Source organism: Micromonospora sp. NPDC049047 (assembly GCF_040649135.1).
In the GTDB taxonomy this organism is placed as follows: domain Bacteria; phylum Actinomycetota; class Actinomycetes; order Mycobacteriales; family Micromonosporaceae; genus Micromonospora.
Genome location: NZ_JBEZEY010000001.1, coordinates 619,589 through 675,659 on the forward strand (window position 1 = coordinate 619,589; position 56,071 = coordinate 675,659).

The following is a 56,071-nucleotide window of genomic DNA, read 5'->3' on the forward strand; positions in this document are numbered from 1 at the left end:
GTAACAAGCCCTTCACCGAAGGGACTTCCATCGGCACGGACTGGCAGCAGTTCACCAAGGTGATGGCCGCGGACGTGTCGGGTGACGGTCACGCGGACGCGCTGGGTATCCGGCCGGACGGCACGATGTGGTATTTCCCGAACAACATGGATTCCAACGCGGGTGGTAGGCCGTTCACCACGAAGATTCAGGTCGGCAAGGACTGGCAGCAGTTCGTCAAGGTGATCGCCGGCGACTACAGCGGTGACGGACACGCCGACCTCGTCGCCGTGCGGGCGGACGGCACGATGCGTTACTACCCGAACAACATGGACTCCAACCCGGACCACCTGCCCTTCACCACCGGTCAGGACATTGGCGGCGGCTGGGAGATCTACAACAAGATCGTCTGACGTTGACGGGCCCCGGTGGAATTGGCTGCCGCCGGGGCCCGTCTCGGATGTCGTTACCTGGTCAAAAATAGTCCCGACGAAGATTTTACGAATGGAGTTTGTGTGCGGAAACTCTTGGCGTCTTTGGTGACGCTGACAACTGTCGGTGTCGCGGTGCTGCTGGGGGCGGGGCCGGCGCAGGCGGCCGGTTACCTGTATCGGCCTGGTGACGTGATGCACCTTGACGGACCAGGCAGTCTGCCGAATTTCTGTACCGGCGGTTACGCGGTCCGTGGCTCGAGCGGAATGTTCCTGGTCTCCGCGGGTCACTGCTGGGGTTACGGCCGGATCGGGAACGTCGTGTTCGGCACCGACCGCCGCTTCGGCACCGTCATTCGCAACGACCGGATAGGCGACGTATACGATACGAACTCGTTTGATGGAGCCCTGATCCGCATGGATGCGGGGGACGACGCCACGCAGATCGTTGTGGACCCGGTGACCGGACGCAGCCCCGGAAAGGTTGTGGGGTACTTCAACAACAGTGCGCTGAGTGCGGGCATGGTCATCGGCAAGATGGGTCGGAAGACGGGCTGGACGGAAGGAAGAATCACCGAGTGGCGTCTCCTCCGCTACAAGGACGGCGTGCGTGACTACCTGCTGTGCTCCACGGCGGATTCGGATGGCGGGGACAGTGGTGGTCCGGTGTGGCAGTCGGACGGGGCCGGCCACGTGTGGGCGGTGGGGATCACCATCGCGCGAAGCAACGGGATGATGTGCTTCAATCCCATCCAGAACGTACTTTCCCGGTTCGGCGCGACGCTGCCCGTCCACCCGTACACCAGAGGCGCGGGGCAGCAGCCATCTCGGGTGACCGAGCGCTCCGGCCCGCCAATCCCGGTCAACCCTGATCCTGTTCCCGGGGAGCTCCTCTAACTCGTGCGGGTTACGGGGAGAACGTAGCTCTCGACGGAGGGCCGGGTCTCCGGTGTGGGCGCCGTGAACAGCGGCGGCGCCCACACCGGAGACCTTCGTGCGTGTCCGGGCGCGGTCAGTCGCGCGGCGTGGTCGAGTCGACCAACGCCCCTGCCCGCGGGCCCTCCGACCTCGTGGCCACCCGCCGGCCACCACTGTCCATCTCGACAGCCGGGACCGGTGAGCAACTTGGCCCGCCCGGCTGAGTAAACCGATGGCGCCTACGGCTAAGGTCGTAGGAAGGTGGCAGATCGATCGGATGAGATGTGCGTAGGCTTCGCGTGGCCCAGGCGGCCCGGTCTGAGCAGCGATTTCGCTCAAGGACGTAGACGCCGACACCCGCCCGCGATCAGGGAGGTTCGGTGGGCAACCGCAGACCGACAATGGCTGATAAGTTGGACCGGCTGTTCAAGACGGTCCGCCCAGGAGGTCGTGAGTACTCGTACGAGGAAGTCGCAACCAAGATCCGCGCCACCGGTGTCATGATTTCGCACACGTATATCTGGCAACTCCGTAAGGGGCACCGTGACAACCCCACAATTCGACACATCGAAGCCCTAGCACGTTTCTTCGGGGTCTCCCCGGTCTACTTTCTCGACGACGATGCTGCCCGTCAGATTGACGATCAGCTCGAGCTGCTCGCCGCGCTCAGCGACACGTCGGTGCGCCAGGTAGCTCTCCGCGTGGCCGGCCTCTCCGCCCCCAGCCTCGCGGCAATCAACGGCATTATCGAACACGCCCGCCGGATCGATCGGCTGACCGAGTCCGGGGGTGAGTCGCCTCGTCGACCCCCCGCCCCAGCACCTGACGACACGCAATGACCTGAGGAGCCTGACATGCGGCTGCGGCGGCTTGAGCGGAAGGCCGCACGCCTCCTCGACGACCTGTCGTTGCCCCGGCTCCTCACCACGGCCGCCCTCTGCGCGCACATCTCCGTGGCCAGGCGACGCCCGCTGCACCTGCACCCACTCTCCATGGTGGGCACTCCGGGGACTCCCGGGGGAATGTGGATCGAAACCGAAGCTGCCGACCACATCTTCTACAACGGTGACACCAGGCCACTGCACCAGCAGCACATCATCTTGCACGAGATCGGGCACATGCTCTGCCGTCATCGCAACACCGAAACTGACGCGCTCGCCGCGATCATGCCCGATCTCGATGTGGAGATGATTCTCTCCGTGCTCGGGAGGTCGACCTACTCCCTCGTGGCCGAGCAGGAGGCGGAAGTGATCGCGACGCTGCTCGCGCAGCGCATGCAGTCGTCGGAAGTCGACCTCAAGCCCGCGAACATTCTTGAAGAGTTCAGCAACCGGGCGGCCCGAGATGTCCGGCGCTAACCTGCTCGAACTCGTCGCCATCGGAGCGCTCTGGCTGGTGCTGGCCATCCAGGTGGGCCGCAGCAGGCAGTCTACGCGGGACACGTGGGCCTTCCTGTTGCAGGCGGGGCTCGCCGTCGCGGCCACCCTCAACCTGGCTGCGGTAAGCCGCATCATCGACACGACGACCGGTCTGGTGGACCTGAGCGTTCTGGTGAAGAACATGGCCGGTCTGGCCGTCGCCTATCTCGCATCCGGCCTCGCGATCGCGATCGCCAACGCCACACCCGGGGTGAACTACCGGCCCAGGGCCGGGCTCCTGCTGCCGGTCGGCGCGGCGATCGGCATGTGTTTCCTGTTCGCGGCAGCCCCGCACCATCCCGGCGGCGACGACTTCGTCACCGAGTCCGCCAAATCGCCGTACACGGCCTGGTATGGAATTCTCTACCAGTCCGCCATCGTGCTCGCTGTCACGCGGGCGTTGCTGACCATCTGGAAGCTCGCGTTGACACGCTCGGGCAGCAGAGGCAACTGGAGCATCGTGGTGACGGCCGTCGGCGGCACGGTCCTGCTGCTCTACGTCCTCAATCGCATCGCGTTCATTCTCAGTCACGCGGCGCATATCGAAATCCTGTCGGGGCCCGGCTATGTCTTCTTCTCGAAGTCGCTCTTCGGCATCGGGCTGACACTGCTCGCGATCGGATCGGCGGTGCCGGTCAGCAGGCCGGCGCGCCGGTATATCCGCGACAGCGTGCGGCTGCACCGCCTCTACCGGTTGTGGCACACGCTGCAACGGGCCGTACCTGATGTGGTCCTGGGAGCCCCGCCAAGCCGAATCGCCGACGTCACCAACGTGCTGCAGGTTCGACTACGTCTTTACCGGCGGGTCATCGAGATCCGGGATGCGCAATCGGAGTTGGCCACCTTCGTCGGTGAGTCGACGGTCGCCGCCGCGCAGGACTTTGTGCGTCGGTTGGGGCTCACCGGCGAGTCCGCCGAGGCCGCCGTCGAGGCGTGCTGGACCGCCGCCGGACTGCGCTTCAAGTCCGAACACTCCGTCGAGAGCGGTGGCACGTTCGCTTTCGCCGGTAGCGCCGCTGTGCCTGATCTCGACAGTGATGTCGAATCGCTTCTCCGGGTGCGGTCCTTCTACTTCTCATCCGCGATCCACACCTTCGTTTGCCCACCGCCACCCGCCGAACGTCCCAGGCCCGCGCCGACCGTCGACGAACGCGTGTGACGGTCCGGCGGCGCGTCGGGGACCGGCCGCGGCCGACGGAATCCCGACGCAGGGAGCCCGCTGACCCTCGGATGTCCCACTCTTGTAGTCGGCTCACGACAGTGGGTGACCGAAGGCAAGGACTGTGGAGGTCGGCATGCTGATCATCGCCGCGGACAAGGCGACATACCCGCCCAACGGCCAGATCCCCAACCTGGAAGACGACGAGAAGGCGTGCGCCGAGATCGGCGAGCGGATCAAATCGCTCCTGCCCGCGGGATTCGAGGGCGACGTCCTCGGGCAGTTGATTACCTGGTCGGGGAGCACCCTGGGACGCGCCCAGACCTTCGACACCTGGGCCGACGCCGTCAGGGCCGCGACCACGTATGCGCAGGACGAGTTCGCCGGCAACACCGACCAACGGCAGCGCGACGAGGCCCTGGACAACACCGTTCTGGACCGGCTCGGAGCGGCGGTGCTGAGCACCGGGCGGACCGGCGACCCGCAGATCGAACGGCGCGACAAGAGCCGCAGGTGGGCCAACTGCGGCCTGGCCGCGTTCCAGATCCGCGAGCAGTTGCAGGCCAAGGGCGGCAAGCTTGTCCGCCAGTCGCTCCAGGCCTACGGCGTCGGCAAGGGCGCGGATCTCAAGAAGGCCCTGCTCGCCCTGCCCGCCAGCGCGGACACCGTCCTGCTGCTCGACTGCCAGTTCCCGCAGGTACACAACTTCATCATCGAGGCGCACCACGACGGGTCGCGTTACCTCGCCCAGGGCTACCAGGGCAGCTACTTCGCCCACTGGTGGCTCGGGCTGGACGACAGCTACTCCGGCACGCCCACCGCCGAGATCCTCGCCCTGCGCGAGCGGTACGGGTTGGGCCGCCGGATCACCGCGGCAGACTACGAGAGTCTGCTCGACGGCCTGGCCGCGGCCATCTCGTCCGACTGGCAGGAGACCGCCGACCAGTGGAAGACGTTGCCGTTCAACCCCGACCGGCAGGAGGTCGACGGGATCCGCCACCGGTCAAACTCGCCGACGTTCCTCGTGGAGGCGTTCGAGCTGTGCCAACCCGCGGTCGCTCGCGCGGCGCTCGGCGGTCACAACGGCCCGTCGCTCAGCGAGCTGGCGACCCGAGGTCTGACCACGGACTGACGGCACCCCACGGCAACGACGGTGCCGCCGCCGGGCACCATCCGCAATCGGGCGCAAGGCCGCCGCGACCGATGCCGGTGATGAGTTTTCGCGCCCGCGCCCGTCACACCTACGACAGGACATGACGAAGCGGAAGGATGACGTGATGAGCGCGGACACGCGGCTGCACGGGTTGGACGAGGTCGACGAGCTGACGTTCTCGGGGCTGGCGGCGCGGCACCGGCGGGAACTGCACGTGCACTGCTACCGGATGCTCGGGTCGTTCGAGGACGCCGAGGACGCCGTGCAGGACACGCTGCTGCGTGCCTGGCGGCGGCGGGAGACCTTCGAGGGGCGGTCGACGTTCCGGGCCTGGCTGTACCGGATCGCCACCAACGCCTGCCTGGACCTGTTGGCCAAGCGTCGCCCGGAACCCGCGACCGGCGGTGAGGTGCGGTGGCTCCAGCCGTACCCGGATCGGCTGCTCGACGAGCTGCCCGCGGGCGGCGCGGACGAGCCGGAGGCGCTCGCCGTCGCACGGGAGACGATCGAGCTGGCGTACGTGGTGGCGGTCCAGCACCTCGCGCCGCGCCCCCGGGCCGTGTTGATCCTGCGGGACGTGCTCGGCTGGCCGGCGAAGGACGTCGCGGAGCTGCTCGGGGATTCCGTCAACTCGGTGAACAGCGCTCTGCAACGGGCCCGTGCCGGCATGCGGGAGCACCTGCCCGCCGAGCGGCAGGACTGGACCGGCGGCGAGGAGGACTCCGGCACCCGCGAGCTGGTGCGCCGCTTCACCGAGGCGAGCGTGGCCACTGACATCGGCCGCCTCACCACGATGCTGCGCGACGACGTGCGCTGCTCGATGCCGCCCACCCCGGGCCTGCACCTCGGCCGGGACGCGGTGGTGAACGACTGGATCCAGGACGGCTTCGACACCATGACCGGCCTGCGCGGCGTCCCCACCGCCGTGAACCGGCAGCCCGCCGTCGCCTTCTACCACTGGCGGGAGCGGGAGAACGCGTACCTGCCGCTGACGCTGGACGTCCTGCGCATCACCGGCGGGGCGATCACCGAGATCACCATCTTCCATGCCGACCAGTTCCCGCGACTCGGGCTGCCCGAGCGGCTGCCGGCAGACGGCACGAAGTGATCCCGGTATCCGCCCTCAACCGAACGATGGAGCAGTGACATGACCAGCACCAACGCAGCACCGGCGGCCACCCGGACCAACCGCCGCATCCTCGGGCTCGCCGGCACCGGGCTCGTCGCCACCCTCGCGGCGATGGTGACCACCACCCTCGCCGCCGCGCTCGCCCAGGCTCTCGGCGTCGACTTCGAGATCCCCGACGGCGGCGAGACGATCCCGCTGGGCGGGTTCGCCGTGGTGACCGGCTTCTTCTCCCTCGTCGGCGTCGTCATCGCCGCCGCCCTGCTGCGGTGGAGCGCCCGCCCCGCCCAAAGGTTCCTCTGGACGGCGGTGGCGCTGACCGCGATCTCGCTGGTCCCGCCACTGCTCGCCGGGGCGAACGCCACCACCGCCGCGACCCTCGTCGGGCTGCACCTCGTACCGGCGGCGGTGATGATCCCCACCCTGACGCGAAGCCTGCGCGCGCGGGCCGATCGATGAGCCGGTGATGGCGACAGGCGGATCACGCATACTGTCCTCGCGCTGACCGGCGGGTCAGCTCGCGGGCGGTCCCTCCCCGACGAGGCCGCCCGCTAGGGCAGTGCCCGCCCTGCTCGACGGGGGCCCGCCGGGTTCGGGGAAGCGTCAGCCGTCCTGCTCGGCACCGCGATCGGGTGCGGCCATGTCGCCGGTGCCGGGCGTGCCGTCGGCCAGCCCGTAGCGCAGGTAGACGGTGCCCTTGGCGCCTGCCACCGGCGGTTCGAGGAGCGTCAGGTTGGTGGGCACCTCGCCGCCGTCGAACACCTTCTTGCCGACGCCGAGCACGATCGGGTGCACCCACAGGTCCAGACGGTCGAAGAGCTTCTCCCGCAGCAGGGTCTGCACCAGGTTGAGGCTCCCGACGACCTTCACGTGTTCGTGCCGGTCCCGGATCTCGCGCACCGCACCCGCCAGGTCCGGGCCAATCCGGGTGGACCCGGCCCACGACAGGTCCGGCGTGCCACGGGAGGCCACGTACTTCGGGACTCTGTTGAAGAGCGTGGCGATGTCGTCGTCCTGGCCGCCCTCCTGGTGCGGCCAGTAGGCGGCGAAGATGTCGTACGTCCGTCGGCCGAGCAGCAGCGCATCGGTGCCCTCGTACGCGGCCGCGACCTGCGCCCCGGCGACCTCGTCCAGCAGGGGCGCCTGCCAGCCGCCGAACGGGAACCCCTCCGGGTCCTCCTCGGGACCGCCGGGCGCCTGCCCGACGAGGTCGAGAGTGGCGAACAGTTCGATGTGGACGAGGCCCATGTGCCCTACTCCTCACCAGGTGGATGTCGTCGACCCGAAGAGTAGACCGACGCCGGAGCGCGGACCTGTCATCGACTCGCCCGGACGGTGGCGCGTCGGCCCGTCACCGCCGCTCAGCCGGCGCGGGGGCTCAGGTCAGAGACGGCCCCCGCACCGGCGGGTGCGGGGGCGGTCTCTGCCCGGGGTCGGTCAGCCGCCGGCCAAGGTCACCTCGGTGCCGTACTTGGCGTTCTGGTGCGGCAAAACTTCACCAGACCGCCGAGGCGCGCCGGGTCCCAAGCGGCCGTTCTGCCGGCGCCGAACGGGCGACGGCAACCATGATGAGGGTGCTCAGCAACGCCGCGGCGGGTGCCAGCGCCAGGCCGTAACGGACGCCGTTCGCCACCGCCAGACCGGTGAGCGCCGAGCCGGCGGCGCTGCCGACGGTGAACGCGGTGGCGACCCAGGCGAACGCCTCGGCGACGGTGCCCGGCATCGCCAGCTCGTCCACCTTGAGGAAGATGGCGGTCAGCGCGGGCGGCAGCGCGAGGCCGCTGATCGCCAGCAACACCGCCATCACTGCCGGCGGCGGGGTCAGCAGCAGCGGCACGAAGCCGAGGGTCAGCCCGGCGGTGAGCAGCGGCAGACGGCGCGCCCCACCGGACCGGGCACGGGTGTAGAGCAGGCCCCCGACCAGGGCGCCGGTCGCCTGGGCGGCGAGCAGCCAGCCGGCCAGGTGACGGTTTCCGGCTGCTTCGGCGTACGCGGTGACCGCCACCGCGATGCCACCGACCGCCATCCCCGCTCCGGCCACCCCCACCAGCATCACCGTGAGCCGATGCACCCGAAGCGGACCCGCCCAGTGCCGTGCCGCCGCAACGCCGCGCCAGGCGCGGACGGCGGGAGCCCGCACGAACACGATGGTCCCGGCGAGTTGCAGGAGCGCGGCCACGACCAACCCCGCGACCGGGCCCCCGAGCGCCACCGCGAGCAGCGTGCTGAGCGGGCCCACCACGAAGATCACTTCCTGTACGGCGACGTCCAACGCGTACGCGGCCGGCACCGCCGCCGGAGGGAGCAGGTCCGGCCACAGCGAGCGCAGACACGCCTCCAGCGGGGGAGTGCCGAGCCCGGCGATCGCGGCACCCACGGCGGCACCTGTCGCACCGAACGCGCCGGTGGCCACGAAGCCGAACCCGGCGCCGGACAGCACCGCCGAGAGGCACAGCACCGGTGGCTGACGCCAGCGGTCCACCGCCCGGGCGAGCAGCGGCGTACCCACCGCCATCCCGGCGGTGTACGCGGCGACGAGCAGACCGGCCGCGGCAAGGCTGAACGACTCCCGCGCGAACAGCAGGAGGGCGAGCGGACCGGAGGCCGACGGCAGTCGACCCACCTGGGCGGCGAGCAGGACCCAGAGCACCTGCGGGGCACGCAGGACCACCCGGATACCGGTTGAGGACATGAGGCATCGCTCCCGTTGCGATGGAAGGGATCAAGGGACCAGCGGGCACCTGCCAGCGCCGGTCAGGGAGCGAAGTCGGACCGTTCGTGATCGTTGCCGTACAACGGCAGAGGGGGCGTGATCCACCGGGCGTACCGCGCCGCGACCGCCTCCACCGGAACCACCCACTGACGGTAACGCACGAATCGGGTCCGGCGAGCCGCCCCCGCCGTCGCCAACACGTACCGTCCGATCACGAGAGGTCAGAGTCGGGCGACGGCCACCCGGGTGGCCTCGGCGATGAGTGCGTCGTCGGGGGTGGCGTCCTTCTCGTCGCGGCTGGACAGCACGGCCAGGACGATCGGGGCCCGATCGGGCGGCCAGATGACGGCGATGTCGTTGCGGGTGCCGTACCCGCCGGTGCCGGTCTTGTCCCCGACCACCCACCCGGCGGGCACCCCGGCGCGGACCAGCGCCGCGCCGGTGGTGTTGCCCCGCAGCCAGCCGCGCAGGACGTCGCGGTCCGCGGGCGTCAGGGCATCGCCCAGTGTGTACGCCCGGAGGTCGCCTGCCAGGGCCCGCGCCGTGCTGGTGTCCCGCCGGTCGCCGGGTGTCGCCTCGTTGAGGATGGTCTCGTAACGGGCCGGTTCGGTGACCGGGTCGCCGACAGCGCGTAGTCTGCGCTGGAAACCCTGCGGCCCGCCGAGGTGGCGCAGCAGCAGGTTCCCGGCCGTGTTGTCGCTGTAGCGCACTGCCGCGTCGCTGAGAGCGCGCAGGCTCATGCCCTCGGCGACGTGCTTCTCGGTGATCGGTGAGTGCGCCACCAGGTCCGCTCCCGAATACCGCACCACCCGGTCCAGTTCGGCGTCGGTGGTGTCGTCCAGGACCTCGGCGGCGGCCAGCGCCTTCCACGTCGAGGCGTACGCGAACCGCTCGTCGGCCCGGTGTTCGACGGTGCGGCCGGTGCCCGTGTCGACGGCGTAGACCCCCAACCGCGCCCCGAACCTCTTCTCCAGCCGCTGGAAGTCCTGCCCGACGTCCGGCGACGGAGACGGGGTAAGGGACGGGCTGAGCGTCGCCTCCGGGCTCGCTGTGGGGAGCGCCTCCGGTGCGTCGTCGCCGCCGCACCCCGCCACCACCGCCAGGGTCGTCGCCGCGACCAGCGCCGTCGCCAGACGTCGGACAGGGATCGTCATCGCCGTTCCTCCTGAGGTGCCGTCGGTCAGGGCAGGATCTCGACGTACCCGTCGGTGCCGTGCACGCGGATCCGCTGCCCGTCGCGGATCAGCCGGGTGGCGTCCAGCACGCTGACGACAGCCGGCAGGCCATACTCCCGTGCGATCACCGCGCCGTGCGTCATCAACCCGCCGACCTCCGTCACCAGGCCGGCGATGCCGACGAACAGCGGTGTCCAGCTGGGGTCCGTGTGGGTCGTGACGAGGATGTCGCCCGCTTCGAGGTCAGCCTGGGCCATGTCGAGGATGACCCGGGCGCGTCCTTCGACGGTCCCGGTGGACACCGGCAGCCCGATCAGGGCGCCGGCCGGCACGTCGTCGCGGCGGTACGCGCCGGTGACGGCCTCGCCGTCCGAGGTCAGCACCCGGGGAGGCGGGAGCGCCTGGTGCGACCGGAACTCGTCCCGGCGCTGCCGGATCAGCTCGTGGTCCACCTGCTGCGAGCGCACGGCCTCGTGGAACTCCTGGAACGTGAGGTAGAAGACGTCCTCCCGCTCGGTGAGCACACCGGCCCGCACGAGGCGCTCGGCCTCTGCGAGCAGGGCCTCCTTGTAGACGAAGTAGCGGCTGACGATGTCGTACTTCGGGTACTCCCGGTAGCCGATGAACGTCCGCACCCGCTCGATCATCCGCTCGGTCTCGTCGGCCTTCTGTTCCCCGTCCGGCAGCGCCCGCAGGCGCGTCAACACCTCCTGCGCCTTGCGCTGCGCCAGCTGCCGGCCCTGCTCGAAGCGCCTCCTGGCGGCACCGGGCTCGAAGAGCCTGACGTTGTCCAGTATCACCGGCACGAGCGTGCTGGGGCGTTCGCTCCACCGGGGCCGGGTGATGTCGATCTCTCCGACGCAGCGCATGCCGTACCGGTCGAGGTATGCCTCGATGGCGTCGCGCGCGGTGCTCCCGCCGGGGAGTCTGGGCAGCTCGTCGAGGAAGCCGTCGTCCTCGACGTCCTCGAGGAACGCCACCACCTGCGGATGTGGGCGGATCTGGTCGGCGACGTCGAGCAGCGCCAGCCCCATCTCCGAGGTGATGTTGCCCGGGGCGGACAGGGTGAGGGTGTCCGCGGCGTTCTTCTCGCCCAGCCACTCGTACAGCCGGTCGTTGAGCCACCAGGTGGCCTCCATGCCGGCCATGATCGCCTGCATGGTCGGCGGCTCACCGAGGATCCGCTTGTGTTCCTCGAAGGCATTCAGCAGGAAGTCGAACAGCGCCGTACCGGACACCGTCGCGATGTCACGCCGCAGAGCGGCGACGGACGCCTCGCTGCGGTCGATCAGCCCGGTCACGATGGCCGGGTCGGACTCGATCGACGGGCCGCCGAACGGCAGCCTGGCCGGACCACCGCCGCCGCTGGACGCCGGGACGAATCCGCTGTCGAGCAACGTGTCCAACGCGTCCCGCATCAGCGGGTCGGACTTCCCGACCATGTCCAGGAATCCGGCGCGGCCCGGCGAGGTCAGCAGCCCGGTGGCGTCGACGAACAACCGGCCACCGGCCTCCAGCATCGGTGCCATGGCCGTCAACTGCCACATGGACAGCCCCAGCGGCCTCATGGCGTCGGTCATCATCTGCTGGTGCCCGACCGAGAGGTAGACGTGGTTGCCCCGGTCAGCGGCTGGGGGCACGGGGAACAGCGTGGTGATCGGCCGACTCTGCACGATCTGGAAGTCGTCGTCGACCAGGCACCACTCGATGTCCTGCGGACGGCCGAAGTGAGCCTCGATCCGTCGCCCGAGTCGGACCAACCGTACGACCTGCGCCTCGGTCAGCGCCGGCTGCTCCTGTCGCCGCGCGTCGATCGCCACCTCCCGCGTGCCGCCGCCCGGCACGGCGGCGACGGCGCGGTGTTTGGCGGCGACCGCCCTGGTGACGACCTCCCCGTCACGCACCGTGAAGACGTCCGGGTTGACCAGGCCGGACACCAGGGCCTCGCCGAGGCCGAAGCTGGCGTCGGCAGTCGCGACCTTCCGGTTGCCCGAGACCGGGTCGGCCGTGAAGAGGATTCCCGCCGCGTCCGGAAAGACCATCCGTTGTACGACGACAGCCATCTGCGCCGTGCGGTGGTCGATGCCGTTGCGCAAGCGGTAGACGACGGCCCGCTCGGTGAACAGCGACGCCCAGCACCGGCTGACGTGCCGCAGGACCGCGTCCGGCCCCACGATGTTCAGGTAGGTGTCCTGCTGGCCCGCGAAGGAGGCGGTGGGGGTGTCCTCGGCGGTCGCGCTGGACCGCACGGCGTACGCCGCCTCGTCGCCGAACCGGACGAGCGCGCGGGTGATCTCGGACGCCAGGTCGCCCGGGATCGGAATCTCCTCGATGCTGCGGCGGACCTCCGCGCTCAGCGCGCCGATCGCCTCCCGGTCGTCCGGGTTCAGGTGCGACAGGCGGTCGAGCAGCCCGTCGACCGACGGTGCCTGCGTCAGCACCCGCCGGAATGCGGCAGTCGTCACGCAGAACCCGGCCGCAACGCGGATGCCGTCGATCCGCGACAGCTCGCCCAGGTGCGCGGCCTTGCCGCCGACGACCGCCACCTGCGTCGCGTCGACCTCCCGAAGATCCACCAGCGGTACGAGATCGCTGCGGCCCTCGTCCATCGACAACACACCCATGTCGTGCCCCCCGTTGCGTCTTGATGCTGGTCCGGCCGCAGATTCTGCGCCAGGACCGGGGTCTTGCGGGTCGAGCCCGGTGGTCCAGGGCACCTCGTCCTCGTCGATCCGGAGCCAGCCGCCCTCGTCGTGGGCCAGCACACCCTCGCTGACACCTCGGGTCCACTGGTCGAACAGCGGGCGAGGCTGACGGCGGCACGGACCGCTTCGAGCCGTCCGGACCGAACTCGAACCGCCAAATCTCCCCCATCATGGACGGCACACCTAGTCGGCGAACTCGACGCCGGTGAGGGCGACGGCGCGGTGCGCGGCGAGGCGTTCGGCCTGGACGGTGACGGCGTCGCGGGTCGCGCCCGACAGCCTCTGCCAGGGCTGCACGGTGACGGTGAACGTCCTGCCGGACTTGCGCGGACGCCAGGTGCCCACCACGTCGCCGTCGACCACCACGGCGCCGGGGCGACCCAGCACCGGCCACAACTGCTTGACGTGGGCGGTGTCCGGCACCAGCGTCGCCCGGTCCTTCGCCTGGAGGAACAGGTCGTACGGGCCGAGGAGGCGGGTGCCGGTGCCGTCGGCCGACTCCAACGCCTTCTCGTCGGCGGCCAGCAGTGAACGGACCTCACGGCCGACGGTCACCTCGACCACATCCTCGGGCCAGAGCGCCTTCACGTCCTTGACCGGGGCGTCGAGGTAGTCGGCCACGTGTTTCGGGGTGGCCGGGCCGAGCAGGCGCAGGTACGCGCGGACGAGGTCGAACCGGTCACCCGGCGCGGCCGCCTTCCGGAACCCGGAGATGCGCCGCAGGACCGGGGGCGAGGTGTCCACCTCAAGTTCCAGTCCGGCCCGTACGGCGGCGAGCCGGAACGGCATCTCGTAGGGGTGTGTGGCGTCGCACGGCCGGCAGAACCGCAGATAGGGCTCGGGCAGCATCGTGGCCAGGCGGCCGGACACGTCACCCTTGACCGTCGGCGTGGTCACGACGGCCCGCATCCGGGTGGCGATCTCGTCCAGGGCCGTGAGGGTGTCGATGCCGACGGCTTTCAGGGGCCGGGACGCGTCGTAGATGCGCTTGCTCGCGTCGGCCTCGGTGAAGGGCTCGACAGCCGCCGCGACCTTCCCGACGTCGGCCCGGCGGTAGAGGTGCGGGGCGCCCCGCACGGTCCACAGCAGGACCACGTCCGTGTCCGAGAACGCGGTCACGTCGACCCCGCGCACCGCCAGCGCCCAGCGGGCGCCGTCCGGCCCGGTGTTCTGCACACCGATGTCCAGGACGGCGGTGTCGGCGAGCGTGCCCGTGTCTCGGTCGAGTTGTTGGGCCCGGACGCGGAAGTTCAACACCTGGCGCCGATCGACCATGCCCGAACCCTAGTCGACCGCCGCCGTCAGGCCACCGGCGAAACCCGCCCGTTGTCCCCGACGCCGACGACGAGGTGGCGCGCAGTGCCTGGCGGGCGGCGGTCGTCCTGGTGCCCGACGGTGCGACGGCCGAGCTGGCCGGGGTGCTGTCGACGCAGTTGGGACGCGGCAACCGGGAGACGCAGGTGAGTTTGAGTCGGGCGCTGGTCGCGATCGATGAGCCCACCCGCGTCATGGTGCTCGGACCGGCGGGTGCGAGCCGGTGATCGGGTGCTGATCGACGAGGTGGCACGGCGGCACAGTGGATTCCGGAGGACGGAATGCCGACGGTCAGCTGACCGGCACCCTACGACCGGTGCTGGTCGGGGCGTTGCCTGGCGAAGGCGTCGGCCTTGCCCCAGCGGCCGGGGATGTCCAGCAGCGCGATCCGCCCGAAGGCGGACGGGAGCGCGGGGTCCACGGCCAGGTGGTCCTCGTGCGGGTTGAGGCCGAGCATGGTGCGCAGGAGCAGCACGGACGCGCCGCTGGACCACGCCTGCGGGCTGCCGGCGGTGGGATACCGGACCGGGTAGCGGGTGGTGTTGCGGTCGAACCCGCCGAAGGCCTCGGGCAGTCGACCCTCGAAGAAGGTGGCCGCGGACAGGATGCTCTCGGCGATGCGGCCCGCCTCGCTGGTGAACCCGTAACGGCGCAGACCCCAGGCGATGAACGAGTTGTCGAAGGGCCAGACGGTGCCGTTGTGGTAGCCGAGCGGGTTGTAGCGGCGCTGCCCCTCGGCGAGGGTCCGCACACCCCAACCGGAGAAGAGCTCCCGACCCATCAGGTGCTCGACGAGTTGCGGGGCCCGTTCCGGCGGCACGATGCCGCTCCACAGCAGATGCCCGATGTTTGACGACAGGCTGTCGACCGGGGTGCCGTCGTGGTCCAGTGCGAGGGCGTAGTAGCCGCGGTCGGCGAGCCAGAAGTCCCTGTTGAACCTGTCGTACAGCGCCGCCGCGCCGCGTTCCAACCGGTCGGCGAGGTAGGGGTCACCCCAGACGGTACGGGCCAGGCGAGCCCCACGGATCTTCGCGTCGTAGGCGTACCCCTGGGTTTCGCAGGTGGCCCTCGGGAAGCCCGGCAGCCTTCCGTCGGCGTAGGAGATGCTGTCCCAGGAGTCCTTCCAACACTGGTTCTCCAGGCCGGTGGCGCGGTTGCGTCGCTCGTACCAGACATAACCGGTGGACGTCAGGTCCGCGTAGTCGTCGATCCACGCCAGGGCCGCGCGGGCCTCCTGCTCCAACTCGCGCACCAGCGCCGTGTCGCCGCTCCACCGTTCGTACTCGTCGAGCAGCACCACGAACAGCGGCGAGGCGTCCACAGTGCCGTAGTAGGGGGAGTGCGGCTGTTCCTCGAACGCGGCCGACTCGCCGTAGCGCAACTCGTGCAGGATCCGGCCGGGGTCCTCCTCCAGCACGTCGTCGCTGCGGACACCCTGTAGCGAGGCGAGGATCCGCAGCGTCGGCGGGGTCAACGACGGGGTGACGGGCAGGGTCTGCAGGCAGGTAAGCAGGCTGTCGCGGCCGAACAGGGTCATGAACCAGGGCAGCCCGGCCGCGGGCACTGTCGCGCCACTCAGCGAGAGCGGGGCGAAGCGCAGCGCCGCCAGGTCCACCAGGCTGCGGTGGTACACCTGCTGCAGCGCGACGCTGTCGGTGTCCAGGGTCGGGGCCGCCGCGACCCAGGCCCGCAGGCTGCGGGGCAGGGTGGAGTCGTCCGGGCGCAGCGCCCGCAGCGCGGAGCGCAGGTCGACGCCGTCCGGACGCAGCGCCCGCATCGTCGCCTGCAGGCGGGTGGACCACTGCTCTCCGGAGCCCAGTCGGACGGTGAACCGGAGGCCGTGCGGGTCGTACTCGGCGGGTTCGCTGGCCGTGACCACCACCTCGCGGTGGTAGGTGGACCGCCGGTACCCCAGGCGCAACTCGTTCGGGCCGACCTCGGTGTAGTGCCTGCCGACCTTCTCACCGACGTCGAACTTGATCTCGAAGATGTCGGCGAAGTCGGCAGCCACCTCCAGGCGGATGTCGAGTTCCATCTCCTGCTCGCCGTAGTTGAAGATCGTCACCGACTCGGTGAGGTCCGGGCCGATCCTTCTGCGCCGGATGGCGGACAGGTCGGCCTCCACGTAGTCGACCGCCGCGCCCGGCACCACGAAGAAGGTGACCTCGTAGTACTGGCTGTCGTCCACCGACAGCGCGGTCATGCACTCGCCGTTGACGAAGAGCATCCAGCGGGACAGGAAGCGGGTGTCGGCGGCGAACAGCCCGACCGGGGCATTGGGGGACGACTCCACATCGCCACTGGTGTCGGACACCATGAAGGTGTTCCCGTCGATGCACGCCACGGTGCCGTGGATGTCCTGCATCGGTCACCGGCCGCCGTCCGGGCCGCCGTGCTCCGCCGGCTCCGGTTCCCGTGGGAACAGTCGCCCGAGCCGCAACGCCAGGCTGAGGTCGCCGTCGACGAGGATCTCGCCCCGGGTGATCGCCGCCAGCCCGTTCACCTCGCCACGTGCCATCGCGTCCGCTACCTGCGCGGAAACCATGATCACGGTGGTGGCCGGCTGGCCGCTGCGGGTCACCCGCATCCGGCCGTTGTCGATGTCGAGGAGCCACTGATCGAGGTGGTCCCCGTCCCGGATGTCGAAGCGCACGCTCGCGCGGACCTTGCTGAACCGTGGGTCCTGGCCGGCAGCCGTCAACCGCTCGAAGAAGGCCCTGGTAGCCGTCATCCCACCTCCCCGGCCGTTGGCGGCAGCGCCGCTGCGTACCCGGTGTGGGCAGTTGTTAACTCCTCCTGGTGGCCGGGACCGTGCCTGGTCCGGTCCGCCGGTTCAGCCGAGGTCGAAGTCCACGACGGTCGGCGTCCGGCGGACCCGCACCGGGGTCGCCGCGTCGAAGCCGGCGGCGTCGCGGTGCCACACCGACTGGGCGTACGAGCAGTCGCAGCGCAGCTTCACCCGCTGCCCGGGGAGCAGGCGCAGGAGATACGCGTCGCCCACGTCCGCCACGCCGGCCAGGTCCCCGGTCGCCGCGTCGAACGCGATCACCTGCGCGTAGGTGAGCAGCTCGTCGACCCGTACCGTCCCGGTGAGCGGTGTCCCGGCCGGCAGCGCCTGGTTCAGTGTGGCGCTCTGCTGGGGGCGCACCCGTACCGTCCGCGCCTGCGCCCGACTGCCCACCCCACCGGACCACACTGTCGCGAACCCGGCCGCGGCGAACTGCACCGGCCAGCGGTACGGGCCGAGGCCGGTGATCGTGTAACGACCGTTCTCGTCCGTCATGGGGCCGTGGTCGTCGTACTTCGGGTCCGGCACGTAGGGCACCACCATCACCCGCGCGCGGGGGACGGGGGCGCCCGTCGCCGCGTCGGTCACCACCCCGACGACGGTGCCCGCCGGATCGAGCCGGACGTTCGGCGCGTCGGTCATCGCACCCGAGCGGACCTGGACCACCTGGGCCCGCTCGCGCTCGCCGGTGCCGCCGTGCCGGCCCACCCACTGCCAGCCGTGCACCGTCGCGTCGTAGGGGCGCACCAGCAGCCGGTACGCCCCGGGGGCGACCTCGCTGCTCAGCAGGACACCCTGCTCGTCGGAGCAGCCCCCGCCCCGACCGACCTGGTCCTCCCCGATGGTGACCGCGGTCAGCGCGGCGGCGTCCACCGGGACGAGCGCGGCGCAGGCCCGGGGGACCGGTGCGCCGGTCGCCGCGTCCCGCACCACGGTGCGGACCTGGCCCGGCGCGGGCGTCGAGGACCCGGGGGTACGCGCGGCGCCCGGCGCGGCGGCCGGCCCGACGAGGACTGCGACGGCGATGGTGGCGGTCAGGTGGCGCAGCGGTGCGCGGCTCACGGGCGTGATCCTTCCGACGGCGAGACGGGTGAGCTGACGCTAACGTTCCGTAGCTGATCCAAATCGGTCAATGTCGTTATGTTGACTGTTGACGGGGCGACATTCCACGCGGGCCGCGCGCACGGGCTCTTGTGTCTGAATCGGGCGCATGGGTCACCAGTACCGCATAGCGTCACGGGGCAGGTGCACCGCGCTCCGCGGTGCGCCGGTGGTGACGTGCACCGGAGGAAACGGACATGAGCCGTGTCGAGACTGTGCTCCTACCCGAGTTGGACGGGCCGGTGCCGGCGACGCTGCCGAGCGCGCTGGGTCTGCTGAGCCTGGCGCTGGGCGTGGGCGCCCTGGTCGCGCCCGGCCCGCTCGCGCGACTGACCGGGGTGGACGACTCCGCGGCCGCGCGGGCCGTGCTCCCGGCGGTAGGCGTGCGCGAGCTGGGCAGCGCCGCCGGACTGCTCGGCGGTCGTCGCCCCGCCGGCTGGGCGTGGAGCCGGGTGGCCGGCGACGCGATGGACCTGACCATGCTCGGGCGGGCTCTCGCCGACCGTGACGGTGACCGCCGCCGCCGGGTCGCGCTGACCACCCTCGCGGTCGCCGGTATCGCGGCCGTCGACGTGCTCTCCGCCGTGCGGATCAGCCGGGCCCGACGCGCGCGGGCGCGGATGATCCGGGTGGAGATCGCGGTGACCGTGAACCGGTCACCCGCCGAGGCGTACCGGTTCTGGCGCGACCTGGAGAACCTGCCGCGGTTCATGACGCACCTGGAGTCGGTGCGCGCCGACGACCTGCGCCGCTCGCACTGGACCGCCCGCGGGCCGGGCGGGCACCGGGTCGAGTGGGACGCCGAGATCATCGAGGATCGGCCGAACACGTCGATCACCTGGCGTTCGGTGGCGGGGACCGGGGTGCCGAACGCCGGGCGGGTCCGCTTCGTACCGGCACCCGGCGACCGGGGCACCGAGGTCCGGGTCGAGTTGCGCTACGCGCCGCCGGCCGGCGCGCTCGGCCGGGCGGTGGCCAAGCTCTTCGGCGAGGAACCCGAGCAGCAGGTCCGGGACGACCTGCGCCGGTTCAAGCAGGTGCTGGAGACCGGCGAGGTGGTCCGTTCCGAGGGCAGCCCCAACGGCATCTCCGTACGCCAGCAGGCCATGCAGCGGCCCGCCCAGCCGCTGCCGGCGTCGCGCCGATGACCGCCCGCTCCGAAAGGGACAGAGGATGAAAGCCAACGCCTGGATGGGCACCGACAAGGTCAAGGTCATCGACGTACCCGACCCGAAGATCATGAACGCCCGGGACGCGATCGTGCGGATCAGCACCACCGCGATCTGCGGCTCCGACCTGCACCTCTACCACGGTTACATCCCCGCGATGCGCAAGGGCGACATCCTCGGCCACGAGTTCATGGGTGAGGTCGTCGAGGTCGGTCCGCAGGTACGCAACCTCAAGCCCGGCGACCGGGTGGTGGTGCCCTTCCCGATCGCCTGTGGGCACTGCTCGTCGTGCCAACGCGGCCTCTACTCGGTCTGCGAGAACTCCAACCCGAACGCCGGCATCGCCGAGAAGATCATGGGGCACTCGCCGGCCGGCATCTTCGGCTACTCCCACCTGCTCGGCGGGTACGCCGGCGGTCAGGCCGAGTACGCCCGGGTGCCGTTCGCCGACGTCGGCCCGCTCAAGGTGCCCGACGAGGTCCGCGACGACCAGGCGGTGATGCTCGCCGACGTGTTCCCCACCGGGTACATGGGCGCCGAGATGTGCGACATCAAACCCGGGCAGGTGATCGCCGTCTGGGGCGCCGGGCCGGTCGGGCTGTTCGCCGCGGCCAGCGCCCGGCTGCTCGGCGCGGAACGGGTGATCGTCATCGACCGGTACCCGTACCGGCTGCGGCTCGCCGCGGAACACCTCGGTGCCGAGACGATCAACTACGAGGAGGTGGACGTGCTGGACACCCTGAACGAGCTGACCGCCGGTCGGGGGCCCGACGCGTGCATCGACGCGGTAGGCCTGGAGGGTCACCACGGCAACGCCGCGATGTACGCCTACGACCGGGTGAAGCAGGCCGCCCGGGTCGAGACGGAGCGGCCGTTCGCGCTACGCCAGGCGATCCTGGCCTGCCGCTCGGGCGGGGTGGTCTCGGTCGTCGGCGCGTACGGCGGCTTTGTGGACAAATTCCCGATGGGCGCGTTCATGAACCGGTCGCTTGTCATGCGCACCGGTCAGTGCCACGTCCAGCGCTACACCCGGCCGCTGCTGGAGCGGATCCAGCGTGGCGAGATCGACCCGAGCTTCATCGTCAGCCACCGGATGCCGCTGCGCGACGCCCCGAAGGGCTACCAGCTCTTCCAGAAGAAACAGGACGACTGTACGAAGGTGCTGCTCACTGTCTGACCGGGCGGCAGGTCCCCCGGCGGGGAAGTGCTTCGCGCACTGCCTTTGGAGCTGATGTCACAAACGATTCGGCCCGGCTGCCGGGGGTGCCCCCTGCCGGGTCGAGCGGCCGGACGGGTGATGTCGTGATCGGTCCGGATGGGTGATGTCGTAAACGATTCAGCTCTATAGGAGCCGACCACCAGCTCGGCCACCGCCGCCGGTCGCTCTGCGGGCAGGCGGCGCGAACTCCGTGAGCGTCTCCCGCTGTCCGGGCGGCTAGCGTGTCGGCATGGAAAGTGAAGGCACGTCGATACCTGTCTCCACCGAGCTCACTGTCCGACTGCGGCCGGTTGCCGAGCCCGACCTGGTGATCTTCCAGAGGTTGCGCACCGAGCCGGGTCTGATCGGGCTGGACTGGGCCGGTTTCCTCGACGCGGGGCAACCCGCGCGGCGGTTCGCCGTCGACGGCTACCTCGGCGACGACGACGGGCGGCTCGTCGTCGAGGTCGAGCAGGAGCAGGCCGCCGCCGGCATCGTCAGCTACACCTCCCGGCGGTCTGCCGGGCGGGCGTCGTACTGGGAGATCGGCATCGTCCTGCTGCCGCCGTGGCGCGGTCGGGGCATCGGCTGGCGGGCGCAGGCGTTGCTCTGCGACTACCTCTTCCAGCACACCCCGGCACAGCGCATCCAGGCCGGCACCCACCCGGAGAACGTGGCCGAGCAACGGTCGCTGGAGAAGGCCGGCTTCCAGTTCGAAGGCGTCATCCGGGCCTGCGAGTTCCGGGCCGGTCAGTGGCGCGACGGCTACCTCTACAGCCGGCTGCGCGACGACCCCCCGCCCGCGGAACTGCCCGTTCGATGACGAACGTCCGGCTCGATAGTCACCCCCGTTTGTGACCGGGAGCCCTGGGAACTCGCCCCGTTCGTCCGCAGGCCGGCCCGACGGCATGTCGAGGAGAAGCGAAGGAGCGGGTCATGGAGTACGAGCAGATGATCGCCACGGTACGACAGCGAGCGGGCCTCGGTGAGAACGAGGCAGTGCGGTCCGTGCAGGCCGTCCTGTCGGTGCTCGGTGAACGGCTCGCCGGACAGGAGGCCGACAACCTGGCGGCACAGCTACCGGAGCGGTTGAACGGGTCCGTCACGCGCAACCCGCAGGGCCGCCGGTGGGATGTGGGCGATTTCCTGAAGCACGTCGGAGACCGCGAACAGGTCGCGAACGCCGACCACGTGCGTCAACACGCCCAGGCGGTGCTGCGTACCGTCGCCGAGGCGCTCGACGACGACGAGCGGCACGACCTGCTCGCCCAACTTCCCGGCGGCATCATCGACCTCTTCGGTGTGCCCACCCCGCGCGGCTGACCCGGCGGGGCGGCTACGGGATCGGCCACTCGTGCACCGGCCGGTTGCTGTGCATCAGGTCCACGTAGTGGCGGACCACCTCCCGCAGCGCCTCCGGCCGGTCCAGGTGGTCGGTGGCCTCCAACCGGTGCAGCGTCTCCACCTGCCAGGTCGCGCCGTTGCGGCTGGTCAGGCAACGCTGCTCGATGATGCCGAGCAGCCGGTCGCGCTCGCCCGGGTCCAGCCCCCACCGGTCCAGGCCGTGGTACGCCAGGGGTAGCAGCCGGCGCAGCACCAACTCGGTGACGGGCAGGTAGCCCAGGCCCGGCCAGAACACCTGCGCGTCGATGCCGTGCCGGGCACAGTTGGTGAAGTTCTCCTCGGCGGCGCTGAACGACATCTGTGACCACAGTGGGCGGTCCGAGTCGGCGAGGGCCCGCACCAGCCCGAAGTAGAACGCGCCGTTGGCGACGGTGTCCACCACCGTCGGGCCGGCGGGTAGCACCCGGTTCTCCACCCGAAGGTGCGGTCGGCCGCGCGACACGTCGTACACCGGGCGGTTCCACCGGTAGACGGTGCCGTTGTGCAGGCGCAACTCGGCGAGATTGGGCACCTCGCCGGCCGCCAGGGCCTGCACCGGGTCCTCCGGGTCGCAGACCGGCAGCAGCGCCGGGAAGTAGCGCACGTTCTCCTCGAACAGGTCGAACACGCTGGTGATCCAGCGTTCGCCGAACCAGACCCGGGGGCGTACCCCCTGGGCTTTGATCTCTTCCGACCGGGTGTCGGTGGCCTGCTGGAACAGCGGAATGCGGGTCTCGCGCCACAACTCCCGGCCGAAGAACAGCGGCGAGTTCGCGCCGACCGCGACCTGGATGCCGGCGATGGCCTGGGCGGCGTTCCAGTAGTCGGCGAACTGCGCCGGGCTGACCTGCAGGTGGAACTGGGTGCTGGTGCAGGCCGCCTCCGGGGTGATCGTGTCGGCGGTGACCGCCAGGCGTTCCACGCCGCTGATCGCGATCGGCAGATCCTCGCCGCGCGCCGCGAAGATCTGCTCGTTGAGCAGCTTGTAGCGGGGGTTGGCGGAGAGCGTCGCGGCGGTCAGGTGCTCGGGACGCAACGTCGGCAGAATCCCGATCATGACCATGTGCGCGCCGATCGCCCGCGCCTTCACCTCTGCGGCGTTCAGGCTGGCCCGGACGTACTCCTCGAAGTCCGCGGTGCCGGTGCCGGTCAGCCGCCGTGGCGGCACGTTGATCTCGACGTTGAACTGGCCCAGCTCGGTCTGGAAGCTCTCATCGGCGACGGCCGCCAGCACGTCGGCGTTGCGCATCGCCGGATTCGACGCCTCGTCGACCAGGTTCAGCTCGATCTCCACGCCGGTCATCGGCCGGTCGACGTCGAAGCGCGACTCGCGCAGCATCTCGGCGAAGACGTCCAGACAGCGTCGGACCTTGTCGCGATAGCGGGCCCGATCTTCACGACTGAAGGTTCGTACGCCGACGTCCTCGCCCATGGTCACCACCCTGTCACCGCTGGCCACCCCTAACCTCGCACGTCAGCGGCGGGCGGGGGAAGACCCGAGGTTCCTTTCCTACCCACCTGCCCGCCCTGATAGCCCGGTCAGACCGCCCCGTTAGCATTGCGGCTCGAAGGGTGGTGGCGTGCGGATGCGCGAGAAGGTGACCAGGTTGTTCGTCGCGGCGGCGATCGCCGAGGCCTGCTCCTGGCTGGCTCTGCTGGTCGGCATGCTGGTCAAGTACGGCCCGCCGAGCAACGAGCTGGGCGTGCAGATCTTCGGTCCGATCCACGGCGGTCTGTTCGTCGCGTACGTCCTGCTGGTGCTGGCCGTGGCCCGGCTGCACCGGTGGAGCCTGCCGGCCACCGTCGTGGCGCTGGCCTGCGCCGTGCCGCCCTTCGCCACCCTGATCTTCGAGCGCTGGGCCCGCCGCCGGGGCATGCTCGGCACCGACCGCGTACCGGCCCGCGAGCCCGCCCGGGTCGGCTGACCGCGAGGTCGCCCCGGCCCGGTCGACTCGCCGCCCTTCCCGGCGTCTGCCGGTGCGCGGTCAGGTCAGTGCGGAGCAGGCCGTGATGCCGGCGACCAGCAGCGCGCCCAGGAACGCCTGCAACAGCAGCGGCGGTCCGAGGTGCGACCAGAGCGTCGCGGTACGCGGGGTGAGCAACTGCCCGGTGGTGAGGTTGACGATCCGCTCGATGCGCGGCGGCAGTTCCGGGTCGCGTTGCGGTCGCAGGGTGAGCTGCACCTGGTCCGCCGGGTGCAGGGCGCTCTGCGGCAGGTGCCCGTGCAGCTCCACCTCGCAGAGCTGCCCGGCGGTGTTGCGCAGGCGCACCGGGGTGACCAGGTACTCCGGGCCCTGCTTCAGCTCCTTCCACCGTCGGCGGGTGCCGCCACCGCCGAAGGAGAACAGCGCGCGTAGCAGCAGGGCGGGGAGCCGGGCGACCGCCGCCGCGGCGAGCACCGCCACCAGCACCGGCTGACCGATGCGTACCTCGCGGGTGTAGCCGTCCAACAGGCGGATCAGGCGCCCGGTGACGATTCGCTCCGTCGGGTGCACGATCCGTCGGCTGTCGAGTCCGCTGTCCATTTCCACCACCGAGAGTCCGCGTGTGTGCACAGATGGTATCGACGTCCTGGGTTGAACGACGTGAATGAAACCTCGTCACGGGCTCACGGCCGCGAGGTGACATCGCGGGCGACAGGGGTAAGCGGGGGGCCGAGCTGGAAAGGGGTCGAGCATGCAGCTGTCCTTCCTGCGCCCGCTCTACGACCGTCCCGGGCCGTGGTGCTCGGTGTACCTGGACGCCTCCGCCGACACGGAGGACGCCCATCCCGCACTGGACCTGCGGTGGCGCGCCTTGCAGAGTCAACTCGCCGACCAGGGGGCCGACGAGGCGAGCATCGCCGCGCTGGACCGGGTGATCCGTGGGCACGACCCGATGGTCGGCGACTACGGCCTGGCGGTCTTCGCCAGTCACGGACGGGTGGTGCTCTCCGAGTACCTGTCCGCGCCGCCGCTGCGTGACCTGGCCAGTTTCGCGCCGCTGCCACATGTGATGCCGCTGCTCGCCCAACGCGGCGAACAGGTCGCCTGGGTGCGGGTGGTGGCCGACCGGATGGGCGCCGACGCCATGGCGGTCAGCGCCGGCGGGGTTCCCCGGCGGGCCCATGTCGCCGGCCGGGACGAGTTCCCGCTGCGTCGGGCGAAGCCCGGCGGCTGGTCCCAGTCGCGTTATCAGCGCGCCGCCATGGAGGCCTGGCACCAGAACGCCGGCGACGTCACCGCCGCGACGGTGGACCTGGCCGAGAAGGTCGGCGCGGACGTCGTGGTGGTCGCCGGTGACGTGCGCGCCACCGGAATGATCGCCGCGCAGATGCCGGAGCGGTGGCAGGACCTCGTGGTCCGCACCGACGCCGGATCCCGGGCCGGCGGCGCCGACCAGACGATGCTCGACGACCTCACCGTGCAGACCATCGCGGAGGTCGCCGACCAGCGGATCGCCGCCGCGCTCGACAAGTTCGGCGTGCAGGAGGATGTCGGCGGTGGTCTCGACGCGGTCGTCTCGGCCCTGCAACGCAACCAGGTCGACACCATGATCATTGTGGACGACCCGTCGGCCGACGGCGAGCTGTGGATCGGCGCGGAGCCCACCGAGATCGCCGTCGACGCGGAGCAGCTGGCCGCGATGTCGGTGGCCGACCCGCAACGGGTACGCGCCGACGCCGCGCTGGTCCGCGCGCTCGTCGGCACCGACGCGGCACTGACCGTGCTGGGCCCGGAGGAGGCACCCGAGCTCACCGACGGCGTCGGCGCGGTGCTGCGCTACGTCGACCCCGGCACACCGGGACGCGGCGATGGTTGAGCGCCGGGTGGCTGATCTCGTGGTGGAGCGGCTGCTGGCCTGGCGGGTGCCGCGCGCCTTCGGCTACCCGGGTGCGGCGATCGCCCCGATTGTCGAGGCGTTGGAGCGCGCCGGCGGCGAGCCGGCGTTCATCCCGGCCCGACACGAGGAGACGGCCTCGTTCATGGCCACCGGGCACGCCAAGTTCACCGGCGGCATCGGGGTGTGCCTCGCCACCCAGGGGCCCAGCGCCGTGCAACTGCTCAACGGCCTGTACGACGCCAAGCTGGACAGCAAACCGGTGGTGGCGATCGTCGGGGAGGACATCTCCGGGCCGCTCGGCGGCGCACACCAGGAGATCGGGTTGAGTCGGCTCTTCGGCGACGTCTGCAACCAGTTCGTCCGCTACGGGCGCAACCCCGAGGACGTGGCCGCGCTGCTGGACCAGGCATTCCGTACCGCGGCGGCGACCCGCAGCCCGACCTGCGTCGTGCTGCCCCGGGAGTTGCAGGAAACCCTGGTGCCCGACGTGCAGACCACCGCCGTCGGGGTGGTCTCGGCCACCCCCGGCGAGCCGCTGGCCCGGGTGCTGCCGCACGAGGTGGACCTCGACGCCGCCGCGCAACTGCTCGGCGGCGGCCAACGCGTCGCGATCCTGGTCGGCCAGGGTGGGCGGGACGCGGCCCCGGAGATCATCGAGGTGGCCGACCGGCTCGGTGCCGGGGTCGCCAGCTCACTGCTCGGCAAGCCGGTGCTCGACGAGCGGCTGCCGTTTCACACCGGGGTGCTCGGCGAGGTCGGCACCCCGGCCGCCGCCGAGCTGATGGGCGGCTGCGACACCCTGCTGATGGTGGGCACCAACGACCCGTGGACCGACTACTTCCCGATGCCCGAGCAGGCCCGTACGGTGCAGATCGACATCGACGGCCGCCGGATCGGCACCCGCTACCCGGCCGACGTGCCGCTCGTCGGCGACGCCGCCGAGACGTTGCGGGCGTTGCTGACCCGACTGCGGGGGCGACCCGAACAACGCTGGCGAGCGACCGTGGAGAGCTCGGTGGACCGGTGGCGGGAGGCCGCCGCCGAGCGGGTCGCCGCGCCCGCCGACCCGGTCAACCCGCAGCTCGTACTCCAGGAGTTGTCGGCCCGCCTGCCGAGCACCGGCGCGGTAGCGGTCGACGTCGGCTCGGTCCTCTACTGGTACGCCCGGCACCTCACCCTGCCACCCGGGGTGAACGCGCAGCTCTGCGGCACCCTGGGTTCGATGGGCTGTGCGCTGCCGTACGCGGTGGCCGCCAAGCTCGCCGCCCCCGACCAGCCGGTGATCGCGCTTGTCGGCGACGGGGCGATGCAACTCAACGGCCTGGCCGAGCTGATCACCGTGTCGCACCACTGGCAGCGGTGGCGCGACCCGCGACTGGTGGTGCTGGTGCTCAACAACCGGGACCAGAACGGCATGGGTGGCGGCCGGCAGCCGACGGCCGACCCGGCCAACCGCCGCCCCGACGTGCCGTACGCCGGCTGGGCCCGCCTGCTGGGGCTGCACGGGGTGCGGGTGGACCGCCCGGAGCTGGTCGGCGCGGCCTGGGACGAGGCGCTCGCCGCGGACCGCCCCTGCGTACTGGAGGCGGTCGTCGACCCGGCGGTGTCGCTGGCGCCGCCGGAGCCGGCGTTCGCCGACCTGCGCGGTCTGTACGCCGATGGCGCTCCGGCCCGCAAGGTACGGGAGCAGGTGGAACTCAGCGCGAACGCGGATGACCTTGTTTAGCCGCTCTCGGCCAGGGCATCAGAAGCGGCCCGACAAGCCTGGAGGTGTCATGTCCGAGTCGGCTGACCGCCGTTACGGTCCGGCGACCCTACCGCGGTCGCGCGGCCCGGTCTCCGCCGCGCTGCTCGACGCCCTCCGCCGCCCGCCGCACGACCTGCCGGCCGGGCTCGGCGGGGGCTTCGACCCGGCCGACCCGATCACGGATGAGGACCTTCAGCTCACCCTGTTCCTCTGCTACGAGCTGCACTACCGGGGCTGGTGCGGGGTGGACGAGACGTGGGAGTGGCAGCCGACGCTGCTCGCGCTGCGCGCCGAAGCCGAACGGCCCTTCGAGGCGGCGCTGCGCCGGCTGGTCGGCGCACCGGCGGTCCCGGCCGCCGGGGTGGCGGCCGGTCTGGCCGAGCTGGTCGCGGCCGACGACGGCCCGCCGCTGGCCGCGACGCTGCAGCGCCACGCCGACCTCACCCAGTTCCGCGAGTTCGCCACCCACCGCTCCGTCTACCACCTGCGCGAGGCGGACCCGCACAGCTGGGCGCTGCCCCGCCTGGGCGGGCCGGCCAAGGCGGCCCTGGTGGAGATCCAAACCGACGAGTACGGCAACGGCCGGCTGGACCGGATGCACGCCGAACTGTTCCGGCGCACCCTCGAACGGCTGGGGTTGGACACCGGGTACGGCGCCCACCTGGACGCGGCACCCGCGGTGACCCTTGCGACAAACAACCTGATGTCGCTGTTCGGCCTGCACCGGCGGTGGCGCGGCGCGCTGCTCGGGCACCTGGCGGCGTTCGAGATGACCTCCTCGCTACCGAACCGCCGCTACGGCAACGGGCTGCGCCGGCTCGGCCTCGACGAGGTGGCCACCCGCTTCTTCGACGAGCACGTCGAGGCCGACGCGGTGCACGAGCAGATCGCCGCCCACGACATGTGCGGTGGCCTGGTCCGCGTCGAACCGGCCCTCGCCGCCGACGTGCTGTTCGGGGCGGCGGCCGGGCTGGCGGTGGACCGGTTGTTCGCCGCGCACCTGCTGGGCAGCTGGGCCGCCGGCCGCAGCTCGCTGCGGTCACCCGCCCCGCCGACCGTGCCACCGACCATCTCGCTCGTCGCGTCGACCCCGGTGGCCCTGCCGGACCCCACCGCTCTGGTCTGACCGGAGAAGCTGCTCACGCCCGAGGCCGGCGGTGGCACCGCCGGGCCTCGGGCGCATACCCCTCGGGTGCGGTGTGGGAGCTCCGGCTGGCTGCTACACGTGGCTGCCGGTCAGCCCTCGCGGGCGGTGCCCGCGCGGAAGTTGATCGCCTTGTGGGTGCCGTCGCAGAACGGCTTGAGCGCCGACTTGCCGCACCGGCACAACGCCACGGTCCCCCGGCGCGCGTCGATGCGCTCGCCGTCCGGCGTGACCAGCTCGAAGTCGCCGCGGACCAACAGCGGGCCGTCCTCGTACGGGATGATCGTGGCGGCGGCTGGCTCGCTGGTGTCGTCAGTGCGCATGGCCCCGGAAGTGCCCGCCCTGGCCCTGGCAAAACCCGGGCCGCCCGTCGCGTGTTGTCACTGTGATGGCCGAGACCGACTCGGCCTTGGTGAAACCGCGCTATCTCGTCGACTCGGACACCCCGATGTCAAGAAAACCGGGTCGATCACCGTCCATGTCCCGGCAGGTGGGAGAAGGCGGGTTGCCGGCCCGCTCCCGCCGATCGTCGCCGAACGACGGTGATGACCGTCGGACCCCGCCGATCAGCGGAATGTGCTGCCGGGTGGGTGATGCCCCGTTTGAACCCCATCGGTACGGGAAGCCGGCCCGCGTGGTGAGCGAACGAGGCAAGGTGGGGCCGGTGCACAAGGTGCACAAGGGGCTCACGGCCGATGGCGCCGGTCTGGCCGGCGACCGGGTCGTGGCCGCGGGCAGCGCCGCCCGGGTGCTGGTCGCCGCCACCGCCCGCGCGCTGCGCGGAGAGGACTGCGCCGACCTCGGGCACACCGGACCGACGTCGCGCTTCCCGGGCGCCCCGGAGCCGGTACGCCGCGCCGCGGTCATCCGCGCCGCCGGCCGGGTCGCCCTCACCGTGGCCCAGGTCGACGAGGTGGACGCCGCCCGGGTGGCCCGCTGGTTCGTCGACCAGTACCCCCGCCGGCGCTATCCCGGAGTGCTGATCGGCTCGCCGCACGGTGCGGCGGCACACCTCGCGGTGGCCCTCGGCGTGCCGTGGTTGCCGGCCGGCTTCGAGATGACGGTGCACTGGGCCGACGGCGCGGTGGACCGCCCGGCGGACGCACTGGCGCACGGCGCGGCACTGGCCGCCCGGCTGATCGCCGGCAACGCCGACCTGCACCTGCGCCAGGTGCACTGCCCGGCCAGCCGGGGCCCGCTGATCGGGGCCACGGTGTCGCTGACCGCCGCGTGGCGGGCCCTGCCGGCCGCGTACGCGCGGTTCCTGACCGATCGGCTGCTCCCGGGTGCCCCGGTGGTGCTGGTCCGCGACGGGCGAACCTGGCCGGTGCTGGAGCGCGGTTCCGGCCACAGCTTCCAGGTCGGCTGCCCGGCCAGTGGGCTGGACCCTGTCGACTTCCACCCGGACAGCCACGCGCTGCGCCAGGTGCTGCGCTCCGTCGGCGGCGACGCGGCCCGCTGGGAGCCACCGGAGGTCACCGTCCCGTCCGGTTACGCCGAGCAGGACGTCGACCCGGGCTTCGAATCGGCAGTGGGGGAGTGGTCCACCGGGCACCGGCACCCGCTGCACCGGGTGCTGGTGCCCCGGCCGGCGGCACTGAGCGCGGCAGTGGCCGACCTGTACCGGCGGTGGTTGCGCGGTGCCGGCAAGACCGGGGACCGGTTGGTGGTGGAATGCGGGCGGCTGCTCGACCCGTGGCAGGTGGTGCGGGCGGGGCTGGTGCCGTACTGGTGTGAGAACGCCACCCGGCGCAGCGTCGACGAGGCCGAGTGGTGGCTGGCCGGCAGTGAGCCGTTCAGCTCGGTGGACGTGCTGCCCGAGCCGCCCGGGATGCGCTCACCGGCGCTGGCCGGGCTGCCCCAGTGGCTGGCGGTGGCCGGCTTCGGGCGTCGCCGTCGGGCGTTGGACCGGACCGCCGCCCGGGGCTACCCGGTCACCGCGGTGCCCACCCGCCGGGCCACCGAGGTGCTGCGGGCCCAGCCGTACGACCTGCCCGTGCCGCCCCCGCTGGGGGCCGCAGCGGCCCTCGCCGTGCTCCGCGACAGCGGCGGCGACCAGGGGTTACTGATCTCCTGAGGCGGAGCACGCCGAAACTTCCTCGCGAACCCGGGGTCCCGTGATTGAGTACCTACGGAGCGGGAACATCGCTGGCTGCGACGGCCAGATTGCGCTGCGTAGAGGTGGTGTCGCCCGCTGGCATCCCAGTCACTTACCCACTTTTCCGGCCCGGTGCGTGGCTCGACCACGCGCACGACCGGTTTCCCGATCCGGGCGGGGGACCTTCCTGAGGGAGGCGCGGATGTTCGGACAGACGAGCACGACCACGGCCACCACAGCACCACCAACCAACGACCGTGGTCTGGAGGACCTGGACGCGGCGGCACTCGCGTACGCGGCCCGGATCGCCGGGCTTCCGCCGGAACGGCGCGGGGAAGCCCGCGACGACCTGGTGCGCTTCGCGCTGCCCTTCGCGGGTCGGCTGGCCCGCCGCTACCGGGGGCGGGGCGAGCCACTGGAGGACCTGGAACAGGTGGCCCGGTTGGGGCTGGTGAACGCCGTCGACCGGTATGACCCGGAACGGGGCTCGTTCACGGCGTACGCCGCGATCACCATCGTGGGTGAGATCAAACGGCATTTCCGGGATCGTACGTGGGGCGTCCACGTGCCCCGCCGGCTGCGTGACCTGATCCTCGAGGTCGGCCAGGCCACCGCCGCGCTGACCAGCGAGTTGTCCCGGGCCCCGTCGGTGGCCGAACTGTCGGCCCGGCTGGAGACACCGGAGGAGGAGATCCTCGCCGCGCTGGAGTCGGCGGCCGGCTACAGTCCGGCCTCGCTCAACGCGCCGGTGGGTGGGGAGAGTTCCGCGGAGTTCGGCGACCTGGTCGGCGAGTCGGACAACGCCCTGGAGTCGGTCGACGACCGGGTCACGGTGAGCGGTCTGCTGCACCGACTGCCCTGGCGCGAGCGGCGGATCCTGGCGATGCGGTTCTACGGCAACCAGACCCAGGCCGAGATCGCCGCCCGGTTCGGCATCTCGCAGATGCACGTGTCGCGGCTGCTGTCGCGGGCGTTGACCTGGCTGCGTCAGGCGATGCTCGCCGACGCGCCGCCGCCCTGGCAGAACGGCGCCGCCGAACCCGACCCGGGCAAGACCCGGATCTCGGTGAAACAGAACGGCGACCGCGTGGTGGTCGAGGTCGGCGGCGAGATCGACCGAGACGGGGCGGACCAGTTGCGCCGGGCCATGTTGGAGGCGGTCACCGGCCAGCCCAGCGAGGTGGTCGTCGACCTGGTCGGCGCGGGTGGCTTCGACGCCGGGGGGATCGCCGCGCTGATGGCGGGGCGGGACGCCGCCGAGCGGACCGGAGTGCCGCTGCGACTGACCCGGGTCCAGCCCGCGGTACGTCGCTCGCTCACCGCCGCCGGCCTGGCTCCCGTCCGGGACTGAGCCGCCGCCCCGGGCTCGGCGCCACACCGATCGGGACGAACGAGAGAGGGCCGACACCCGGTGGGTGTCGGCCCTCTCGGCGTACGCCGGTCAGCGTTCTTCGGGGTTGCCGTCGCTGTGCGGGTGCCGCCAGCGCTCGTGCGGTTTCGGTGGGTCGTCGGCGTCCTTTGGCGCGTCGCTCTGCTCGAAGCTCGGCCGGCGGACGCCCTCGGGCTCCGGCACGTCCACCGGTCGGGCACCGGAGCGCGGCGCCGGCTGGAAGTCGACTGCCTCCCGGGCGCCGTGCGCGCCCTCGGCGGCGGGCGACTCCGGCGTGTGGTGCTCCATCCGCAACTCCTCGGCGAAGTGCTGCGGCGGCTTGGTGGTGCGCTGCGGCAGATCCCGGCCCAGATCCGCGACGAGGGGGCCGTACTTCAGGTCGAACGCGGGACGCTCGGAGCGGATCCGGGGCATCTGGTCGAAGTTGCGCAGCGGCGGCGGGCAGCTGGTCGCCCACTCCAGGGAGTTGCCGAAGCCCCACGGGTCGTCGACAGTCACCATCGCCCCGTACCGCCAGGACTTCCAGGCGTTGTAGATGAAGAACAGGGTGGACGCGCCGAGGATGAACGAGAAGATCGTGGAGATGGTGTTCAGCGTGGTGAAGCCGTCGGTGGGCAGGTAGTCGGCGTACCGGCGGGGCATGCCCATGGCGCCCAGCCAGTGGTGCACCAGGAAGGTGCCGTGGAAGCCGATGAACATGGTCCAGAAGTGCGCCTTGCCGAGCCGCTCGTCGAGCAGCCGCCCGGTCATCTTCGGCCACCAGAAGTAGTAGCCGCCGAAGAGCGCGAAGACCACGGTGCCGAACACCACGTAGTGGAAGTGCGCCACCACGAAGTAGCTGTCGTGGGTGTGCCAGTCGACCGGGGGACTGGCCAGCAGCACCCCGGTGAGGCCACCGAGCAGGAAGGTGACCAGGAAGCCGATGGCGAAGAGCATGGGCGTCTCGAAGGTGAGCTGGCCCTTCCACATGGTGCCGATCCAGTTGAAGAACTTCACGCCGGTCGGCACGGCGATCAGGTAACTCAGGATGCTGAAGAACGGCAGCAGCACCTGGCCGGTGGCGAACATGTGGTGCGCCCAGACCGTCATGGACAGCACGGTGATCGCGACGGTGGCCAGCACGATCCCGGTGTAGCCGAACAGCGGCTTGCGGGAGAAGACCGGGATGATCTCGGTGATGATGCCGAAGAACGGCAGCGCGATGATGTACACCTCGGGATGGCCGAAGAACCAGAACAGGTGCTGCCAGAGCATCGGCCCGCCGGTCGCGGCGTCGTACACGTGCGCGTTGAGCAGCCGGTCGGCGGAGAGCGCCAGCAACGCGGCGGCCAGCAGCGGGAAGACCAGGATCACCAGCAGGCTGGTCAGGAGCATGTTCCAGGTGAAGACCGGCATCCGGAACATGGTCATGCCGGGCGCGCGCAGGGTGAGGATCGTGGTGATCAGGTTGACCGCGCCGAGGATGGTGCCCAGGCCGGAGACGACCAGACCGAGCACCCACATGTTCGCGCCCACGCCGGGGGAGTTCTCCACGCTGCTCAGTGGGGTGTACGCCGTCCAGCCGAAGTCCGCCGACCCCTGTGGGGTGAGGAAGCCGCCGATCACCATCAGCCCGCCGAACAGGTACAGCCAGTAGGCGAGCGCGTTGAGCCGGGGGAACGACACGTCCGGCGCGCCGATCTGGATCGGCACTATGAAGTTGCCGAACCCGAACGCCGCGGGCGTGGCGAACAGCAGCAGCATCACCGCGCCGTGCGAGGTGAAGAGTTGGTTGTACTGCTCCGGGGAGAGGAGCTGCATTCCCGGCCGGGCCAGTTCGGCCCGCATCACCATCGCCTCGAAGCCGGCCAGCACGAAGAAGGCGAAGGAGGTGAGCAGATACAGCACGCCGATCTGCTTGTGATCGGTGGTGGCGAGAAATTTGATCAACGAGCTGCCGGGGACCGGTGCCCGTACCGCTCCGGGGAACCCCCCGAAGCGGGCCGGTGCCAGGATCGCCGGGCCCCGATCGCGGCCGGGTTCCGTGGTTACCCGCTTGGGCATGGCTGCTCACCCCGTCGTGACGGCAGAAAGGACGGGCGTGCCTACCCGACCCTTGCACCATGTAACCAGCCCAGAGCGGGAATTTCGGTCAGATCGCCAGTACCGGCGCGAGCGCCTCGAATGCTCAGGTCGCCGGCAGCATCGCCCAGACGGCCTTGCCCGGACCGGCCGGCACACTGCCCCAACGCTGGGTCAGCTCCCGGACCAGCAGCAGGCCCCGCCCACCCTCGGCGTGCAGGTCCGTCCCGCCCGGCCGGGCCTGGGCGCTGCTGCCATCCACCACGGCGAGGTGCAGATACGGCCGGCGCAGGGTCACCGTCACCTGCATCGGTGTGCCGGCGTGCCGGACCACGTTGCCGACCAACTCGCTGAGCACCAACGCGGCCGGTCCGGCCGCTTCGGGCAGGTTCCACCGCGCGCACGCGTCGGTGACCAGGTCCCGGGCCCGCCGGCAGGCCCCGGCCACCGGCTCCAGCCGGGCCCGCATCCGCAACGCGGACGTCGCGCCCGCCGCCCGGGTCGCCTCGTCGCAGTCCGGCGCGACCGGGACCACCCGGCAGGTGGTCGACTCGGCCAGCCACCGCGCGGCCGCCACCGACGGGGAGCAGAGCACTACCGGCACCGCCGGCCACTCCTCGGCCTGCCGGGCGGTCGCGGCGAAGACGGACAGCGCCAGCGGGTCGCGGACGTCGACCTCGGCCATGTCGACCACCAGCGCGTCCGGCTGTGCGACAAGAACGCCGTTGAGCGCCTGGTGCACCGACCGCATGGTGTCCAGGTCCAGTGCGCCGTTGAGCCGGACGACCGCCACCGGTGCCGTGGTGCGCACCTCGCAGGTGATCCGGCTCGACATCGGCGCCCTCGATTCGCTGCTGGGGTCGGGATCTGCCAACTACCCGCCGCCCTGCCGCATCAAACGGAATCGACGGCGGGGCGAGCCGGGTCACGCCCCGGAACAGCTGGTCACCGACGGTGCCGAGCGGTCCCGACACCCAGCGCGATCAGGCCCAGGCCGAGGCCCAGGTGCAACCAGTCGTCGGCGTCGTTCACCGGCAGGACGTTCGCCCCGGTGTCGTGGTCCACCGCCAGCCCGTACAACCACAACACCAGGTAGATGGCACCGCCGCCGAGCAGGAACGTCCGGGCGCCGCTGACCGTCCGGCCCAGCGCCAGGCCGGCCACCCCGAACGCCAGGTGGACGAGGTTGTGCAGCACCGACACCTGGAAGACGCCGAACAGGTACCCGCCCGAACCGTGGCCGGCGACGTGCAGAGCGTCAGTACCACTGGTGATCCCCGGCACGAAGCCGAGCGCGCCGACAAGCAGGAACAGCACCCCGGCCGAGGCCGCCGCGCGACGCACCGGCGGTTTGCCGTCGGCCGGGTTGGGCCGCGCCCGGGAGTGCGCCATCGGTCCGACCATCACCGGCTCCTCGCTGCGCGGCGGGCATGAGGCTGCCGGGCTACCCGCTGCCGGCACCGCCAAACCGGGCCGCCGGTCCGGCCGGGTCGCCTGGTGGTGCCGCGCCCGGCCCCGGGCGGACGAGCCCGCTCAGCCCAGGAACAGCTGCACGAGGACCAGCACGGCGACCAGCGCCGGCCCCCGTGCCCCCTGACGCAGCAGGTCGACCGGGACCATTCCGAACGGGGTGTTGACAGTCGCGCCACCGTAGTTGATCGGCGGGCGGGTGCCGGACCGGAACGCGGCGGCCACCACTCCCAGCGCCAGCGTCGGCGCCAGCCAGGGCGGCCCAGGCGTCACCGTCGGCAGGGTCAGCAACCACCACAGACCCGCGCCGACGGCCGGCACCACCACGTGGATCCCGCGCAACAGGGCGTCGCTGCCGCCCAGCGCCCGGCGCAATCCGGGTGACCGGCTGACCGACCGCAGCCCACCGGTCAGCCGGTTGGCGGCGAGGTACGCGAACACCACCTGCGCGGCCCCGGCCAACCCGGGCAGGGCGAGCGCGGCAGCGTACTGCACGCCGATCAGCGTCGCCCAGAGCAACAGCGCGCTCGGATGGCGGCGCAACCGGCGCACGTCGGCCTGAAGGAACGCCCACCAGCCCGGACCGGGCCGGAAACGGCGGCTGCCGACCCGGCCGATCCGGCGCCACCGCCGGCTCTCCACCAGGCCGGCGAGCAGGCTCGGATCGAGCAGGATCGTGGCCGTGGCGGCGGCGTTCGCGAACTGCGCGCCGGTGGTCAGCGTGGCCCGGTCGACCCGGGGCAGCGCCCGCACGGCGCGGATCGTGCCCAGACCCGCGAGCGGCACCGCGAGGGCGAACAGCGCGACGGTCGGCGTCGCCGTCGGCCGGGGCAGCCCGTCACCGACGTGACCGAGGACCACCACCGCGGCGGTGAGGACGGCGGCCACCACCAGCGGCGCCGCCCCGGCCACCGTCGGCCACCGCCGCCCCGTCCGGTTGCTCTGGGCGACGACGCTGAGCGCCAGCGCCGCCGTGCCCCACCCCGCGCCGGCCGCGGCCGCCCAGCCCAGCGCCGCCGGATCGCTCACCCCGCCGAGCGCCGCCACCGCCAACCCGAGCGCCGCGGTGCCCACCGCGGCGCCGACGAGCAGGATGCCGAACCGTGGCGCCAGCCACGCCCGCCGGTCGACCGGCGCGCTCGTCGCCCAGCTCTGCGTGGCCGGGGTGACCAGCAACGGGCCGAGCGCGCGCAGACCCCGCCAGGCCAGGCCGGCGCCGGCCAGCAGCGCGGCGAGCGCCAGCCACCAACGCACCCCCGGCTCCGCCTGCCCGACGGTGGGGGAGTCCAGCAGGTCGCGGCTGGCGCTTATCGCGAACCAGCCGTACATGCCGATGAACAGGACGATGACGTACGCGTCACCCAGCACGTCGGACAGGGAGTGGTCGTGGTGCCGGCTACGGGCCCGGCGCAGGTGGGTACGCAGTTGCCGGGCGGTGGGCACCCCGGTCGGGCGGTCGGCGATGGTGACCGGCGGCGCGCTCACCGGCCGATCTCGATGCGCTCGTCGACCACCGCGTCGATCAGCTCCGGATCGTGCGAGGCCAGCAGCACGGCGGTGCCGGCGTCCCGTTCCCGCAACAACCGCTCGGCCAGCCACTGTCGTCCGCGCACGTCCAGGCGCTGCTCCGGCTCGTCCAGGATCAGCACCCGACGTGGCCGGACGAAACACGAGGCCAGCGCGAGCCGGCGGCGCTGCCCGCTGGACAGCGTCACCGGCAGCTGGTCACGGGCCGCATCCAGCCCCAGCTCGGCGAGCACCTCCTCGACCGGCTCGGCGTCGCCGCCGTGGGCGTACGCGACAAGCTCCAGGTGCTCGACCACTGACAGGTCCGGGAAGAAGTCGATGTCGTCCAGGGCGGCCGCCACCAGCGCCCGCACCTGCGGGTCGGTCTCGTCGGCCCGGCGGCCCTGCACCAGCACCTCGCCCGCGTCCGGCCGGTCGGCGCCCACCACACAGCGCAGCAGGGTGGTCTTGCCGCTGCCGTTCGGGCCCAGCACCACGGCGATCCGGCCCGCCGGGAGCGTGAAACTCACGTCGTCGAGCACGACCAGGTCGCCGAAATTGCGGCTAAGTCCCCGTACCGAGAGCGCATCCACGAGCACAGAGTCTCCCAGACCGGCGCCACCGACCAGGCTGAGGGATTTACGTCACGCGGCGGGTCGACCACCGGGGCCGTCCAGTCGTCGGCCACCGCGTGCACGCGTTCCCGTCTGCGCTGGCCGTGAGCGGTGGGTCGTTCAGTCGCGCCGGTAGAGCGCGGCGAGGCCGGCGGCGGTGGCGGCGATGCGTTCGCGCAGCGCGAGCGGGGTCAGCACCTCGACGTCGGCGCCCAGGCGCAGCAGGTCGCCGTGGGCGTGGGTGAGCGACTCGATCGGCAGCACAGCTGTCACCCAGCCGTGCTCGTCCGGCGCTTGGGCGCTGGCGTCCACCGCGGTCACCACGGGATCGCTGCCGATCTCGCGTAGCCGTTGTCGACCGGTGGGGGACAGCCGGACGGTGGCCTCGTCGCGGTGCAGGCGGGCCCGGAACCCCACCACGTGCGCCCGCCACCAGGCCGGCAGGTCGAAGTCGGCAGGCCTGGCGAACTCCTGCGACAGCGGCGTCAACGCCAGGATCTGATTGACCCGGTAGGTCGCCGGAGCGCTGCGGCCGGGCTGGTTGGCCACCACGTACCAGCGCCCGCCCTTGAGCACCAGACCGTACGGCTCCAGCACCCGGGTCACCTCGCCGTTCCACCCGCGGTAGCGCACCTCGATGCGGTGCTGCCGCCAGACCGCCTCGGCCGTGCGGGCCAGCTCGGGGGAGGCGTCGCCGTCGGCGTACCAGCCGGCGGGGTCCAGGTGGAAGCGTTGCTGGAGCTGGGTGGCCCGGTCGCGTAGGGGAGCGGGGAGCGCGGCGTGCAGCTTGAGCCGCACTGTGGCCACCACGTCGCCGTAGCCCAGCTCGTCGGCCGGGCCGGGCAGCCCGGCCAGGAACAGCCTGTCGGCCTCCTCGCTGGTGAGCCCGGTCAGCCGGGTCCGCCAGCCGTCGACCAGCTGGTAGCCGCCGGCGTGCCCGGCCTCGCCGTACAGCGGGATACCGGCGGCGTGCAGCGACTCCACGTCCCGGTAGATCGTGCGGGGGGAGACGGCCAGCCGTTCGGCGAGCTGCGCGGCGGTCAGGCGGCCGTGCTGCTGGAGCAACAGGAGCAGCGAGAGAAGTCGAGAGGCCCGCACTTCACTGACACTAGTTGTCAGGGGAGCGGTTCTACCGTCCCGGCATGGCATTTCGCGACAAGGATCTACGAACGCTGGCGCCGGTCCTGGTGGACGGTTGGCAGCTCAAGCGCTACCACATCGACCAGCCGGAGCGGCCGATCGAGCCGGAGGTGGAGAAGGCCGCCTATGACATGCTGCCGGCGTTGCTGGCCCGCGCGGTGAGTGACGGCACCCCGCCCGCCGGGTGGGTGGTGCTGCACCGGGGCACGGACAGCGGTGCATACCTGCTGGCGTTCACCTGGGTGTGGGACAACGCGCTGCAGGTGCACATCGCGGTTGCCGGGCAGCCGGCGCTGGACTGCCCGGACGACGACCCGACCCACTTCGTCGAGCTGGGTCGGCGCGAGGTCGGCTGCGTGTGGGAGTTGGCGGTGCTGGAGCACGAGCGGACCTCCTGGATCCGGCACATGCTGACGCCGGAGGCTCCCGACCTGACCGGCTATCTCAACGACATGCGAGCGGACGGGACGGTGGGCGCCTGATGGGCGACTTCGACTTCTTCACCGGCACCTGGAACGTGGTGAACCGGCGGCTGCGCGAGCGACTTGTCGGGTCCGACGAGTGGGAGGAGTTTCCCGGGGTGTCGGTCGCGCACGGCTTCTTCGGCGGCGGCGGCCACTTCGACGAGATCACCTTCCCGACCAAGGGTTCCGCGGGTGCCACCGTCCGGATCTTCGACCCGGCCCGGCAGGAGTGGTCGATCTACTGGATGAGCAGTGTCGACGGGGTGCTCGGGCAGCCGCCGATGGTGGGTCGCTTCGTCGACGGGGTGGGCCACTTCTACGCCGACGACGACCACGAGGGGCGTCCGGTGCGGTGTCGGTTCATCTGGTCGGACATCAGCGCCACCACCGCCCGTTGGGAGCAGGCGTTCTCCGTCGACGGCGAGCAGACCTGGGAGACCAACTGGATCATGACCTTCGCCAAGGCGTCCGACTAGACGAGTAGTTCCCCCTGGCTCGGCCGGTGACCGCCGGCCACCTCCGTGCGGGCGGTATGCCTCTGCGGCATACCGCCCACGGTGGCCGTTACGCCGTCAGCGCCGCGTCGATCGCGCTGATGAGAAGTTGCTCTGCTCCGTCGGGAGATTCGGCTGTCGGCTTCCCTCTGAGGTGGCCCATCCAGCCGTAGACGGTCATCGAGCCACCGGCGATGCCCGGGAAGTCGCTGTCGGACCCGCCGGCGTACGTCGACGCCCGCCGGAGCAGTTCGTCACTCGGGAGGTACGCGGGCACCTCGTTCGCGTAGCCGGCGAACAGCAGCTGGCTCGACGTGCCGTATCTCGCGCGGAAGTAGACGGCGTATCCGGACACGATCTCGCCGCCGGCCAGCAGCAGCCGGAGGTCGGGGCTGCCGGAGAACCGCCAGGACTGGATGGGCACCGGGATCGACGTGGCGACAGTGCCGGCCTCGATCTGCGAGATCATCTGTTGCGCGTGCCGCCGGTAGTAACCCGGCAGGCCGGCGTTGTTCGACCGCACCGTGTAGGCGGCGAGCACCTGCCGGAGGTTGTCAGCGGTTGGTGTCACCTCGAGCGGCAGGGTCACCTCCCGGTAGTGGGCCGTCGTCGGGCCGGCGACCGGCCGACCCGGGCGCAGCATCGCTGTCGTGACGGCCTGCGCGAGGTCGGCGCCCCGCAGGCTCCGCTGGGCCCAGCCCCGCGCGCCGTCGGGGTTCTGGTCGCCGGCCGGCCCGAGGAGGAACTGGGCGAAGGCGCCGGTCGCCCGCTCGACCCGCGCGACAGCGTCCCCCGGGTAGTCCGGGTCGAACAGGGTCTGGGATCCGGCTGTCACCGGGTGGCAGCCGTAGCTGAACAGCACGGCCAGGGGCTGACCGCCCGGCGTGCGGGCGGTCAGCACGGGCACGTCCGACTCGACGTACGACAGCCCTTCCCGGTTGTAGGAGAAGTGCTGGCTGGTGACCTGGTAGTCGAGGCTGCACGCCGTTCGTGGGCCGTCGAGCGTGGCACGGACCAGTCGCACGATTCGCGCGGCCAACCGGTCGCTGTCGGCACGCACCTGGGCCTGTTGGGCCGAGTCCATCCCGTACGCGATGAACGGGTCCAGTTTGTCGATGAGGACGGGACCGTTGTGGGTGTGGGTCGCCGTCAGCGCGAAGTTCTCCGACGCCAGGCCGAGGCCGCGCACCTGACTGCGGATCGACCTGTGCAGGGCGCGCGCGAAGCCGAGCACATCGACGCTGACGATGACGTGCGGCACGCCCGCGGACCAGAGGATCGTGCACCTGGCGAACAGTGCGGCGGCGGTCCCGGTCGACCTGCGGGGCACGTCCACGCCGTAACCGGCCAGGTAGGCGCCGGCCGCCGGAGTGATGTCGACCTTCCCGACCGACAGCTCGGTGCGGGTCGCCCCCAGTGCGGAGTTGCCGACGAGGCCCTGGCCCACAAGCGAGGCGGCCACTATGGACCCGCCGGCGAGCAGGCGACGACGACTGACGGCCAGTCGCGGATTGTGCGGTTCGTCGGCCCCGGCTACCCGCGCCTGGGACTCCGGGGTGGTGGCGGACCTGATTCTGGACATGGTCATTTGGCAGAGAACTCCCCCGTGAGACGCTGACGCCCGATCGCCGTCTCGCATCACCAGCAGATGCGCAAGCGCTGGCTATCAGCTGACGTTTACGGGAATCATTGCGTACACCACGACCGGGGTCAATCGCCGCGGTCACGGTGGTGTGCTGCCCCGCTTCTCCTCCTGGGCCAGCACCGCCTCGCGGTGTTCCGGCTCGTCGCGGCGGCTCAGCTCGGCGGCGAGCCGGGCATCGGTGGTCAGCCGGGCCCGGTTGCGGTGCAGGAAACTCTCGAAACCCCCGGTGTACGGGCAGGCCAGGTCGCCGAGCGCGCGGTGCGGGAGGTAGCGGCAGCCGGTGCAGTAGTCGCTGATCTCGTCGATGTCGGTGCCGTCCACCGCGTACGGGCGGGTGTCCACCCGGGCCAGGTCGGCGTACTGGCTCATGCCGATCACCGTCGCGTTCATCACCCACTCGGTGCCGTCGACGAAGCAGCGCTGGAACCAGTCCGCCACCTCGGTGGGGCGCCAGCCGCGTTGCAGGGCGTAGTTCGCCAGCACCAGCAGCCGGGGCGTGTGGTGCGTCCACGCCCGATCGCGGACGGCCGTGAGAACGTCGGCCAGGCAGCGGGCCTCCACCGCGTCGGCGTCCAGCTCGGCGAACCACCGCGGCAGCGGCTCGGTCGCGGCCAGCCAGTTCGCTCCCCGGTACTGCGGCTCGAAGTACCAGTACAGCTGCCAGAGGAACTCCCGCCAGCCGAGTAGCCCCCGGATGAACGGCTCCACCGCCGTCCGCGGTGCCGCGCCGGCCCGCCACGCCTGCTCGGCGGCGCGTACCACCGGCTCCGGGTGCAGCAACCCCAGGTTGAACGAGGACGAGAGGGCCGAGTGCGCGAGCAGCGGGTCCGCGCCGCTCATCACGCCGGTGTAGCGGCCGTACCCGGGTAGCCGGTGGGTCAGGAAGTGCGCGAGTCGGGCCTGCGCCTCGGTGTGGGTGGCCGGGTGCCGCCGGGGACCGTCGCGGCCGACGAACCGCACCCCGTCGGCGGCCCACCGGTCCAGGTCGCGGCGGACCTGCGCGTCGATGTCGTCCTCGACGATCGGCGGGGGTGGCGGTGGGGCGACAGGTTCCCCCCGCTGCTCGCTCCGCGGTCGGCGTGCCGGCCCGGTCGCGGCGGTCAGCACCTCGTGGCGGCGGCGGGCGTGCCGGTAGAAATCGGTCATCCGCAGCGGGCCGCGTCGGGGGCGGTCCGCCCAGGCGACGAAGTCGGTGTGGCTGGTGACGAAGCCGCGCGGTGGCAGCACGGTAAGCCCCGGCACCGACCTGGCGAAGCGCAGCGCCGCCCAGGAGTGCGGATGGCACACCTCAAGTGGTGCACCGACCTGCGTCAACGCCTGCCGGAACGTGTCGGTGCGCAGCAGCAGCGCCCGGTCACCCAGCTCGGCGGCACGGTGGCGCAGCGCGGACAGGATCAGATGCGCCTTCTGCCGGTGCAGGGGCCGGCGGCGGAACAGGTCCCGGATCTCCACAAGCAACACCGGCTGGTCGGGGCCGTCGAGGAAGTGCGGCCCGAGCTGATCGGCGAGCAACCATCGGCGGGGAGGCATTCCGCAATTCTGCCTACCCGCCGGCTCGGGTGCCCGGCGCCGCACCGGGAGTCGGGCCCGGGGCTGGCGGCGGGCGGGTCAGGACGGGCCGGCACCGGCGACCGCGGCGCTCGGCCCGACGTCGCGGCGACGCAGCAGCACGGTGAGCGTCACGAGGGCGACAAGCAGCGCCGCGAGCACGGACACCGGGGCCGGGCCGAGCGGCGCGAGCAGCGCCAGCAGCGCGACGACGGGGAAGGCGACGACCACCGCGCCGTGCTGCTGCTGGCGTACGTGCAGCACCCAGACCGTGAGCAGGAAGACGGTGATCGGGATGGCCACCGCGTACCCGGCGGTGCGTGCCGAGACGTGCGCGAGGTGCCGCTCGACGTCCACCGACACCCCCAGTCCGGCGCCGATCGCGGCGATCGCGGCGAAGATCAGGTAGTGGCCGTAGCCCCAGACCAGCGAGTAGGGCAGCCGGTCGGGCGCCTCGCTGGGCCGATCGAAGTAGAGCCACCAGAGCGCGAACACGATGAGTGCGCCGGCCGCCGCGAGCGACCAGAGGTCGTGCTCCCCGGCGTCGAGCCCGGTCTGGATCGCGAGTGAGATGGCCAGGACTGTCTCACCGAGCACGATCAGGGTGAACAGCCCGTACCGTTCGGCGATGTGCCGAGGGTGCCAGGGGGTCATGCCGGGGCGTTCGGCCACCGCCGGCACCAGCACGTCGGCCAGCGCCAGCAGCACGAACGTCGCGATGCCCCAGTCGGCGGGTAGTGCCAGCCGCAGCAGCCAGCCGAGCTGCACCACTGTCACCCCGATTGCGTAACGGCGGGCCGCCGGGCGGTGCCGGGGGTCGCCGGCGGCGGCCCGGGTCCAGTGCACGACGGCGGCCAGCCGCATCACCACGTACCCGTAGGTGATGACGGCGAAGTCACCGTCGGCGAAGGCGCGCGGCACTCCGGCGGCCAGGATCAGCGCCCCGGAGATCTGCACCAGGGTGGTGATCCGGTAGACGTCGTCGTCGGTGTCGTACGCCGAGGCGAACCAGGTGAAGTTCACCCACGACCACCAGATTGCGAAGAACACCATGGCGTAGCTGGTCGCGGCGTGGCCGAGGTGGCCCTCGGCGACATCGTGGTGCAGGCTGCCGGCCGCCTGCGCGACGGCCACCACGAAACACAGGTCGAAGAAGAGTTCCAGCGGGGTGGCGGCGCGGTGCGGCTCGTCGCGTCGACGCGGCCGCATCGGCCGGTAGAACGGCCGCACCGAACGGGAATGGGTCACCGCCGCTCCTCAGGTGTGGTTCACCGGCGGCGGCGGCCGTGGGTCAACCCCTCCAACACCAGCGTCAGGCCGGCACCGACCAGCCAGACGTCCTTGGCGAGCCCGGAGCCCTGCTGGGTCGGGCGAACGCTACCGGGCTCCCGCATCCCCGGCGTCTTCAGGTACAGCTGCACCAGGCCCACGCCGAACGCGGTAAGACCCAACCCGACCAGGGGGGCCGGGACGACCGGCGCGAGCAGCGCGGCCCCCAGCGCGATCTCCGAGTACGACAGCAGTTTCGCGAACCGGGTCGGGTCCAACTGGCCGAGTTGCGGCATGGCGGCGACCGCCATCCCGTGCATGCCCTCCGCGGCGGCACCCTCCAGGTTGCGCTTGCCCAGACCCGAGTTCAGAAAGTACGCGCCGATGCTGAGCCGGAGCGGCAGGTGCGCGAGCTTCATGATCACTCCTCGTGTGCCGTTGTCGAATGCGGCCCGCGTACCCCGCACCGCCCGCGATAACCCGTTCGGCCGGCTGGGCTGGTGGTGGTGGTCGCGGTAGGTTCGCCGGGGGCCCGCCGCCGAGCCCGTGGCGCACCTGCCCACCCGGCGTCCGGCCCTGCCGCACACCACCAGGAGGCGAAGTGAGCCAGGAAGTCCGGGGAGTCATCTCCCGCAGCAAGGGCGCGCCGGTCGAGGTCACCACCATCGTGGTGCCCGATCCCGGTCCCGGTGAGGCGATCGTCCGGATCCAGTCCTGCGGCGTCTGCCACACCGACCTGCACTACCGCGAGGGCGGCATCAACGACGACTATCCGTTCCTGCTCGGCCACGAGGCGGCCGGCATCGTGGAGCAGGTCGGCGACGGTGTCACCGACGTCGCCCCTGGTGATTTCGTGGTGCTCAACTGGCGTGCGGTCTGCGGCGTCTGCCGCGCGTGCCGCCGGGGCCGCCCGTGGTACTGCTTCAACACCCACAACGCCACGCAGCGGATGACCCTGACCGACGGCACCGAGCTGGCCCCGGCGCTGGGCATCGGCGCGTTCGCCGAGAAGACCCTTGTGCACGCGGGGCAGTGCACGAAGGTGGATCCGGCCGCCCGGCCGGCCGCCGTGGGCCTGCTCGGCTGCGGGGTGATGGCCGGCCTGGGCGCCGCGATGAACACCGGCAACGTCAGCCGCGGTGACTCGGTCGCGGTGATCGGCTGCGGGGGAGTCGGGGACGCGGCGGTCGCCGGTGCGGCCCTCGCCGGCGCCACCACGATCGTCGCGGTGGACACCGACAGCCGCAAGCTGGACTGGGCCCGCAGGTTCGGCGCCACGCACACGGTGAACGCGTCCGAGACCGACCCGGTCGAGGCGATCCGGGCCGCCACCGGTGGCTTCGGCGCCGACGTGGTGATCGACGCGGTGGGCCGGCCGGAGACCTGGAAGCAGGCGTTCTACGCCCGGGACCTGGCCGGCACCGTGGTGCTGGTCGGCGTACCGACCCCGCAGATGCGGATCGAGCTGCCGCTGCTCGACGTCTTCGGACGCGGTGGTGCGCTGAAGTCCAGCTGGTACGGCGACTGCCTGCCCAGCCGGGACTTCCCGATGCTCACCGAGCTGTACCTGCAGGGCCGCCTCGACCTGGACGCGTTCGTCACCGAGGAGATCACGCTCGACCAGGTCGAGACCGCCTTCGACCGGATGCACCACGGCGACGTGCTCCGCTCGGTGGTGGTGTTCTGATGACCGCCCGCGTCGACCACGCGGTCACTTCCGGCACGTTCAGCCTGGACGGGCAGACGTTCGACGTGGACAACAACGTCTGGGTGATCGGCGACGACAGCGAGTGTGTCGTCCTGGACGCGCCGCATGACGTCGCCACGATCCTCGCCCTGGTGGGCGACCGCCGGGTCCGGGCCATCCTGGCCACCCACGCCCACGACGACCACGTCCGGGTGGCGCCGGAGCTGGCCGAGGCCAGCGGTGCGCCGGTGCTGCTGCACGCCGCCGACCGGGTCCTCTGGGATCTGGTCCACCCGCAGCTACCGCCGCACGGCGAACTGCACGACGGGCAGGGCATCGAGGTGGCCGGCACCACGCTGCGGGTGCTGCACACCCCCGGGCACAGCCCCGGCGCGTGCAGCTTCCACGCCCCCGACCTGGGTGTGGTGTTCACCGGCGACACGCTCTTCGCCGGCGGCCCGGGCGCGACCGGCCGCTCGTACAGCGACTTCGACACCATCGTCGCCTCGATCCGGACCCGGCTGCTCACCCTGCCGGCGGAGACTGTCGTGCACACCGGCCACGGCGACGACACCACAATCGGCGCGGAGGCACCCCACCTGCCGGAGTGGCTCGCTCGCGGCCACTGAGCCTGCACGACGGCCGGCTGGCGCGCGGTCGACGGCTCAGCGGTCGTCGACCGCGCCCAGCACCGGCTTGACATCCAGGACCGGGGTCCCGTCCAGGGCCTCCAGGTCAGCCACCTGGACCCGCAGGCCGGCCACCGTCAGCACCCGCACCCGGTGCAGCCCGATCGGGTTGGGTCGGTGCGGGGAGCGGGTGGTGAACACCCCGGTCTCCGGCCGGCTCCCGTCGCCGCGCGGGTGCACCGCCAGCACGTCCCGACGGGCGCGGTCCAGCCAGGTAAGCACCAGCAGCTCCGCGCCGACCCGCAGGTCGCGCAGGGCCCGCTCGACAGACGCGTCGAAGATCAACCACGCCGGCGGCGCACCCTCGTCGCCCTGCCGCGGCGCGCTCGCCGCGTCGGTAAGCGGCGAGGCGACCCGCCCGACCGGGCGCAGCAGGTACGCGTCACCGCTCGTCACTTCGGCCACCGTCGCTCCCCTCTGGACGGTCCCAGCCTAGTCCGGTCGTGGCGCTAGGATCCCGCACATGGCCGCCGATCCGCCTGCCCGCACGCCCTGGCAGTCGCCCAACTCCCACCCGGACGACCCGCACCTCACCATTCCCCAGGGGCCGCGCACCGGGACGCACGACGATGGCGAAGGACTCGACGGGGACCTCTGAGCGGGGCGGCCGGCGCGTCGCCACGCTCACTTCGACGCAGGCCGCCGCCGTCGCCCACGTGCGGTCGCTGGCGATGGCCGAGCGTGCTGGCGCGCTTGTCGCGATTGCCCGGCACCTCGCCGCCGCCGACATCGGCCAGCCCCCGGAACGCCTGTTGGCGGCCATCCGGACCGGGCGGCTCACCGTCAACTTCCACCCCGACCGGCTGGGTGCCGACGGTCGGAGCGTCGCCGACGCCCTCGCCGAGGACGGGGTGTACCGCAGCCAGTTCGTCACCGGGATCTCCAACGGTGGGCTCACCGCGTACCCCGGTGGTGACCGGGACCGGTGGGAACACCGGATGTTCGACGGCGCGTACCAGCGGCCCGGGGTGACGCCGGCGCAGCGGCCGGTGTACGGCGGCCTGAACCTGCTCGGCTACGCCGACGGCGCCTGCCCCCGCTTCGGCTCCTGTCACCTTCGGCTGCGGCAGGCGGTGCTGAGCCGGGCGACCTTCTGTCTCGGTGACAGCCACCTGAGCCCGGAGGTGGTGGGCACGGCCGACGCGTTCGAGGCGGTGCTCGCCGGGCTGCTGGCCCAGGCCGCCGCCACCGGTGACTGCCTGGGGCGTGCCGGGACGGACGTGGCCACGCTGGTGCGAGCGTTGGGGCACCCGCCGACCACCCCGGGCCCGGTCGGTCGGGCGCTCGACGACTATGTGGAGGCCCAGGTCCACGGCTCGCTCGACCTCGCGCACGACGTCGAGGAGTTGGTGCTGGACCCGTCCTTCGCCGGCACCCCGACCGGTGCCACGCTTGTGTCGATCGCCGAGCGCCACGGTTTCCCGGTGCGCTGGCACCCCGGCTTCGTGCTGGCCGTCGATCAAGTCGACGCGGAGTTCCGGGGCCCGGCGATCCCGGTGCTGGCAGCCCGCGTGCACCGGGAGTTCGCCCAGGCTGGTGATCCGGTGGACGCGGCGCTTGTCGGCCGGGCGGCCGCGTCGGTGGTGATCGAGCCGCAGCGGTGGGCGGACCGCGGCCCGATCGCGGACACCCTCCAGCACCTCAAGCAGCTCTGGCACGTGCTGGTCCGCCACGGCACGCCGCACCGGTCTGTGCCACTGTCGCCAATACCGCGCCCGGTGTCCGATTTTCGGAGGTGACCGGGACCGCAGCTGGCCGGCGTACGGGCATTTCCGGAATGCCCGACAGGTGAACCCGGTTGTGTCCCCCATACCGCCGGAGTCGAAACCCCTTCCCGCGGTCATCTCCCGAGGAGCGTTCACCCCGGAGCGCTCCGCACGATCGAGAGGGCAACCATCGTGAAGGTCGACTTCACTCGATGGCTCCCCGCCATCGCGAAGGACTCGTACCGCAAGACCGCGCTGAGCGTTGTGGGTGTGGCCGCCCTCGGCGGTCTGGCACTCGCGCCGACAGCGGCGGCCGCCCCGGTCACCTCCGGCCCCCACCAGGGTGCCGTGGCCGCCATCGACCTGGCCACCGGCAAGGCCAAGACCGCCAGCCCGGCGCGTCAGCAGGACCAGCCGATCGAGTCGGGGCTGACCACCGGCTCCGCCACCGGCAAGCCGCCGGCCGGCAAGCCCAGCCGCGACCAGCTGATCCCGCACGGCATCGAAGGCGCGCAGTCGCGTATCCCGCTCGATGACGCGCAGCTGGCGAACGCGCGGGCGATCGTCGACGCGGCCAAGAAGACCGGCGTCGGTGACCGGGGTGCGGTGATCGGCGTCGCCACCTCGCTGCAGGAGTCGAAGCTCTACAACCTCGGCCACCTCGGCGTGTACAACGACCACGACTCGCAGGGGCTGTTCCAGCAGCGCCCGTCGTCCGGTTGGGGCACGCCCGACCAGATCACCGACCCGGAGTACGCCGCCACGGCGTTCTTCACCGCGCTGCGCAACGTTGGCGGCTGGCAGGACCTGCCGCTGACCGCCGCCGCGCAGACCGTCCAGGTCTCCGCCTTCCCCTACGCGTACGCGCAGTGGGAGGAGCAGGCGGCGGACATCGTCCAGCAGTTGTGGTGACATCCGCACAGCCAGCCGGCCGGCTCCCGTTCCACGGGGGCCGGCCGGTTCGCGTTCGTCGCCCGGATCAGCAGGCCGGGTAGAGCCGGCGGGTGCCGACCCCGGCGGCGTACGCGTCGCGGTCACTGAACCGGCAGCCGTAGTCGGGCCGCGCCACCACTGCCGGGTCCGTCACGGTGTCGCCGGCCGGGCGCCTGCCGGTGCGTACCCAGGACATCAGGTCGTCCCAGCCGGCACCGGCCTCGGCCGGGGTGAACTCGCAGTGCTGCGTGGCCCGGATGGCCCGCTGGACCACCAGCCTGCCGCGACCGTTGCGCGCCACGTCGGTGGCGTACGCCTGCTCCATGCTGAACGGAACGAACAGGTCACCGAGGCCGTGCAGGCTGAGCACCGGGGCGGTGGGCCGACCGGCGATCCGCGGCACCTCGGTCAACGTCGGCAGCAGCCGCTGTACGACGTTCTCCGGGGCGACCCGCCGTACCGTGGCGTTGACGTCGACCGGGCTGTTCGGGGTGTAGCGGGTCAGCAGGTTCGTGGAAAGCTGTCCGGGCCGTTCGGCGGGGGAGTCGCCACCACTTGTCACAGTGATCGAGAAGAGGAAGTCCTTCCACACCGCGAACGCGGCGTCGGCACCCGGACGGGGCCCGCCCGAGCGGTTCACGGTGATCGCCCGCAGTTGCCGGCCCCGCTCGGTGGTGGTGTCCGGTCCGGTGGGGGTCAGCCCCGCCAGGCCGAGCGCCACCTGGATGCGGGGTACGGCGTTTGTCAGGTAGTCGGCCGGGGTGGGATAGGCCGGCACCTCGGCGAGCGCCTGCGCGACCAGGTTGTAGTCCAGGTAGAAGTCGAGCAGCGTCTGGTCACCGAGCACCCCGCACATCGGCAGCGCCCCGTCGTAGTAGCCGGGGTACTGCTCGAGCGAGCGACCGATGACGTACCCGCCCATCGACACCCCGGCCAGGTAGGTGTGGTGCGGCCGGCGGACGGTCCGCCCGAAGTGGTCGGCGAGCGCCTTGGTGCTCAGCACCCCGGAGCGGATGTCGAAGCCGTTGCGGTCGTACGACGACGATGCCCAGGCGTACCCCTGTGCCAGGAGACGTTCGCGCAACCCGAAGGCCGGCTGCTCCGGTGTGAGGACCGTGCCCTGGCCCCGGTAGCCGTGCGCCCACAGCACCAGGTCCCCGTTCCACCGGGCGGGGACCTCGATGATGTAGCCGGCGTGGCGGTGCACGCCCTGCCGTACCGTCGTCTGCCGGCCGCCCACGACCAGTGGCGCCAACTGCGGGTTCTCGATGGTGTACCCGGGCAGCGGTTGGCCGCCGCTCGGGTCGCGACCGGTGGCGCCGGCCGGCGGGGCACCGGCCAGCCCGACCGCCAGGGTGAGCGTCGCGCTGGCGGCGAGCAGCCGGCGGAGGGTACGAACGGGTGCGGACAGCATCGATGCTCCCCATCGGACGGATGTCGCCCCGGGGGCGACCAGGCGGGACGGTTGCCTACCGGCCGGTAGCGCCCTGAACCTAGGGCCGCCGTCGACGGGTGTCAATGGCTGCGCTGACCGTCCGGTCAACCGGCACCGGGTGGGCGTACCCGGTTGCCAGCGCGGCCGGGTCGGTCGGGTTGACTTGTCGGCGTGGACGAGTTGATCTGGGAGGCGGCCCGGGCGTCGCGTAACTGGTTGGACGCGGCGAATGGGACCGGGCAGACCGAACTGACCTGCCGCATCCTGAAGCTGACCGAGGAGGCGGGGGAGGCGTCGGCGGCCTGGATCGGTCTGCTCGGGCAGAATCCTCGCAAAGGTGTCACCCACAGCCGGGCGGACGTTGCGGCGGAGTTGGCGGATGTCGCCTTCACGGCGTTGGTGGCCATCGAGAGCCTCGGGTTGGATGCCCAGACCGTCCTGGACGCCTGCGCGGCGAAGGTCCGCTCCCGGCTGACCGGGTGAGGCGGGGGCGGCCCTGCGGCGTCGCCGCCCCGGCCGGCCGGGGCCGTTTGTCGGGTTCGAGGCGTTTGGCCGGTGACCTGTCGCACCCGTGGCCCGGAATCGTGGCCGGGCCGGGGTCGTTACACACCCTGACGATCGCAGCACCACCGCCCCGCCCCCGGGGCTGGAATGCGGGCCGAGGCCCGGTCGTTACAGTCCCCACGAACGACCACGCCGCGGGGGTGCCGATGGATCGGCCGCCCCCGGAATGACCCCGGCCCCCCGGTCGTTACACAGGGACCTGGCGCCGCGAGCCCCCGCTCGCAGGCCGCCGACCCCCCAAACTTTCCCCCGTTTTTGCAGCGCCGGACGAGGTGCTCACATCCGTTGCCCTCAGGCGGGTGTCCTTACCCCCGAAGGAGCTTTCCCCATGACCACGATCATCCGTAAGAGCGTGTTGTCTGTTGCTGGTCTGGCGTTCGCCGGTGGTGTGTTCGCCGGTCCGATCGCCGCCCACGCGAACCCGGTCGATGCCAAGCCCGCCGCTGTGGCGGTGCAGACCAGCGCGCCGAAGCCGCAGGGCGACCAGTCCCACATCGACCTGAACGGTGAGCAGACCGCGAACGTCAAGGCGATCATCGCCGCGACGAAGAAGGCCGGTCTGCCCGAGCGGGCCGCGGTGATCTCGATCGCGACGAGCCTGCAGGAGTCGAAGCTGGAGAACCTGGGTCACCTCGGTGACAGGAACGACCACGACTCGTTGGGCCTGTTCCAGCAGCGCCCGTCCAGTGGTTGGGGTACGCCGGAGCAGATCACCGACCCCGAGTACTCGACGACCGCGTTCCTCAAGGGCCTGAAGCAGGTTGACCGGTGGCAGGACATGCCGCTGACCGACGCCGCGCAGACCGTGCAGGTCTCGGCGTACCCGGACGCGTACGCCCAGTGGGAGCAGCAGGCCACCGACCTGGTCGGCCAGCACTGGAACAGCTGACCCCCACCGCACCACCACCGACCGCTGGCCGGCACCCCCCAACCCGGGGTGCCGGCCAGCGGCGTACCCCTGGTGTGGTCAGGTTTTGTGCTGGCGCGTGCGGAGGATGTCGACGAGTGCGCAGACCAGCGCGAGCGCGATGATGCCGGTGGCCAGCAGGAGCGACCGTTCGAAGGACGTGGTCCAGTTGCCGTGGCTGGCCGCCAGCGACGAGAAGAACATCGAACCGACGGCGGCGATGCCGGCGGCGGCCCCGATCCGCTGACCGGTCTGGAGCATGCCCGCGCCACTGCCCGACAGCGCCACCGGGACGTCGCCGAGGGTGATCGTCTGGTTGGGTGCGATCACCAGCCCGCTGCCGATGCCGGCGACGAGCAACGGGCCGGCCGTCACCCAGGGGGCCGGGGCGTGCGGGGCCAGGTGCAACGCGACAACAGTCGCGACCAACCCGACCACGACGGTGAGCAGACCGATGGCGACAAGTGGCCGACCGATGCGGTTGACGATGCGGCCACCGAGCACGGCGGCGGCGGCCGAACCCAGGGCGAACGGGGTGATGGCCAGGCCCGCGACGAGCGCGCTGTAGCCGAGCCCCATCTGGAGGAACAGCGTGAAGATGAAGAAGATCGCGGTGAAGCCGCCGAAGTAGACGAGCGCGATGAGCGACCCCAGGGTGTACGACTGGAGGTTGAACAGGCGAAGGTCGAACAGCGGTTGGTGGTGGCGGGCGTATCGCCGCTCCCAGAGCCCGAAGGCGACGAGCACCGCGAGCCCGGCCGGAATGAGCGCCCACTTCCAGGGGGTCCGCCACTGCTGCTCCTGCACGAGCGGAAGCAGCACGAGGACCACGCCGACGCCGAGCAGCAGGACACCGAAGGGGTCGAGCTGTCGCCAACCGGGTTGACCGGCGGGGCGGCCGGGCAGCAGACGCCAGCCGAGGATCACCGCGAGCACACCCACCGGCACGTTGACGAAGAAGACCCACCGCCACCCGTGCTCCTCGCCGCCGACGGCGATGAGCAGCCCGCCGAGCAGCGGCCCGACCGCTGTGGAGATACCGATCGTGGCGCCGAGCAACCCGAACGGGCGGGCCCGTTCGGGTCCTCGGAAGAGCTGCTGGATCAGGCCGATGACCTGCGGGTTGACGACGCCGGCGGCGGCGCCCTGGAGCAGGCGGGCGATCACCAACCAGGTCGGCGAGGTGGCGAGGCCGGCAAGCGCACTGGTCAGTGTGAACAGTGCGATGCCGAAGACGAACGCGTTGCGGCGGCCACGGGCGTCACCGAAGCGACCCGCGGGCACCAGCGCCAGGCCGAAGGTGAGCGCGTACCCGGAGAGGATCCACTGGAGGTCACTCGACGAGGCGTGCAGCGCCCGGTCGATGGACGGCACCGCGACGTTGACGATGCTGACGTCGAGCAACGTCATGAACGCGGCGACCAGCCCGACGCCGACGGCCTGCCAGCGTCTCCGGTTCGCGGCGGCGTCCACCGGCTGCGGCGGTTGCGCCGCACTCATGGTGCCCCCCGTGGACAGGTGATCGCCCATCGCTGACCCCTACCCCGGTCACCGGGGGGCGAAGCGTCCCGGCGCGTGCCGCGGGTCACGCCATCTGACGGGCGCAGAACCGGGGGCCGAAGTCGAGACCCGCCATCGGCGAGTCCTCGCGGTGCAGCAGACCCTTCTCGGTGAGCAGGTGCAGTGGGGTGCCCACCTGCTCCTCGGTGAGCCCGGACTCCTGGGCGATCAGATCCGGATACGGGACCTGTCCACGCGCCTCGAGAGTGGTTACCGCCTGGTACACCCGTTGCTCGGCCTCCGACAGTTGCACCTGCTGCATGGTTCCTCCTTCGTTCGTCCGCCGTCGTCCGGCGGCGGCCGTGCGCCGGTTACCCCCTGGCCGACCGAAGATGCGCACCCGATCGGGCGGTGCGCAGGCACCGCGACGGTGCGCGTTGCGCGGCTCGGCGGGGCCGTGGCCATCCCCTAGGCTGCTTTCGTGATCGTCTGGGATCTCGTTGTCGTCGGCGCCGGCCCCGCCGGGTTGTCGGCGGCCTACGCCGCTGCCCGCGCGGGTGTCTCCACCCTGGTTGTCGAGCGGGCCGCGCACCCGCGGTACAAGACCTGCGGTGGTGGCCTGATCGGCACCTCGCTGGCGGCAGTGCACAGTCGCATCGAGGTGCCCGCGCAGGACCGGGTGGACCGGGTCACGTTCACCCGGGACGGCCGTCGGGAGTTCACCCGCCGCAACGACAGCGCCGTGGTGACGATGGTGCGCCGCGAGGAGTTCGACGACCGGTTGCGCGCGGCGGCGGTCGCCGCCGGCGCGCAGCTGCGCGAGCGGGTCGCGGTCCGCGCGATCGAGCAGGACCCCGAGGGGGTACGCCTGCGGCTGGCCGACGGTACGACGATCGCGGCCCGGACGGTGATCGGGGCGGATGGCTCGTCGGGGGTGACCGCCCGGCAGGTGGGGGTGCGGTACCGGCAGGTGGACCTGGGTCTGGAGTTGGAGATCGCGGTACCGCCGGCGGAGCAGGAGCGGTGGCGGGGCCGGCTGCTGCTGGACTGGGGCGCGATGCCGGGCTCGTACGCCTGGGTCTTTCCCAAAAACGACAGATTGACCGTCGGGGTGATCGCCGCAAGGGGCGCGGGGGAGGGCACCCGGGAGTACCTGCGGCAGTTCGTCGACCGGCTGGGGCTTACCGGGTTGCCGGCGGAGCACGACTCCGGTCACCTGACCCGGTGCCGCGCGGAGGATTCGCCGTTGCGTAACGGCCGGGTACTTGTCGTGGGGGACGCGGCGGGGCTGTTGGAGCCGTGGAGCCGGGAGGGCATCAGCTTCGCGTTGCGCTCGGGTGAGCTGGCCGGTGCGGCGGTCGCCAGTGGAGAGCTGGCCGGGTACGAACGGGCGGTCGCCGAGCGCCTGGTGCCGGAGATGCGGGCGGGGTTCCGGCTGCTCGACGTGTTCACCCGGCGTCCGGAGGTGTTCCACGCGCTGTTGGCGACCCCGCTGGGTTGGCGGATGTTCGTCCAGTTCTGTCAGGGCCGGGCGAGCTTCGCCGAGATGCTGCGACGGCGGCCGATCCGGGCGGCCCTCGCGGTGCTCGACCGGCTACCCGATCGGCGTCAACAGCCCACCACTGCTCGCCCAGGATCCTAGGATGCTCTACGCGGTGTGACGTCTCCCTGGCACGCAGCACCTCGCGCACCGGACAATGACGGGGGAGTACCAGGAGGTGCCGATGACCGAGCAGCCGTTCACCGACGACGAGTACGCGTTCCTGCGGCACGCGCGCTTCGGGGAGTTGCCGCCCGCGGTCCGCCCGGAGGATCGGGTCGAGCTGACCGAGACCGATCCGGGGCGGGACCGGCCGGAAAAGGCCGAAGACCCGGTCCGCTGGAACGTGCAGGGCTGAGACGCGCGGGCGGGCCGCGGGTGTCAGCACCCACGGCCCGCCCGCTTTCGGCGATCAGAAGACCGGCACGCCCTCGCGTACCAGTCGCCAGTTGGGCTGGAAGAAGTCGGCCGGGTCGATCGTCCCCTTGGCCTGCGCCCAGTCGATGAGTAGCTGACGGATCTCCTGCTGCGCGTTGTAGACCTGGGTCTTCACGATGCCGGGGAAGTTGCCGCCACCGCTGCGCCGGTAGTTGTTCACCGCCACCACGAACTGCGCGTCGTCCGCGACGGGGGTGTCGGTGCCGGGCAGCACCAGCCGGGTGATCCGCTGGCCCACCGGCTTGGCGATGTCGATGTCGTAGTCCAGGCCGGAGAGCGCGTCGTAGTTGTAGTCCGGCACCGACGGGTCGCTGATCTGCTCCGGGTCGACCGGGGCTCCCGGGGCGAGGGCCCGGAAGTACTTCGCCGAGTACTCCAGGTACGCGCGCACCTCGGCGCCGCTGAGCACCACCGCTTCGAGGGTGTTGTCGAACACGTACAACCCGGCCACGTCACGGATCTTGACGTCCCCGGCGGGGAAGACCGCGGTACGGCTGAACGGCGAGGCCTGCGACAGCACCGGCAGGTCG

Annotated in this window: 54 protein-coding genes and 1 pseudogene (1 of these 55 only partly in view); 29 read left to right on the forward strand and 26 right to left on the reverse strand. The window is 71.6% G+C overall.

The window, feature by feature from the left end:
- The 8 genes from AB0B86_RS02735 to AB0B86_RS02770 all read left to right on the forward strand — a co-directional run.
- A partial coding sequence (locus AB0B86_RS02735; RefSeq protein WP_357415002.1) for an FG-GAP-like repeat-containing protein occupies window positions 1-392 on the forward strand: 392 nt, incomplete at its 5' end.
- A 102-nt stretch (window positions 393-494) separates the two neighbouring features.
- Window positions 495-1,307, forward strand: coding sequence for a trypsin-like serine protease (locus AB0B86_RS02740; RefSeq protein WP_357407474.1), 813 nt, complete (start codon window positions 495-497; stop codon window positions 1,305-1,307).
- A 401-nt stretch (window positions 1,308-1,708) separates the two neighbouring features.
- Complete coding sequence (locus AB0B86_RS02745; protein ID WP_357407472.1) at window positions 1,709-2,167, forward strand: helix-turn-helix domain-containing protein; 459 nt, start codon at window positions 1,709-1,711, stop codon at window positions 2,165-2,167.
- A gap of 15 nt (window positions 2,168-2,182) precedes the next feature.
- Window positions 2,183-2,686 (forward strand): hypothetical protein, encoded by a 504-nt coding sequence (locus AB0B86_RS02750; RefSeq protein ID WP_357407471.1) that lies wholly within the window; start codon window positions 2,183-2,185, stop codon window positions 2,684-2,686.
- Complete coding sequence (locus AB0B86_RS02755; protein WP_357407469.1) at window positions 2,673-3,905, forward strand: MAB_1171c family putative transporter; 1,233 nt, start codon at window positions 2,673-2,675, stop codon at window positions 3,903-3,905. The genes AB0B86_RS02750 and AB0B86_RS02755 overlap by 14 nt, the downstream gene beginning before the upstream one ends.
- A 136-nt stretch (window positions 3,906-4,041) precedes the next feature.
- Window positions 4,042-5,037 (forward strand): hypothetical protein, encoded by a 996-nt coding sequence (locus AB0B86_RS02760; protein ID WP_357407467.1) that lies wholly within the window; start codon window positions 4,042-4,044, stop codon window positions 5,035-5,037.
- 145 nt (window positions 5,038-5,182) lie between these two features.
- Window positions 5,183-6,166, forward strand: coding sequence for an RNA polymerase subunit sigma-70 (locus AB0B86_RS02765; RefSeq protein ID WP_357407465.1), 984 nt, complete (start codon window positions 5,183-5,185; stop codon window positions 6,164-6,166).
- Window positions 6,167-6,205: 39 nt separating this feature from the next.
- Complete coding sequence (locus tag AB0B86_RS02770) at window positions 6,206-6,643, forward strand: DUF6069 family protein (RefSeq protein WP_357407463.1); 438 nt, start codon at window positions 6,206-6,208, stop codon at window positions 6,641-6,643.
- 144 nt (window positions 6,644-6,787) lie between these two features.
- Here the strand turns inward: AB0B86_RS02770 and AB0B86_RS02775 are convergent, their stop codons facing one another.
- The 5 genes from AB0B86_RS02775 to AB0B86_RS02795 form a co-directional block, all read right to left on the reverse strand.
- Complete coding sequence (locus AB0B86_RS02775; protein ID WP_357407461.1) at window positions 6,788-7,432, reverse strand: dihydrofolate reductase family protein; 645 nt, start codon at window positions 7,430-7,432, stop codon at window positions 6,788-6,790.
- Window positions 7,433-7,679: 247 nt separating this feature from the next.
- On the reverse strand, window positions 7,680-8,876 hold the full coding sequence (locus AB0B86_RS02780; RefSeq protein WP_357407459.1) for an MFS transporter: 1,197 nt from the start codon (window positions 8,874-8,876) through the stop codon (window positions 7,680-7,682).
- Window positions 8,877-9,118: 242 nt separating this feature from the next.
- A complete protein-coding gene (gene bla / locus AB0B86_RS02785; RefSeq protein WP_357407457.1) occupies window positions 9,119-10,051 on the reverse strand; it encodes a class A beta-lactamase in 933 nt (310 codons plus the stop codon).
- A 26-nt stretch (window positions 10,052-10,077) separates the two neighbouring features.
- Window positions 10,078-12,696, reverse strand: a complete 2,619-nt coding sequence (gene rph / locus AB0B86_RS02790; RefSeq protein ID WP_357407455.1) for a rifamycin-inactivating phosphotransferase — start codon at window positions 12,694-12,696, stop codon at window positions 10,078-10,080.
- A gap of 264 nt (window positions 12,697-12,960) precedes the next feature.
- On the reverse strand, window positions 12,961-14,052 hold the full coding sequence (locus tag AB0B86_RS02795; RefSeq protein ID WP_357407453.1) for a crosslink repair DNA glycosylase YcaQ family protein: 1,092 nt from the start codon (window positions 14,050-14,052) through the stop codon (window positions 12,961-12,963).
- A 50-nt stretch (window positions 14,053-14,102) separates the two neighbouring features.
- Here AB0B86_RS02795 and AB0B86_RS02800 point away from each other — a divergent pair.
- Window positions 14,103-14,273: pseudogene (locus AB0B86_RS02800) on the forward strand (HEAT repeat domain-containing protein); the annotation flags it as partial.
- Between the two features lie 125 nt (window positions 14,274-14,398).
- On the opposite strand, the gene AB0B86_RS02805 reads toward AB0B86_RS02800, so the two are convergent.
- The 3 genes from AB0B86_RS02805 to AB0B86_RS02815 all read right to left on the reverse strand — a co-directional run bounded on the left by AB0B86_RS02805 (window position 14,399) and on the right by AB0B86_RS02815 (window position 17,941).
- Window positions 14,399-16,447, reverse strand: coding sequence for a glycogen debranching N-terminal domain-containing protein (locus AB0B86_RS02805; RefSeq protein WP_357415052.1), 2,049 nt, complete (start codon window positions 16,445-16,447; stop codon window positions 14,399-14,401).
- 12 nt (window positions 16,448-16,459) lie between these two features.
- Entirely contained in the window at window positions 16,460-16,822 is a 363-nt protein-coding gene (locus AB0B86_RS02810) for an SCP2 sterol-binding domain-containing protein (protein ID WP_357415005.1), read from the reverse strand.
- A 102-nt stretch (window positions 16,823-16,924) separates the two neighbouring features.
- Window positions 16,925-17,941: a carboxypeptidase regulatory-like domain-containing protein gene (locus AB0B86_RS02815; protein WP_357415007.1), complete on the reverse strand. Its 1,017-nt coding sequence runs from the start codon at window positions 17,939-17,941 to the stop codon at window positions 16,925-16,927.
- A gap of 236 nt (window positions 17,942-18,177) precedes the next feature.
- On the opposite strand from AB0B86_RS02815, the gene AB0B86_RS02820 reads away from it, so the two are divergent.
- The 4 genes from AB0B86_RS02820 to AB0B86_RS02835 all read left to right on the forward strand — a co-directional run bounded on the left by AB0B86_RS02820 (window position 18,178) and on the right by AB0B86_RS02835 (window position 21,670).
- Window positions 18,178-19,128, forward strand: coding sequence for an SRPBCC family protein (locus AB0B86_RS02820; RefSeq protein WP_357415009.1), 951 nt, complete (start codon window positions 18,178-18,180; stop codon window positions 19,126-19,128).
- A 25-nt stretch (window positions 19,129-19,153) separates the two neighbouring features.
- Complete coding sequence (locus AB0B86_RS02825) at window positions 19,154-20,326, forward strand: zinc-dependent alcohol dehydrogenase (protein WP_357415011.1); 1,173 nt, start codon at window positions 19,154-19,156, stop codon at window positions 20,324-20,326.
- 271 nt (window positions 20,327-20,597) lie between these two features.
- On the forward strand, window positions 20,598-21,170 hold the full coding sequence (locus AB0B86_RS02830) for a GNAT family protein (RefSeq protein WP_357415013.1): 573 nt from the start codon (window positions 20,598-20,600) through the stop codon (window positions 21,168-21,170).
- A 113-nt stretch (window positions 21,171-21,283) separates the two neighbouring features.
- Window positions 21,284-21,670: a DUF2267 domain-containing protein gene (locus AB0B86_RS02835; protein ID WP_357407441.1), complete on the forward strand. Its 387-nt coding sequence runs from the start codon at window positions 21,284-21,286 to the stop codon at window positions 21,668-21,670.
- A 13-nt stretch (window positions 21,671-21,683) separates the two neighbouring features.
- Here the strand turns inward: AB0B86_RS02835 and AB0B86_RS02840 are convergent, their stop codons facing one another.
- A complete protein-coding gene (locus tag AB0B86_RS02840) occupies window positions 21,684-23,162 on the reverse strand; it encodes a glutamate--cysteine ligase (protein WP_357407439.1) in 1,479 nt (492 codons plus the stop codon).
- 154 nt (window positions 23,163-23,316) lie between these two features.
- Here AB0B86_RS02840 and AB0B86_RS02845 point away from each other — a divergent pair, with 154 nt between their 5' ends.
- Window positions 23,317-23,655 carry a DUF3817 domain-containing protein gene (locus AB0B86_RS02845; RefSeq protein WP_357407648.1) on the forward strand — a complete coding sequence of 113 codons (339 nt, stop codon included), beginning with the start codon at window positions 23,317-23,319 and terminating at the stop codon, window positions 23,653-23,655.
- 60 nt (window positions 23,656-23,715) lie between these two features.
- Here the strand turns inward: AB0B86_RS02845 and AB0B86_RS02850 are convergent, their stop codons facing one another.
- Window positions 23,716-24,264, reverse strand: a complete 549-nt coding sequence (locus tag AB0B86_RS02850) for a hypothetical protein (RefSeq protein WP_357407437.1) — start codon at window positions 24,262-24,264, stop codon at window positions 23,716-23,718.
- Window positions 24,265-24,406: 142 nt separating this feature from the next.
- Here AB0B86_RS02850 and AB0B86_RS02855 point away from each other — a divergent pair, with 142 nt between their 5' ends.
- The 3 genes from AB0B86_RS02855 to AB0B86_RS02865 are packed head-to-tail and all read left to right on the forward strand — an operon-like array spanning window position 24,407 to window position 28,425.
- Window positions 24,407-25,531 (forward strand): Vms1/Ankzf1 family peptidyl-tRNA hydrolase, encoded by a 1,125-nt coding sequence (locus tag AB0B86_RS02855; RefSeq protein WP_357407435.1) that lies wholly within the window; start codon window positions 24,407-24,409, stop codon window positions 25,529-25,531.
- 7 nt (window positions 25,532-25,538) lie between these two features.
- On the forward strand, window positions 25,539-27,278 hold the full coding sequence (locus AB0B86_RS02860) for a thiamine pyrophosphate-binding protein (protein WP_357407433.1): 1,740 nt from the start codon (window positions 25,539-25,541) through the stop codon (window positions 27,276-27,278).
- Window positions 27,279-27,327: 49 nt separating this feature from the next.
- On the forward strand, window positions 27,328-28,425 hold the full coding sequence (locus tag AB0B86_RS02865) for an iron-containing redox enzyme family protein (RefSeq protein WP_357407431.1): 1,098 nt from the start codon (window positions 27,328-27,330) through the stop codon (window positions 28,423-28,425).
- Window positions 28,426-28,535: 110 nt separating this feature from the next.
- Here AB0B86_RS02865 and AB0B86_RS02870 read toward each other — a convergent pair whose 3' ends face one another.
- A complete protein-coding gene (locus AB0B86_RS02870; protein ID WP_357407429.1) occupies window positions 28,536-28,766 on the reverse strand; it encodes a CDGSH iron-sulfur domain-containing protein in 231 nt (76 codons plus the stop codon).
- 311 nt (window positions 28,767-29,077) lie between these two features.
- Here AB0B86_RS02870 and AB0B86_RS02875 point away from each other — a divergent pair, with 311 nt between their 5' ends.
- Both AB0B86_RS02875 and AB0B86_RS02880 read left to right on the forward strand, forming a co-directional pair.
- The gene (locus AB0B86_RS02875) at window positions 29,078-30,520 is read left to right on the forward strand and encodes a hypothetical protein (RefSeq protein ID WP_357415015.1); all 1,443 of its coding nucleotides are present in this window, start codon (window positions 29,078-29,080) and stop codon (window positions 30,518-30,520) included.
- Window positions 30,521-30,743: 223 nt separating this feature from the next.
- Window positions 30,744-31,892: a SigB/SigF/SigG family RNA polymerase sigma factor gene (locus AB0B86_RS02880; RefSeq protein ID WP_357407425.1), complete on the forward strand. Its 1,149-nt coding sequence runs from the start codon at window positions 30,744-30,746 to the stop codon at window positions 31,890-31,892.
- A 90-nt stretch (window positions 31,893-31,982) separates the two neighbouring features.
- On the opposite strand, the gene ctaD is transcribed toward AB0B86_RS02880, so the two are convergent.
- The 6 genes from ctaD to AB0B86_RS02910 all read right to left on the reverse strand — a co-directional run bounded on the left by ctaD (window position 31,983) and on the right by AB0B86_RS02910 (window position 38,680).
- Window positions 31,983-33,974 carry a cytochrome c oxidase subunit I gene (gene ctaD / locus AB0B86_RS02885; RefSeq protein ID WP_357407423.1) on the reverse strand — a complete coding sequence of 664 codons (1,992 nt, stop codon included), beginning with the start codon at window positions 33,972-33,974 and terminating at the stop codon, window positions 31,983-31,985.
- Between the two features lie 124 nt (window positions 33,975-34,098).
- Window positions 34,099-34,827, reverse strand: a complete 729-nt coding sequence (locus AB0B86_RS02890) for an STAS domain-containing protein (RefSeq protein ID WP_357407421.1) — start codon at window positions 34,825-34,827, stop codon at window positions 34,099-34,101.
- Window positions 34,828-34,937: 110 nt separating this feature from the next.
- Window positions 34,938-35,396, reverse strand: a complete 459-nt coding sequence (locus tag AB0B86_RS02895; RefSeq protein ID WP_357407419.1) for a DUF4383 domain-containing protein — start codon at window positions 35,394-35,396, stop codon at window positions 34,938-34,940.
- Between the two features lie 129 nt (window positions 35,397-35,525).
- Entirely contained in the window at window positions 35,526-36,947 is a 1,422-nt protein-coding gene (locus tag AB0B86_RS02900; RefSeq protein ID WP_357415017.1) for a DUF6297 family protein, read from the reverse strand.
- The gene (locus tag AB0B86_RS02905; RefSeq protein WP_357415019.1) at window positions 36,944-37,567 is read right to left on the reverse strand and encodes an ABC transporter ATP-binding protein; all 624 of its coding nucleotides are present in this window, start codon (window positions 37,565-37,567) and stop codon (window positions 36,944-36,946) included. The genes AB0B86_RS02900 and AB0B86_RS02905 overlap by 4 nt, the downstream gene beginning before the upstream one ends.
- 135 nt (window positions 37,568-37,702) lie before the next feature.
- Complete coding sequence (locus AB0B86_RS02910; RefSeq protein WP_357415022.1) at window positions 37,703-38,680, reverse strand: WYL domain-containing protein; 978 nt, start codon at window positions 38,678-38,680, stop codon at window positions 37,703-37,705.
- Between the two features lie 44 nt (window positions 38,681-38,724).
- Here AB0B86_RS02910 and AB0B86_RS02915 point away from each other — a divergent pair, with 44 nt between their 5' ends.
- Both AB0B86_RS02915 and AB0B86_RS02920 read left to right on the forward strand, forming a co-directional pair.
- Window positions 38,725-39,204, forward strand: coding sequence for a hypothetical protein (locus tag AB0B86_RS02915; RefSeq protein WP_357407410.1), 480 nt, complete (start codon window positions 38,725-38,727; stop codon window positions 39,202-39,204).
- Complete coding sequence (locus tag AB0B86_RS02920) at window positions 39,204-39,662, forward strand: hypothetical protein (protein WP_357407408.1); 459 nt, start codon at window positions 39,204-39,206, stop codon at window positions 39,660-39,662. The genes AB0B86_RS02915 and AB0B86_RS02920 overlap by 1 nt, the downstream gene beginning before the upstream one ends.
- 88 nt (window positions 39,663-39,750) lie before the next feature.
- On the opposite strand, the gene AB0B86_RS02925 is transcribed toward AB0B86_RS02920, so the two are convergent.
- From AB0B86_RS02925 to AB0B86_RS02940, 4 genes are all read right to left on the reverse strand, one after another.
- Window positions 39,751-41,268, reverse strand: a complete 1,518-nt coding sequence (locus AB0B86_RS02925; RefSeq protein ID WP_357407406.1) for a hypothetical protein — start codon at window positions 41,266-41,268, stop codon at window positions 39,751-39,753.
- 135 nt (window positions 41,269-41,403) lie between these two features.
- Complete coding sequence (locus AB0B86_RS02930) at window positions 41,404-42,855, reverse strand: cryptochrome/photolyase family protein (protein WP_357407405.1); 1,452 nt, start codon at window positions 42,853-42,855, stop codon at window positions 41,404-41,406.
- Between the two features lie 78 nt (window positions 42,856-42,933).
- Window positions 42,934-44,121: a low temperature requirement protein A gene (locus AB0B86_RS02935; RefSeq protein ID WP_357407403.1), complete on the reverse strand. Its 1,188-nt coding sequence runs from the start codon at window positions 44,119-44,121 to the stop codon at window positions 42,934-42,936.
- A gap of 20 nt (window positions 44,122-44,141) precedes the next feature.
- On the reverse strand, window positions 44,142-44,561 hold the full coding sequence (locus AB0B86_RS02940) for a hypothetical protein (protein ID WP_357407400.1): 420 nt from the start codon (window positions 44,559-44,561) through the stop codon (window positions 44,142-44,144).
- Between the two features lie 182 nt (window positions 44,562-44,743).
- On the opposite strand from AB0B86_RS02940, the gene AB0B86_RS02945 reads away from it, so the two are divergent.
- The gene (locus AB0B86_RS02945) at window positions 44,744-45,829 is read left to right on the forward strand and encodes an S-(hydroxymethyl)mycothiol dehydrogenase (RefSeq protein ID WP_357407398.1); all 1,086 of its coding nucleotides are present in this window, start codon (window positions 44,744-44,746) and stop codon (window positions 45,827-45,829) included.
- Window positions 45,829-46,458, forward strand: a complete 630-nt coding sequence (locus AB0B86_RS02950; protein ID WP_357407396.1) for an MBL fold metallo-hydrolase — start codon at window positions 45,829-45,831, stop codon at window positions 46,456-46,458. Before AB0B86_RS02945 ends, AB0B86_RS02950 begins: the two co-directional genes overlap by 1 nt.
- A 36-nt stretch (window positions 46,459-46,494) precedes the next feature.
- On the opposite strand, the gene tsaA is transcribed toward AB0B86_RS02950, so the two are convergent.
- Window positions 46,495-46,923, reverse strand: a complete 429-nt coding sequence (gene tsaA / locus AB0B86_RS02955) for a tRNA (N6-threonylcarbamoyladenosine(37)-N6)-methyltransferase TrmO (protein ID WP_357407394.1) — start codon at window positions 46,921-46,923, stop codon at window positions 46,495-46,497.
- Between the two features lie 164 nt (window positions 46,924-47,087).
- On the opposite strand from tsaA, the gene AB0B86_RS02960 reads away from it, so the two are divergent.
- Window positions 47,088-48,257: a DUF3626 domain-containing protein gene (locus AB0B86_RS02960; protein WP_357407392.1), complete on the forward strand. Its 1,170-nt coding sequence runs from the start codon at window positions 47,088-47,090 to the stop codon at window positions 48,255-48,257.
- A 159-nt stretch (window positions 48,258-48,416) separates the two neighbouring features.
- On the forward strand, window positions 48,417-49,136 hold the full coding sequence (locus AB0B86_RS02965) for a hypothetical protein (protein ID WP_357415024.1): 720 nt from the start codon (window positions 48,417-48,419) through the stop codon (window positions 49,134-49,136).
- A 67-nt stretch (window positions 49,137-49,203) separates the two neighbouring features.
- Here the strand turns inward: AB0B86_RS02965 and AB0B86_RS02970 are convergent, their stop codons facing one another.
- Window positions 49,204-50,571: a hypothetical protein gene (locus AB0B86_RS02970; RefSeq protein ID WP_357415026.1), complete on the reverse strand. Its 1,368-nt coding sequence runs from the start codon at window positions 50,569-50,571 to the stop codon at window positions 49,204-49,206.
- 192 nt (window positions 50,572-50,763) lie between these two features.
- Here AB0B86_RS02970 and AB0B86_RS02975 point away from each other — a divergent pair, with 192 nt between their 5' ends.
- Both AB0B86_RS02975 and AB0B86_RS02980 read left to right on the forward strand, forming a co-directional pair.
- Complete coding sequence (locus tag AB0B86_RS02975) at window positions 50,764-51,075, forward strand: MazG-like family protein (protein ID WP_357415028.1); 312 nt, start codon at window positions 50,764-50,766, stop codon at window positions 51,073-51,075.
- A gap of 409 nt (window positions 51,076-51,484) precedes the next feature.
- Entirely contained in the window at window positions 51,485-52,045 is a 561-nt protein-coding gene (locus AB0B86_RS02980) for a hypothetical protein (RefSeq protein ID WP_357415030.1), read from the forward strand.
- Window positions 52,046-52,123: 78 nt separating this feature from the next.
- Here AB0B86_RS02980 and AB0B86_RS02985 read toward each other — a convergent pair whose 3' ends face one another.
- Window positions 52,124-53,563: an MFS transporter gene (locus AB0B86_RS02985; protein ID WP_357415032.1), complete on the reverse strand. Its 1,440-nt coding sequence runs from the start codon at window positions 53,561-53,563 to the stop codon at window positions 52,124-52,126.
- A gap of 85 nt (window positions 53,564-53,648) precedes the next feature.
- Entirely contained in the window at window positions 53,649-53,885 is a 237-nt protein-coding gene (locus tag AB0B86_RS02990) for a hypothetical protein (RefSeq protein WP_357407379.1), read from the reverse strand.
- A 159-nt stretch (window positions 53,886-54,044) separates the two neighbouring features.
- Here AB0B86_RS02990 and AB0B86_RS02995 point away from each other — a divergent pair, with 159 nt between their 5' ends.
- Together AB0B86_RS02995 and AB0B86_RS03000 are read left to right on the forward strand one after the other, a co-directional pair.
- A complete protein-coding gene (locus tag AB0B86_RS02995; protein ID WP_357415034.1) occupies window positions 54,045-55,205 on the forward strand; it encodes a geranylgeranyl reductase family protein in 1,161 nt (386 codons plus the stop codon).
- Window positions 55,206-55,287: 82 nt separating this feature from the next.
- On the forward strand, window positions 55,288-55,461 hold the full coding sequence (locus AB0B86_RS03000) for a hypothetical protein (RefSeq protein ID WP_357407375.1): 174 nt from the start codon (window positions 55,288-55,290) through the stop codon (window positions 55,459-55,461).
- A 54-nt stretch (window positions 55,462-55,515) separates the two neighbouring features.
- On the opposite strand, the gene AB0B86_RS03005 is transcribed toward AB0B86_RS03000, so the two are convergent.
- Window positions 55,516-56,071 carry the 3' portion of a 5'-nucleotidase C-terminal domain-containing protein gene (locus AB0B86_RS03005; RefSeq protein ID WP_357407373.1) on the reverse strand. Its footprint extends 1,235 nt past the window's final position, so only the last 556 of its 1,791 coding nucleotides appear in the window; its start codon lies beyond the right edge, outside the window — the gene reads right to left on this strand; its stop codon occupies window positions 55,516-55,518.

Coding starts and splice junctions, on each gene's coding strand:
- AB0B86_RS02750 (WP_357407471.1), top strand. CDS start 2,183: ATGCGGCTGCGGCGGCTTGAGCGGAAGGCCGCACGCCTCCTCGACGAC.
- AB0B86_RS02755 (WP_357407469.1), top strand. CDS start 2,673: ATGTCCGGCGCTAACCTGCTCGAACTCGTCGCCATCGGAGCGCTCTGG.
- AB0B86_RS02760 (WP_357407467.1), top strand. CDS start 4,042: ATGCTGATCATCGCCGCGGACAAGGCGACATACCCGCCCAACGGCCAG.
- AB0B86_RS02765 (WP_357407465.1), top strand. CDS start 5,183: ATGAGCGCGGACACGCGGCTGCACGGGTTGGACGAGGTCGACGAGCTG.
- AB0B86_RS02770 (WP_357407463.1), top strand. CDS start 6,206: ATGACCAGCACCAACGCAGCACCGGCGGCCACCCGGACCAACCGCCGC.
- AB0B86_RS02775 (WP_357407461.1), bottom strand. CDS start 7,432: ATGGGCCTCGTCCACATCGAACTGTTCGCCACTCTCGACCTCGTCGGG.
- AB0B86_RS02780 (WP_357407459.1), bottom strand. CDS start 8,876: ATGTCCTCAACCGGTATCCGGGTGGTCCTGCGTGCCCCGCAGGTGCTC.
- bla (WP_357407457.1), bottom strand. CDS start 10,051: ATGACGATCCCTGTCCGACGTCTGGCGACGGCGCTGGTCGCGGCGACG.
- rph (WP_357407455.1), bottom strand. CDS start 12,696: ATGGGTGTGTTGTCGATGGACGAGGGCCGCAGCGATCTCGTACCGCTG.
- AB0B86_RS02795 (WP_357407453.1), bottom strand. CDS start 14,052: ATGGTCGATCGGCGCCAGGTGTTGAACTTCCGCGTCCGGGCCCAACAA.
- AB0B86_RS02810 (WP_357415005.1), bottom strand. CDS start 16,822: ATGACGGCTACCAGGGCCTTCTTCGAGCGGTTGACGGCTGCCGGCCAG.
- AB0B86_RS02820 (WP_357415009.1), top strand. CDS start 18,178: ATGAGCCGTGTCGAGACTGTGCTCCTACCCGAGTTGGACGGGCCGGTG.
- AB0B86_RS02825 (WP_357415011.1), top strand. CDS start 19,154: ATGAAAGCCAACGCCTGGATGGGCACCGACAAGGTCAAGGTCATCGAC.
- AB0B86_RS02830 (WP_357415013.1), top strand. CDS start 20,598: ATGGAAAGTGAAGGCACGTCGATACCTGTCTCCACCGAGCTCACTGTC.
- AB0B86_RS02835 (WP_357407441.1), top strand. CDS start 21,284: ATGGAGTACGAGCAGATGATCGCCACGGTACGACAGCGAGCGGGCCTC.
- AB0B86_RS02840 (WP_357407439.1), bottom strand. CDS start 23,162: ATGGGCGAGGACGTCGGCGTACGAACCTTCAGTCGTGAAGATCGGGCC.
- AB0B86_RS02845 (WP_357407648.1), top strand. CDS start 23,317: ATGCGCGAGAAGGTGACCAGGTTGTTCGTCGCGGCGGCGATCGCCGAG.
- AB0B86_RS02855 (WP_357407435.1), top strand. CDS start 24,407: ATGCAGCTGTCCTTCCTGCGCCCGCTCTACGACCGTCCCGGGCCGTGG.
- AB0B86_RS02865 (WP_357407431.1), top strand. CDS start 27,328: ATGTCCGAGTCGGCTGACCGCCGTTACGGTCCGGCGACCCTACCGCGG.
- AB0B86_RS02870 (WP_357407429.1), bottom strand. CDS start 28,766: ATGCGCACTGACGACACCAGCGAGCCAGCCGCCGCCACGATCATCCCG.
- AB0B86_RS02880 (WP_357407425.1), top strand. CDS start 30,744: ATGTTCGGACAGACGAGCACGACCACGGCCACCACAGCACCACCAACC.
- ctaD (WP_357407423.1), bottom strand. CDS start 33,974: ATGCCCAAGCGGGTAACCACGGAACCCGGCCGCGATCGGGGCCCGGCG.
- AB0B86_RS02890 (WP_357407421.1), bottom strand. CDS start 34,827: ATGTCGAGCCGGATCACCTGCGAGGTGCGCACCACGGCACCGGTGGCG.
- AB0B86_RS02895 (WP_357407419.1), bottom strand. CDS start 35,396: ATGGTCGGACCGATGGCGCACTCCCGGGCGCGGCCCAACCCGGCCGAC.
- AB0B86_RS02915 (WP_357407410.1), top strand. CDS start 38,725: ATGGCATTTCGCGACAAGGATCTACGAACGCTGGCGCCGGTCCTGGTG.
- AB0B86_RS02920 (WP_357407408.1), top strand. CDS start 39,204: ATGGGCGACTTCGACTTCTTCACCGGCACCTGGAACGTGGTGAACCGG.
- AB0B86_RS02925 (WP_357407406.1), bottom strand. CDS start 41,268: ATGACCATGTCCAGAATCAGGTCCGCCACCACCCCGGAGTCCCAGGCG.
- AB0B86_RS02930 (WP_357407405.1), bottom strand. CDS start 42,855: ATGCCTCCCCGCCGATGGTTGCTCGCCGATCAGCTCGGGCCGCACTTC.
- AB0B86_RS02940 (WP_357407400.1), bottom strand. CDS start 44,561: ATGAAGCTCGCGCACCTGCCGCTCCGGCTCAGCATCGGCGCGTACTTT.
- AB0B86_RS02950 (WP_357407396.1), top strand. CDS start 45,829: ATGACCGCCCGCGTCGACCACGCGGTCACTTCCGGCACGTTCAGCCTG.
- AB0B86_RS02960 (WP_357407392.1), top strand. CDS start 47,088: ATGGCGAAGGACTCGACGGGGACCTCTGAGCGGGGCGGCCGGCGCGTC.
- AB0B86_RS02970 (WP_357415026.1), bottom strand. CDS start 50,571: ATGCTGTCCGCACCCGTTCGTACCCTCCGCCGGCTGCTCGCCGCCAGC.
- AB0B86_RS02980 (WP_357415030.1), top strand. CDS start 51,485: ATGACCACGATCATCCGTAAGAGCGTGTTGTCTGTTGCTGGTCTGGCG.
- AB0B86_RS02985 (WP_357415032.1), bottom strand. CDS start 53,563: ATGAGTGCGGCGCAACCGCCGCAGCCGGTGGACGCCGCCGCGAACCGG.
- AB0B86_RS02990 (WP_357407379.1), bottom strand. CDS start 53,885: ATGCAGCAGGTGCAACTGTCGGAGGCCGAGCAACGGGTGTACCAGGCG.
- AB0B86_RS03000 (WP_357407375.1), top strand. CDS start 55,288: ATGACCGAGCAGCCGTTCACCGACGACGAGTACGCGTTCCTGCGGCAC.